The organism is Bacteroides muris (ex Fokt et al. 2023), from assembly GCF_024704895.1.
Lineage (GTDB): Bacteria > Bacteroidota > Bacteroidia > Bacteroidales > Bacteroidaceae > Bacteroides > Bacteroides muris.
On the sequence record NZ_JAMZEE010000008.1, the window covers coordinates 57672 to 111726 of the forward strand.

Consider the following 54055-nt stretch of genomic DNA (forward strand, 5'->3'; position numbering starts at 1 on the left):
AGCAAAATACCTTTAACCTGGAAAGAAGTGTTTGCTGTGTTTTGTGCCAAAGCCAGCCCGGATATCATCAACAGGTATAGCAGCACAGTCCATTTGATTCTCATTACATTTTTTGTTTTAGTGACTATTCTTGTTTATTATCTTGATATTAGACGTTTCTAATTCCGATTTTGTCACAATAGGTTTGGCAAAAATAACCTCTTTCCATACATTTACGAGATTCTCGGAGTTAAAAAAGCAAAAAGACAGCAATTTAGAGAAAATAGAAAAACAGCAACAGAGAGATGTTTGCGGCAATAACACAGCCGAATCCCCTCAATATCCACGGGCGCAAAGGGCTTTTCCCACCGGCAAAGAACAATGCGTAGCACATGTTTACCGCTATATTGCTGACAATAGCCTGCATGGTGCAAGCCGTAATCACCGGCACTGCCACGCTGCCCGTTCCTTGAAGCAGGTTCAGGATGAAAGGAGTGATGTCGCTGAAGCCCGAAACGAAGGAGAGCAGGTTCAGTCCGCCCGTGCCGGCATACACCAACGTATAGTGGGTCAGGATAGTGAACACCACAAACAGTATGGCAAAAATCAGCGCCACCTTAAACTCCAACGGGTTACTGCCCTCCTCTTCTTCCTCAGCCTGCGTGCCGTCGTCCGTCCGTTTCCGCTTGGAATGCAGATAGCATGCCACGGTGGCCGTCACCAGCGACATAATCAGCAGATAGGGATAGACAGCCAGCAACGTGTCCCAACTGAAAATGCCTATCAATATCAGGAAACGTAGGAACATCATGCTGACAGCCAGCAGCATAGCCGCCACATATTCGGGAGCATCCTGCGCAGAGGCCTTGCGGCTCTTTCGCGCCAATACGGAAATAGTGGCCGTACTGCTGTACAAGCCTCCCACGATGCCCGAAACCAGAATACCCGATTCACGGAAGACGTAGCGCTTCAACAAATAGGAAAGATAGGAAATGCCCGACACGACCACCGTGGCCAGCCAAATGCTGTAGGGCGTCAGGTTGATGCCGGGAATGAGGTTCTTGTCGGGCAGCATCGGAAGGATAATGCCGCTGATGGCAAGGAACTTGGCAAGCGTTGTCATCTCATCGTTCTTCATGCGCTGGGCCAGTTCCGTGAAGGTGTGCTTCAGCTCGGTGAAGAGCAGGACGGTCACTATGACCATGACGTAGAACCACGACGGCTGCGTGGCCACAATGGGGGCTATGCAATAGGTGATGAGCGCAATAATGATGGTAGTTACTCCGAACACATGGTACTGTGACTGCTTCACGTAATAATTCAGCCCGAGCAACAGTCCCAGCACGGCTCCCCCTCCCATGAACAGACGATAATCCGCGGGATCGAGTATATAGAGCAGATAGCCCAGAATGCCTATAAAGGTGAAGGTACGGTCGGTGCCGAAAAGTGTAGTCTCCCCTTCGCGCTTCAAGCTGATTTTCCGCTGTGAAAGCCCGATGAGTAAAGAGAATACGGTGACCAGAAGGAAAGTGACCAATTCTCTCGGCAGGTAGTCGTAAAGTTTCTCCATGACGATTAAACAAGTACGGCGTACAATTGGTTTGCTACCATGTGGTGAAAGGGTGCTTCATCAGTCGCGAGTTATAGTAACGAGCGTCTCCCGTCACCTCCCTTCCGACGAAAGCGGGTTTCACGAAAGGCTCGTCCTCCGAGGAGAGTTCCACCTCGGCCACGGTCAGCCCCTCGTTCTCGCCATAGAACTCGTCCACCTCAAAAGTATGCTGTCCGCTACGAACCAGATAGCGGGTCTTGTCGATGATGCCCGGTTCGCATAGCTTCAGCAGTTCCCGCGCTTCGTCCAATGGGATTTCCTTTTCCCACTCGTAGCGGCTGGTTCCCGATTCATTGGACGCACCCTTGATGGTGAGGAATCCCCGTCCGTCACGGATGCGCACCCGCACCGTCCGTCCACGCGCACTACTGATGTATCCCTGCACGATGCGGCTCTGTGCATAGGCTTGCGACTTGTATTCTCCCGTTACGAGGAATTTCCGTTCTATCTCCTGCGGCATGTTGTTTCCGATGGTTTTATCAGCCCCAGTAAGAATAGGCCACAAACATGGCGATGACCAGCACAATGGCTATCACTCCCATCGTCAGCATCACTTTCTTGGCCTGCTGCTCTTCCTTCTGGCTGTGCATTGCTTTCTTTTTACTTTTTCCCATGGCGTGTTTTTTAGTTTAAAGTTCAACGATGAACAAAGTAAAGGCAAATTCGGGAAGAATGCAAATGAAAGGGGAAGAATTTTCCGCAATTCTGCACGGCTTTTTCATTCAGAGGAGTTATCGGGAGTTGGAAGGAGTTATCGCCCTTCGGGCTTAGGAGTTAGAAGCCGGTACTCCGGCTGATGGGCTATACTATCGGCCTTTAACTCCCCGCTATGAATAATGCAGGTGTGAAAGCAGGCAAGCGTCCGGGAAAAAGTTTTCGTTTTGTGGAACGCCTTGCCCCGAAAAGCCCCATCGGAGAAAAAAATTGCCGTATCTTTGCAATGTCGTTAAGCTTAATACACAGAACACGAAATTATTCAAATCAAACACATTTAGAATTATGCCAGTACTTTACAAAACTATTCAATCCACGAAAGAGAACAAGGACGGAGCCAAGCTCTTCCATCCGCGCGTTGTACACACCGCCATATAAGAACAAACTTACAGCTAAATCCTGTTTCCATTTACACAAAATTTTGGACAGTGTCATAATTTTGGATTGGGGACTATAATAATGACTTTATTACTTATATGTATATCATGTCTCCTACTATCAAAGTCTTATAAAATAAGAACTGTATCATATTTGATATTATCTATATATTCCATTTTTTCATATTGGGCATGTCTGTTTTATGCTTGTTTACTATAAATATAGAACACCAAGTTTGGTATTATATCTCTATTATTATGATGACGGGAGTAAACGTTTTGATTTCTTTTAGGGGTTTGGGGATTAGTTGGAGGAAATGCCTTCCTTTGCCGTAAAAGGGATTTTATTCCTATTGTTAACAAATTTGTTCTCTGTTGTAGCGGATGTTCTTCATCCGCTGCTTCCGAACATCAGAACCTCCGGATTCAATAACTGACTGATTAAAGTGTTTCCCATCTTTATTAAGAATGGGGAACTTTAATCAGTCAGTTTATCGGAAATACTCAGTGTAATAGCATTCAGGAGGGGAACATGCTATTCTCCGCTTCCCGCGAATTCCATCAGGTAAGCTTTGATGAAGCCGTCTATCTTTCCGTCCATCACACCGTTCACGTCGCTGGTCTGGAAATTGGTGCGGTGGTCTTTCACGCGGCGGTCGTCGAAGACGTAGCTACGAATCTGGCTACCCCATTCGATTTTCTTCTTGCCGGCTTCCACCTTGGCCTGCTCGGCCATGCGGTGCTGGAGTTCCTTATCGTAGAGCATGGAACGGAGAAGGCGGAGAGCATTCTCGCGGTTCTTAGGCTGGTCGCGTGTTTCGGTATTTTCAATCAGGATTTCTTCTTCCTCACCCGTATAGGGGTCTTTGTACTGATAGCGCAGACGGACACCGGATTCTACCTTGTTGACGTTCTGTCCACCGGCGCCACCGCTCCGGAAGGTATCCCATGACATACGGGCAGGTTCGATATTCACCTCGATGGTATCATCTACCAAAGGAGTGACAAACACGGATGCAAAAGAAGTCATGCGCTTACCCTGGGCATTGTAGGGCGAAACACGCACCAGGCGGTGCACACCGTTCTCACCTTTCAGATAACCATAGGCATAATCGCCAGAAACCTCGATGGTACAAGTCTTGATACCTGCCTCGTCTCCTTCCTGAAGGTTGGCAATGGTAGCCTTGTAGCCGTGAGTCTCGGCATAGTGCAGGTACATACGCATCAGCATGCTTGCCCAGTCCTGGCTTTCCGTACCACCGGCACCGGAGTTGATTTTCAGCACACAGTCCATTTGGTCGGCTTCCTCGCGAAGCATGTTCTTGAGCTCGAGGGCTTCGACGGCAGCGATTGCCTTGGCATAGGCATCATCCACTTCCTCCTCAGTCACCAGTTCGTCCTTGTAAAAGTCGAAGGCCAACTGCACTTCATCGGCCAAAGTCTTCACCTCATTGTAGCCGGAAATCCATTGTTGCAGGCCTTTCACCTTCTTCATCTGAGCCTCGGCAGCCTTCTGATTGTCCCAAAAACCGGGAGCTTGGGTGCGAAGCTGCTCTTCTTCCACTTGTATCTTCTTTCCTTCAATGTCCAGATAGCGGTTCAACGCTTCGGTACGTTCTTTGATATCTTTCAGTTGTTCTGTGGTAATCATGAGTCTATTTACGATTTGACAATTTACGATTTGACGATTGAAGTTGGTATTATCAATCCGACTTCGGACGGCAAAGGTATGAAAAAAACGCATAATTTCGCAGCTATCAGTTCAATAAGTCGTGGTATAGAAGATGAATCCGTGCCCAGACCATTCAAAAGACAAGGTACCGAAAAAGCTTTCATTTCTTAGAAAAATCCTTGTCTACCATTGTCACATCCCATCCAGAAACGACATCGCCGTAAAGATAGTTGCCGTACTTTCATCGGTGGAGGAACCGAACGATACACCGTCTATCACATACAACGGCTGGCCACTTCCGCTTACAGAACAGTTACCACGGATAATCTCTGAAGAACCGCCCAAACCGGATGAACTCTTATTGATCTGCACACCTGCCATCTTACAGGCCAACGCGTTCATCATGTTGAGGTCTTTCACGCGTGCCAATTCGTCACCGTTCACCACTTGAGTAGAGCAAGTCAGTGATTTTTCTTTCTTTGCAATACCCAATGCCATTACCACCACTTCATCCAGCAGCTTGGCATCATTCTTTAATATGACTCTTATCGTTCCCGGAGTGATGGGAACTTCTTGTGTTATCATACCTACGAAAGACACTTGCAGTGTCGTGGCACCTGCGGGCGCATCTGTAACAGTGAATTTGCCGTCTAAATCTGTTACGCCTCCGGTAGTGCTTCCTTTTACCAATACGGAAGTTCCGATAATCGGTTCATTGCCTTCAGCTGAAATAACAATACCGGTAATGGGGGAGGAGAGAATTTTGGGCTGCTGGCAGAACCGGTGCTTTATTGCATGGTTTTAAGCAGATTACGGCATCCCCCTTCTCTCCCTCGCCTAAGAGTGAGACTTTCATTATCTACAAGAGAACTCCTCCCCGGCAACGCGACAAAAGATGATTAGTTTCTTGCGTGCAGGGAGGGGAGTTTCTTTCTGTTCAGAAGAAGGAGATAAAAAACAGACCGTCCGGCCTGGAATGAAAAAGCTTCATCCCAGGTCGGACGGTTATAAACAAAAAAACAAAGTTCTATTCTTCGTACATCCTATCAATCAGTCCTTTGTAGTTCTTTGCCACAACAGAACGTTTCAGCTTCAGCGTGTTCGTCAGCTCACCGCGTTCCATACTGAATGGTTCGGGCAGAAGCGTGAAACGCTTCACTTGCTCATAATGGGCAAATTGCTGCTGCAAGGTATCGATACGGGCACGGAACAACGCCTGTATCTTGGGATGTTGCAACAACTCATCCATATTGCCGTATGCAATGCCTTTCTCTTTGGCATAATCCTCCACAAAGCCATAAACGGGAACTATCAAAGCTGAAACAAACTTACGCTCATCGGCAATGACAGCAATCTGATCGATGTAGCGGTCTATGGCCAGCTTCGTTTCCAATGCCTGCGGCGAAATGTATTTTCCGTTGGAGGTCTTGAACAAGTCCTTGATGCGTTCCGTCAGATACAGTTGTCCGTCCTTCAGATAACCGGCATCACCCGTGTGAAACCATCCGTCACCGTCAATGGCAGCAGCCGTTGCCTCCGGTTTCTTGTAGTAGCCGGTAGTGATGGTCTTACCACGAAGAAGTATCTCGTTGTTCTCGCCGATCTTCACCTCCACATCGGGCATTACCGTACCTACGGAACCAATCTCATACCCTTCGTTGAGGAAGCAGGATACGGTAGCCATAGACTCCGTCAGGCCATAACCTACCACCATGTTGATGCCTACCGAATGTACGAACTCGCAGATTTCATCGGGCACGGCAGCACCGGCTGTAGGGAAGAAGTTTCCGTTCTCGATGCCTATCGTCCTCTTCAGCAGGGCATAAATGGTCTTTTCGTAGAACTTATACTTCAAATGGAGCATCATGGGCGGTTTTTTGCCTAAACGCAAATAGTCTATGTTGTGCGCCTTGCCCACCTTGATGGCATCCAGCATCATAGCCTTACGCAAGCCGGTTTCCTGGGCAATCTTCTCCTGCACGCCGGCATAGACCTTCTCCCAGAAACGGGGCACACTGCACATCAGCGTGGGGCGTATCTCTTTAATAGTAGTCTGGATATCCTGCGGACGTAGATTGACACAGACCTGCACACCCCGGTGGATGCAGAGGTAGGTCCATGCTTTCTCGAACACATGCGTCAACGGGAGGAAGTTCATGGAAACATCTCGGTCTGTCATGAAAGGCAGGCGGATATCATGGATGCGGAAAGCTTCCCGATAATTGAAATGATGGAGCATGACACCTTTCGGTTCACCGGTAGTGCCGGAAGTATAAAGGATATTGGCGAGGTCGTCGTCCGAAGCGGCTGAGGTACGTTGCCCTACAACGGCATCGTGCGGCAATCCTTCACCCATTGCCATAAATTCATCGAAATAGACGGAAGTCATGTCGCGGGGGTCTTTCACCACAGCACGGTCGAAGATAATGAGCTGCTGCAGGGAGTGGCAGAAGCCGAACACACTGAAAGCGGCATCATACTGAAACTGCTCGCCCACAAACAGATAGCGTATCTGTGCATCGTTGATAATATATTGTGCCTGTGCCGGTGAACTGGTGGCATACAAAGGTATGGTCACCGCCCGGTTGGCAAATGCACCGAAATCGGTAAAGAGACATTCGGGTTTATTCTGCGAGAAGATACCTATGTTCTCTTGTGGCTCTATTCCCAAAGCTACCATGGCATTGGCAGTCTGGCGTACAGTCAGCGAGAACTCCTTCCATGAGACGGGTATCCATTGCGCAGTTTCATAGTCCCTATATTTCAGGGCTATTTTGTCTCCATACTTCTCTGCCTGGCGATGCACCAGAACAGACAAATGATGATAAGTCATAACTTTTGATATTGATAAATACGGCACAAAGGTAGTGGTTTCATTTGAAACTAATTCGATATTAACGGGTAATTATTCAATATGGGTGCTCCTTTCCGTTTTTTATTCGTAAGTTTGCAGCTGGATTATTTATTTACTGAATATGATTTACGATATACCGACTTTAACTTCCGAAGCAACCGGATTGCTCAAATCACTGATAGCCATTCCTTCCCTGAGCCGCGACGAGGAGAAAGCGGCGGATTATCTGCAAGACTATATCGAGATGCAAGGCATGGCAACAGGACGTAAAGGCAACAATGTGTGGTGCCTCAGCCCGATGTTTGACCTAAAGAAACCGACCTTGCTGCTGAATTCGCATATCGACACCGTAAAACCCGTCAACGGGTGGCGGAAAGCCCCCTTTACCCCCACGCAGGAAAGTAACGGAAAGCTCTATGGGCTGGGCAGCAATGATGCCGGAGCAAGTGTTGTCAGCCTGCTGCAAGTGTTCCTCACGCTGTGCCGCACCACCCAGGCCTACAATCTGATATATCTTGCCTCGTGCGAGGAAGAAGTTTCGGGCAAAGGTGGAATAGAGTGCGTGCTACCGGAACTGCCCCCCATACAGTTTGCCATTGTAGGCGAGCCGACGGAGATGCAACCTGCCATTGCAGAAAAAGGCTTGATGGTGCTGGATGTAACTGCTACCGGAAAATCGGGACATGCTGCCCGAAACGAAGGGGACAATGCCATATATAAGGTATTGGACGATATTGCCTGGTTTCGTGATTACCATTTCCCCAAAGAATCTTCCCTGCTGGGTCCCGTGAAAATGAGTGTAACTATGGTAAATGCCGGCACACAACATAACGTCATTCCCGACCGTTGTACTTTTGTCGTAGACATCCGCAGCAACGAGTGTTATACTAATCAAGAGCTATTTGATGAAATACGGAAACACATCACGTGTGAAGCCAAAGCCCGCTCCTTCCGGTTAAGCTCCTCGCACGTAGCCCCGGAGCATCCGGTAGTGCAAAAAGCTATTGCCATGGGGTGTACTCCCTTCGGATCACCCACCTTGTCCGACCAGGCACTGATGCCCTTCCCTTCTCTGAAGATGGGACCGGGAAAAAGCGCCCGTTCACACACTGCCGACGAATTCATCTTTATCAAAGAGATTGAAGAAGCGATAGAGATGTATCTGAAGCTATTGGAAGGGACAAAAATATAAGAGGAAAGGGGTGAGCATTGTCACTTTTTATCCACACCGGGTCTCCATTTATAAACCATTGTTATCAAGCATACTGCAACAGAGGTATCTCAGTATACAATTGAGACTATCATCTGTTCAGCCACGGCTCCGGATTCAGTTTTTCCTTCTCTTTCCTCAATTGGAAGTGCAGCACCGTACGGCCATTGTCGGCCCCATCCGAGAAGATTTGTCCGAGGGTCTGTTTGGTAGTCACGTCATCACCCTGCTTCACTGAAGCCGATGACAAATTGCAATAAACAGATATATAATCTCCATGGCGGATAAGAACATTGAACAGCCCGTTCAGTTTAAAGACTGCTGCCACCTTGCCGTCGAAGATGGCGCGGGCTTGGGCACCCGGCTTTCCTTGTATATCGATGCCCTTATTGTCCAGCTTGACATTGCGCAAACCTTCCACAGAATACTGGCCGTAATGGCTGGTGATGATATACGCTCCGGTGATGGGCATCGGCAACTTACCGCGATTATTAGTAAAGTTCCCGGACAATTCACGGTCTGCCTTACTCATGGAGTAGGTTTCCAAAGGCTGTGCCTTCGACTTTGCGGGCGTAGAGGCAGTTGCTGGCTTTTCAGTTTTCTCACCAACCTTTTTACGTGCGGCAGCCTCACGGCGCGCTTCTTCTGCCGCACGCTTACGCGCTTTCTCTATCTCTTCCGCTATCAGGCGGTCAATACGTGCATTGAGCTGATTGGCTTCGCGGCGTTGCTTGTTCAGTTCGTTCTGCAATCCCCGCTGTTTCTTTTTCAGGTTGGCTACCAGCAACTTCTGTTCCTTCTCCTGTGCTTCCAGCTTGACTTTTTCCTCTTCACGTTCTTTCAGCAATCCCTCCTTGACAGCCTTCACCTGCTGAAGTTCAGTCTTCTTGCGGTTCACCTGTTCCTGCTTTTTCAACACCTCCTCGCCTTGCAGGCGTTGATAAGTAGCATATTCGCGTACGTAGCGCATGCGGCGGTAGGTCTGCGCCAGGCTCTTGGCAGAGAAGATGAACATGAGCTTCTCTTCAAAGGAACGGTTCTTATACAAATATTGAACGGACGATTCATACCTCTGCTTCTTATCCTTCAAATCACGTTGCAAACGGGTCAGTTGGCGCTCCAATGAAGACAACTCGCGCTCTATGGACTCCACATCATTATTGATAGTCAGAATATAACGTTTACGTTCTTCTATCTGTCCGGTTAGTGCAGCAAGGCCTTTCAACTGGCTTCCCACATCCTTTTGGGTGGTTATCAACAGGGTCTCCGACTCCGCTATCTGTTGCTGCAAGGCACCACGCTTGCTTTCCAGTTCCTTAATCAGCTTGTTGGACTGGGCAAGGAGCGGAGAAACCGGCAAAAGGAGGAGAAAGAAGAACAGGAGAAGCTTCATAAGTTATGAGGGATTATCCAACAACTGTCAATTATCAACTAATCAAAGGTCCATCAGCATTTCCAGCAGTTCCTCCAGCTCCACCTCTTTATATTTCTGTGAGAGCTGGGTAGGAGTCAGTACAAAAGGCTTATCCGAGAAGTTGGAAAGTTCAATCTTTCCCTTTTCCAGAGAGGGTATACCGAGTTCCTTGCCGGTAAGCACCTTCTTGCCATTGGGCTTGGAAGCGGCATAAAGCAGTTTTTCCAGATGGGCAAAATCTGCCTTCTTGGGCAGTACATTCTTCAGTTCCTTACGTGTTGCACGGACATAACGCTTTCCCATACGATCGACCAGCAGAATCTCATCCGGGGTGACTTCCATACGTGCCACCTCCGTACGAAGTATCGGCATCAAGAAGGAGATCTGCATGCATTCTTTCTTCTTCAGCTTCATCGTACCGTTCACGGTAAGAGTGGCATCTTTATGAGGTACCGTCAGCTGCACTTTGGAGGAAAGGCAGGCCGACTCTCCGGACAGAGCACCCGAGTGGCTCGAAGTCTTGCAACCGGCAAGCCCCACAGCCAGCAACATCAGCAAAGACAAAAGGCGGCATGCCCTTGCTGCATCATTATTGTTCAGTAGGTTTAGTTTCATCTGATATATATTTCTTTTTTTGTATTTTCTGTTTCAACGTATCAGAGCGATTGCCCTTATCCCAGGCTTGCTTCCAATACTTCAAGGCACCTTCGGCATCGCCCGTCATGTAATAAATGTCTCCGCAATGCTCCAAGACCACGTCGCTGCTATCCTTGTCGTTCTTTATCGCCTCGTCTATGTAGAGACGCGCCTCGGCGTAATTGCCTTTGACAAACAATATCCATGCGTATGTATCGAGATAGGTGGAATTGGCAGGTTCGGCTTTCACTGTCTTGTAGCTCATCTCTTCCGCCTTGTCCAAGTCGCGGCGTTCTACGGAAAGGTAATATGCGTAATTGTTCAAGGCACCGATGTTCGAGGGATTGTACACCAAAGCGGAATCATAAGCCGCATACGCTTCTGCATGCAGGTTCTTGCTGTGATAGGCATCACCGATAATGGCATAGAAATCTGATACGACCTCTTTCCTGCTGTCGTCCTTGACGTGCGACAAGGCCTTCTGGCAGACAGCAAGGGCATCATCCGTCCGTTCCGCCTGGTTATAGGCAATGGCCAGATAGAAATAAAACTCCAGCATATCGGGATTGGATTCGACACCGGCTTCGCACAAGTTCATTATTTCCTTGTAGTCTTCCTGACGCACAGCCTCACCCAGCAGAGTCATACGCGCTGCCGTATTGGTAGGGTCTATGGCAAGTACCTGGCGCAAAACCGGCCAGGCCTCCTTGTTCATTCCCTTGGAAAGAAGATATTGGGCATACAGCAAGGGCAATTGTGCTTCATCGGGGTCTTGCTCCATGATGCGGTCGAAAAGGGTAATGACACGGGTGCTGTCCTTGCCGGCCTGCTCATTCTGCACGATGAACTGCCGCATCACGTTCAGTTTGGTGTCCGACGCCACTTTCTTGTTCAGCAACAGCGTGTCCAGTTGCTGTTCATGCAGCTCCTTCTGCCCGGTTTCTTCGTAATAAGAAGCCAATGAGTACATGGCCATTGCATTGTCCGGCTCTTCTGCCAGCACCTTCTTGTAAATCTCATAAGCTTCTTGCTTTTTCCCGTTCTGCATATAGACATCCCCCAGCACCACTTGATAGCGCCTGTCGTTGGGATACTCTTCTACCAGACTTTCTATTTCACGGAAGGCGCTCTTGTCGTCCTTCTTTTGCAGATAAATGCGGAACTTCTCCATGCTGAGCTGTTCATTCTTACCCATCCGCTCTTCGAGCTTGTTCAGTATACCGATAACTTTGTCATACTCCTCCTGCCGGTTATAAATCTCGAGCAGGTTGTACAGCGGCTCCATCTTGTCCGAAAAACGTACCGCCATATCCTCCAGCAAGGTAGAGGCTTTCTCCGTTTCGTTTTGCTGCATATACAGATTGGCCAGTCCCTGGGCATACCAGTAATTGTCGGGAGCATTCTCCACCGCCTTTTCCAACGCGGCCAGCCCCAACGGCACCTGCTTGAGAAACATGTAGTATTGGGCCATCTCATACAAGGCCGATGAAGCGTTCGGATTTATTGCCAGGCAATGCTGCAGGATGTCGAAAGCCGCGTCATAGTCTTTCTGTACTTTCAAGCGGGCTGCTTCGAGAAAGAAGTAGTCGTAACGGCGCTGCTGTTCAGGGGTGAGTTGCGGCGGAAGCTGTTCCGGTTTCCTGCCCGCCTTCTTCTTTTCCTTCTTGGCAGCGGCATGGGATGCGACAACGGGAGCCACACCGGCCGTCATACCGCCAACGATTCCCCCAATCAATGCCCCGCAAGAGGTGAGCCAGGGAAAGGCCGCCAATAGGAGCATGAATATTTTCAGTCTGATTCTCATCTATTTAGCTACAAATTCTTAACTTATAAAATCCCGTTTGACAAGCACTTGTGTCTGACGTGACAGATACAAGCCTTTGTTGCGACAGACACCCGTGTCTGAGCCGACAAGCACAAGTGTCTGTCAAACGGGGCAATATCCATTCATTTTTTACCTGTGTGTCCGAAGCCTCCGGCACCACGTTCCGTTTCATCCAGCACTTCCACTTCCTGCCAGACTGCCTGCTCATGACGCGCTATCACCATCTGGGCAATTCTTTCCCCATCTTCAATAACAAAGGTTTCCGCGGAAAGGTTGACGAGAATCACACAGACTTCTCCCCGGTAATCGGCATCGATTGTTCCGGGAGAGTTCAGCACGGTAATCCCTTTCTTGATGGCCAGTCCGCTGCGCGGACGCACCTGCGCCTCATATCCTTCCGGAAGAGCGATGTAAAGGCCCGTAGGCACCAGGCAGCGCTGCATCGGAGCCAGCGAGATAGGTTCATTAAGGTTTGCACGGATATCCATTCCCGCAGACAACTCAGTGGCATAAGCCGGAAGCGGATGCTTTGATTTATTGATGATTTGTACGTTCAGCATGATGTCATTTACGATTTGACGATTTACAATTGGAGCTACTTCTATTCTTACGGTTCGAGTAATTCAAGTTTCGCGATTCATTTGTGTTTCACTACGGTTCTTTCATTCAAAGAAGTTAGGGAGCTAACAGAAGCAACTCAATTGAGTTACCCCCTAATGACTCCTTTAAATGAAAGAGCCGTGGCATTTCACTACAAACTTGGGCGAAAATACGACTTTTTACACAAAATAGTGATACATTTGCAGTTAAATAATAGTAACTTCAATCGTAAACATCAAATCGTCAAATAGTAAATAGCCTCATGATGAATTGGAATACGCTCATATCTGCCAAACGTTTCGGACTGGAAGAGTTCCATCAGGAACGTCGTGAAAACCGCTCGGAGTTCCAACGGGACTATGACCGCCTCGTCTTCTCCGCACCCTTCCGGCGTCTGCAAAACAAGACCCAGGTATTCCCTCTTCCCGGTAGCGTATTTGTCCACAACCGGCTGACGCACAGCCTCGAGGTATCATGCGTAGGCCGTTCGCTGGGCAACGATGTATCGAAAGCCCTCATTGCCCGCCACCCGGAGTTGCAAGGCAGCTACCTCACCGAAATAGGCTCTATCGTTTCCGCCGCCTGTCTGGCACATGACTTGGGAAATCCTCCTTTCGGACATTCGGGAGAACGTGCCATCTCCACCTTTTTCTCCGAAGGAAAAGGAATGCCCCTGAAAGAACAACTGACACCCGCGCAATGGGAAGACCTTACCCATTTTGAAGGAAATGCAAACGCTTTCCGCCTGCTCACCCACCAGTTCGAGGGAAGACGAAAGGGAGGGTTCGTACTCACCTACTCCACCCTGGCAAGCATCGTGAAATATCCCTTTTCATCGAGTCTTGCAGGCAAGAAGTCCAAATTCGGTTTCTTCACCACAGAGGAAGAAAGTTTTCGCCGTATAGCAGAAGAACTGGGCATAAAGAAACTGAACGACAACCCGCTAAAGTATGCCCGCCACCCGCTAGTCTATCTTGTAGAGGCCGCCGACGACATCTGCTACCAGATGATGGACATCGAGGATGCCCACAAGCTGAAAATCCTGACCACGCAGGAAACCAAAGAACTGCTTCTCTCCTACTTCTCGGAAGAACGCCAGGCGCACCGGCTGAAAACGATGGAGATAGTGAGCGATACCAATGAACAGATAGCCTATCTGCGTTCCAGCGTCATCGGGTTGCTCATCAGAGAATGCGTTCAAGCCTTTACCGACAATGAAGAAAAGATTCTGAAAGGAGAATTTGAAGGAAGCCTCATCAACCATATATCCGAAGTGCCCGCCAATGCCTACAAGCATTGTGCAGACATCTCGATGAAGAGGATTTACCGCTCACGCGACGTACTGGACATCGAGCTTGCAGGTTTCCGCATCATCAGCACCCTGCTCGAGCTGATGATAGATGCCGTATGTTCTCCGGAAAAGGCCTATTCGCAACTGCTCATCAACCGCGTATCGGGCCAGTACAATATAAAAGCGCCTGTACTCTACGAAAGAATACAGGCGGTATTGGATTACATCTCCGGAATGACGGATGTATTTGCGCTCGATTTATACAGGAAGATAAACGGGAATAGCTTGCCAGCGGTGTAGGAGACTACACCCGACAAGCTAAAACTTTTTATAATGTTCAAATTCATCCATATATAATCGTTCCAAAGACTTATTGCCAACCGGGCTACCAACAAGCAGAACTTCCTTGTTCGCATTCAACAGGAAAGTTCCAAAGGCCTCATCAGAAGGCAATTGGTTCATTTTATTAAAATCTCCGTTTTTATCAATACAAACCGGATAACTGAAATCATCTCCCCTCAAAATCCATATCAATTCTTTCATATTTTTTGACTGAATATAAAAAAGCAGTGATACCATTCCAGGATATTTCATTTCCAATCTATTCATAAAATCCTTCCATTCCAATGCCCGAAGCCTACACTCGACACAACCAGCAGAATCAATATAATTGACTATCGTATAAGGAAGCTTTGGGAAACAGAACACAGTGTCTCTTCCCATACGAGTAAAAACTCCATCTGTTGGAAATTGAATCTCTTTTCCAATCCAACTTTCCACATCGGCAATTTTGCTTTCTTTTTCAACGTCCCGACAAGAGGTTAAGAGCATCATGCAAAATAACAAACCACAAATTCTCATTCTCTATTCTTAAATTTAAAGAGTAAAAGAACCGGATTGGCATCTTCTGGCAAAGCACGCAACTTTTCCACTTTCTTCGTATCAGAAATTGCATGAAGCACTTTTTCCGCTTTTTTATCTGCCGGATTAAAATAAGAAACAAAAGATTGTTCTGCTATCGCACAAACGCCCATAGCCGGAATGCTTGCCACATCTTTGGAACTCACATAATATTTCATTCCACTTTTCTTATCAATCATACCATAGCTGGCAGGAATTGATTGGAAAACAATAAAGATACAGTCATCAGTCTCATAGCAAGCAGACACATCCGCTATATATTGAAAACTTTTCTGAATCTGTTCTTCCGGATCGCTTTGCGCCCACAATTTCACCTCTTCTTCCGTTGGAATCTTCTTGGAAGAGAAACTGATACAGGAATCAGCCTTACCTTCCTCCAACCGATAAATATACGAATTAAAACGCTCATAATAATACACTTTATCATCTGAACGAAAAATATAATGTTTGGCTCTATAAGGCAATTTATTACCTTCCAGCAAAAGTTTGTTCTTCAACACCATAGTCTTTTCTTTTTCCTTACTCCAAACTACCAAATTCTGGCGAGCCTCTCCTTCTTGATAGACAAGCCCCAGATAGACTGAATTTCCTACTACCGCAAAATCAAGGAAATATGCTCCTATCCGATTGACCTCATAATTATTTTCATCACCACTTCTATACATAATGATACTTTGGGTAGCCCAATCCGCCAAATAAATATTTCCTTCCCCGTCAACATCCATATCACACGGTTCGGTATATTCACCAGGTCCTTGCCCTATCTTATGAATGGATTTTAGAAAATTCCCCTGTCTATCGAACAATAGAACCTTTTTCCCTATTTTATCAAAGATATAAAACGTTTTATTGCAATACAACACCTTGTCTATATCAGCAATCAGCGATGCATCGTTCGTCTCCAAAGGAATACATTCCACATCTGTTATTTCCGGCAATAGCTGCAAGGCAGTATCCAAATTCATCGAATAAGCTGTTTGTAAGTCTTTATGTCCCTTATTACCACAAGATAAGCACATAAAAGGTGCTAACATTAAAAAAAGTAGATGCTTCATAAATATACAAATTTAAAAATGAAGGGTATGCCTTGATATCACAAGCAGCATACCCTCTATCCTTTCAACCACAACAAAGTCAATTACGGGGATTAGAAACTATAACATGAACCGTACCTGCATTACAAATCTGCGATGTTCCAGACATACAAGTTGTAATTTCATCAAAAGTCGTCACAGTTTCTGATACTTCGAAATTCACCTGGCGAACAATAGGAGTTCCCGTTTTAGCACTGGCAGCAGACAAGCTCTCCACATTTTGCTCAGCAACATTACCTCTTTGTGAAGAATAAACATTTGCTCCTACCAATATTAGCCCAAACAATGCAAACAAAACCTTCATAATGCTTTTCATAATACCTCCTTTTTAAAGGAATTAATATGACAAATATAAACAAAATAAACAAAATAAACAAGATATGCAAATATTCAGACTATATTTTAAGATTGGCAATCCCATTACAAGCATTGGGAACACAATAAATAGAACATTTAGGTATAGGCGGATGATGCGCCCAGATTAATCGTCTGAGCTAGCCATTGATATTCATGATGTCTATCTGCTTGTGATAAATCATACTTGAAACCATACGGCACCTCTTTAAAACCTATTGAATCTCATCCCAACAACTTCTTAGGAAAAGTCACTTACCAAAACCGGTCGAGTCTGACTTTAAAACAGGAAAAGCGTAGCAAACGGCCTTTCAGCCGGTTTGCTACGCTTCACACTATTCTCTCTGATATTTCTTTCAAGAAACTACCTTATTCGCTCCCGACGTAAACTTGCACGCCTCCGGTTCGTTCGCTATGAATGACTCGATGTGACGGATACGCTTATCTGCCAGAATCTCGTCCACAGCAATCAAGATGCCCGTTTCCTCCACATCACCGAAACCGTAATTGATGGCTGTACCGAACATGCGCATGGTAGGGCTAAGACTCATATAGGCATTCACCAACGGAGGAATATTGTAACCCACCTTACGGATTTCACAATTCAAAATCTTATAGTCTTCCTTAAAAGATTCTTTACAGAAGAGAGCATCCAATTCATTCTCGTCCGATTCCAGAATCAACGGTTTCATCGGAGTAATCAAATTGTCCTTATCGGCAAAATGCTTCCGAAGGAAATAAAGAATCTTATCACGGCTCTGACGGTGATAGCTGGGATACATGGTCACCTTTCCGAAGAAATATTTCACATTGGGCATGACTACCGTCAGTGCGCCCAAGCCATCCCACAGATTATCCAATGCAAACAGTCCCTTACTGTCGGTACGCGTAGACTGATACTCCAACGTAACAAAAGACCGCCCCAGCTCGATAGTCATAGGAAGATAATCCTTCAGGAACTTGTCCGAGAAGTTGAACATGTGGGCAGTGGCCAGAATAGGAGCTCCCTGCGCGTCGAAACGCACATCCGTACCCAAGATATAACGGTATCCTCCCAAGATTTCTTCGGCTTCCGGATTCCATACAATGAGCTGCTTGTACGGGTTGTCCATGATGTCATATTCGTCAATATCCATTGACTTGCCCGTTCCTCCTCCCGCAGCGCGGAATGCAATCTCGCGCAAACGGCCGATTTCCTTCATGGTATTCGGAGAGTCTTGGGCAGTAATGATATATATCTGGTTATGACTTCTATTAGTCATACGCAGGCGCTTCTCCTCAGTCAACTCCGCTTTCAGCAGTTCCTTGCTTATCGGTGCAATTACATCTTCCATATTTCTTTGTTAGTAGTTCTTCTTTAAATACAAATACAGTCTCTCTACAATTTATATACAATATCCTTCACATATTGCGCCCATCCGGCCGGAGTTTTCGATTTGTCGAAAGTTTGCCAGGGGATAGGTTTCCCTATGGTGATGGTAAATGTCTTATGACGGTTCTTCAGCATTTCATCTGCCAAGTAGAGCATGGCTATATTGAACTTGATGCCCAACATCTTACAAAAATTGGCAAGATTATAAAAGAAGTTGGAGTTCCGCCCCTCGAAGTGGATGGGAACTACATCACGGTGGGCTTCGACACTCTTCACGATAAAGGTCTTTTTCCAATCCAAGTCACGGATGACCCCATTCTGCCTACGCGAACAAAGCCCTGCGGGAAACATGATGAGCTGATTATCCGAAGCAAATCCCGCCTCCACCATCCTCGGGAAGTCCTTGGCCTGCTTTCCCGTCTTGTTAATGGGGATGCAGAGCGGTGCCAGTCCGTGCAGGTTCATCAGCAAGTCGTTAACCATATATTTCACCTTGCCACCATAAAAGGTGCCCAGGACATAACCCAACGCCACTCCGTCCTGCCCACCCAAAGGATGGTTGGATACAAAAGTATAAAGTCCTTCTTTAGGCAGATTCTCCTCCCCCTTTACCACAATATTGGCATCAAGGAACTCCAGACAAGCCTTCAGAAAATCTACACCGACTTTATCTTTCGACTCCCGCAAAAAGACATTCAATTCCTTTTGATGAACGATATGCTTCAAATAAGAAACCACGAACTTGGGGATATACTTAGACTGCTTCGGAGCCTTTTCCCGAAGTATTTTGTCTATGTCAATCAAAAATAAAGAGTCGTCAGCCATTCTTCTTTTGATGAAATGAATGCGCAAAATTAACTTATCTTTTTAATTAATCGCAAAAAAATGACAGAAAACTGCACCCAAAATCTATCAAATAGCACCTAAAAACTATCAATCGACAGTTTCTCCCCCCGAAAGTGTGTTCGAAATCCATCTGCCCGGAATTCAAGATTCCCTTCTCCATCATCGCCTCATCTCTTATATTTCGCGCATAAACTCATTCAAGCCGTTACGCTTCCACGATAATATTATATACAAAATCAGGATAGCTATTCTTGGTCGCACACCGGATTAAGTTCTATTTAAATTCCTTCATAACCAGCCGGCTGCAACTTATCCCCAATACAACAAGAAACCACAACAAACTGATAGATTTCATTTATAGGAATCAAATTGAAAGAAACGCATAAAAACAATGCACTGAAAACTAACTAAAACCACCCGAAAACTGCCAATTGTTAGATTTTAGCTCAAAAGAAGTTTGATTTCCACCTGCCAGAAAGAAGAATCACCCGTAGTTTTGCATCATCAATAAAACGAACGATAAATTTAAAAATATCCATTATGAATAACAGAACATTTACCCAAGACCTGCTCGGAGTTCAAAACGACTTATTACGCTTTGCATACAAATTAACCTCCAACCGCGAAGAGGCCCACGACCTGCTTCAAGAGACATCATTAAAAGCTCTGGACAATGAAGAGAAATATACACCTGATACCAACTTTAAAGGATGGATATATACCATCATGCGCAATATTTTCATCAACAATTACCGCAAAGTGGTACGCGACCAGACGTTTGTAGATACCACAGACAATCTCTATCACCTGAACACGCCACATGACCTCGCACTCGACAGCACAGAGAGCGCCTACGACCTGAAGGAAATGCACCGCATTGTCAATGCCCTGCCACGTGAGTACAAGATTCCTTTCTCCATGCACGTTTCCGGTTTCAAGTATCGTGAAATCGCAGAAAAGCTGGGACTCCCACTTGGAACAGTAAAAAGCCGCATCTTCTTTACCCGCCAGAAACTGCAACAAGAACTGAAAGATTTCAGATAAAAGAGTAGGACCAACAAAGAATTGTTTATCGATTGGCCGGATAAAAAGTAAACACGTTTATCTTGGGCAATCATAAGACACCAATCAAGATACCTAAAGAGAAACATATGCCTACACCGGGGATATCCATGCTATGTGGCTCCGGTGCACAGGTGCGACCCTACGTACAGTCTCAGCCAATGTGCGGTGCGGCAGCATCCAAATGCCCGTGTGACCGCCTTTCCACCCGACACATCTCCTGCCTGCTTACTCAGCCTGATTTTCATCCTGAAAGCCATCATCTCCTCACTGTTTTTTTTAGAGAAACCGCACAAATCCCCCACCAGCAAAGCATTTCAGAAGTAGCTTCATTATCAAACGAATAAACTATCAACAAGGTGTTGAAAACTTCTTCTTAAGATTTTAGTCAAAAGATTGTGGGGAATTGTGGGGAAATGCGTACTTTTACCGTCGCTTATTATAATAAGGTAAAAAATGATACAATTCTTAGGCAACATCGAGGCTAAGGCAGATGCAAAAGGAAGAGTTTTCATCCCTGCTACTTTCCGGAAACAGCTGCAGGCCGCTTCTGAAGAAAGACTCGTATTGCGCAAGGACGTGTATCAGGATTGCCTGGTGCTCTACCCGGAAAGTGTATGGTTTGCCACTCAAAACCAACTTCGCCACCGGCTGAATAAATGGAACGCCAAGCAACAAATGATTTTCCGCCAGTTCGTAAGTGACGCGGAAGTCGTGACCCCTGACGGGAACGGACGCATCCTGCTCCCCAAACGTTACCTGCAAATGGCGGGTATACAAAGTGATGTCCGCTTCATTGGCGTGGACAACACTATAGAGATTTGGGCCAAGGAACGTGCCGACCAACCATTCATGACCCCCGACGAGTTCGGCGAGGCTCTTGAAGAACTGTTGGGAGACGAAAATATTTGTTGTGACGAAAACAAGCTATAAACAACAGATGATGAAAGAAGAAATAACATATCATACCCCCGTATTGCTGATGCCAAGCGTAGATGCAATGAACATCCGCCCGGACGGCACGTATGTAGACGTGACGTTTGGCGGAGGAGGGCATTCGCGCGAGATACTGTCACGTCTGGAAGACGGCGGCCGGCTGTTAAGCTTCGACCAGGACGAGGATGCGGAACGCAACATTGTGAACAACCCGCATTTTACATTCGTACGCAGCAACTTCCGCTACCTGCACAACTTCCTACGCTATCACGGCATTGAAAAAGTGGATGCCATACTTGCCGACCTCGGCGTATCTTCCCATCATTTTGATGACAGCGAACGGGGATTCTCCTTCCGTTTCGACGGGGCACTGGATATGCGTATGAACAAGCGTGCCGGCCTGACTGCTGCCGACATTGTAAATACTTGCGAAGAAGGAAAGCTGGCCGATATCTTTTATTTGTATGGCGAGCTGAAAAACAGCCGGAAACTGGCATCTGTCATTGTCAAGGCACGGGCAACGCAGAGAATTGCCACCATCGGTGAATTCCTGGAAATCGTTAAGCCACTCTTCGACCGCGAACGTGAGAAGAAAGAACTGGCAAAGGTATTTCAAGCATTGCGCATTGAAGTAAACCAAGAAATGGAGGCACTGAAGGAAATGCTATATGCAGCAACCAAAGCACTAAAGCCGGGAGGTCGCCTAGTGGTGATAACCTATCACTCCTTGGAAGACCGTATAGTGAAGAATATCATGAAAACCGGCAATGTGGAAGGCAAAGCCGAAAAAGATTTCTTCGGGAATGTGCTGACCCCGTTCCGGCTGGTCAACAACAAAGTAATCGTACCGGACAAGGAAGAGATAGAACGCAATCCGCGTTCGCGAAGTGCCAAACTGAGAATTGCAGAAAAAGTAATGAACAATCAGTGACTAGCAATGGAAAAGAAGCAAGAAGAAAAGAATACGGAGAAGGTGAAAAAACGCACCTCACTGAAGAACATCATCGGAGGCGACATACTGGCCACAGACTTCTTTCGCCGCCAAGCCGGATTGCTGTTCCTTATCATAGTGCTTATCATTATTTACATCAACAACCGTTACGAATGCCAACTGCAGCTGATTGAGATAGACAATCTTAAAAAAGAGCTGATAGACATCAAGTACGACGCCTTGACACGTAGTTCAGAATTGATGGAACGGAGCCGCCAATCGCGCATCGAGGAATATATCGCCACCAAAGAAAGCGATTTGCAGACTTCCACTAATCCGCCGTACTTACTAAAATAATGGAGAATTGAGACTAAAGTAATTTCAATAGTACATCGTAAATCGTTAAATCGTAAATAACATTGGCTGTAAATCAAAAAAACATAATGAACCGTTACTTCTTCGTCGTCCTACTCATAGGGCTGACGGGGATAGCTATTGTCGTGAAAGGCGCCATGATTATGTTTGCCGAGCGACAGTACTGGCACGATGTAGCCGACCGCTTCGTAAAAGAGAATGTAACGGTAAAGCCCAACCGGGGAAATATTCTGTCCTCGGATGGCAAACTGATGGCAAGTTCTCTGCCGGAATACAAAATCTTCATGGATTTTATGTCGAGCGAAAGAGATGAGAAGCGCCGCAAAAAAGACCAACAGCGTAAGGATTCTATCTGGAAAGCCAATTTCGATTCTATCTGTATCGGGCTTCATCAAATTTTTCCGGACATCAGTACTGCCACCTTCAAAAACCATCTGCGCAAGGGGCGGGAAATGAAGAGCCGGAACTACAACATTCTTCCCAACCGCAACCGGCGCATCTCTTACATTCAGTATAAGGAAGCCAAACGGTTACCCGTATTCAAGATGAACAGATACAGAGGCGGTTTCCACGAACAGATATATAACCAGCGTAAAAAACCATTCGGTTCTTTGGCTGCCCAAACCTTGGGCCGTCTTTATGCCGATACGGCCATGGGAGCCCGCAACGGCATTGAGTTGGCCTTCGATACCCTACTGAAAGGACGGAACGGTATTACCCACCGCCAGAAGGTGATGAACAAATACCTAGACATCATAGACCTTCCCCCGATAGATGGTTGTGACATCATATCCACCCTCGACGTAGGCATGCAGGACATCTGCGAAAAAGCCCTGGTGGACAAGCTGAAGGAAATCAATGCCAACGTCGGAGTAGCCGTACTGATGGAAGTGGCTACCGGAGAAATAAAGGCCATTGTCAACATGATGAAAGCCGGGGACGGCAATTACTATGAAATGAACAGTAATGCCATCAGCGATATGTTGGAACCGGGCTCCACCTTTAAGACAGCCTCCATTATGGTGGCACTGGAAGACGGGAAAATAACCCCGGATACCGAAGTAGACACGGGCAACGGCATTATGAATATGTACGGCAGTAAGATGAGAGATCACAACTGGCGCCGGGGAGGTTACGGAAAGATAGATGTGACACGTATTCTGGAAGTTTCTTCCAATGTGGGTGTCTCCTACCTCATCGACAAGTACTACAAGGATAATCCGCAAAAGTTCGTGGACGGTTTGAAGCGTATGAGCATCAACCAGCCGCTTCATCTGCAAATACCCGGCGAAGGGAAGCCCAACATCAAAGGACCTAAAGAACGTTATTTTGCCAAAACGACTTTGCCATGGATGAGTATCGGTTACGAGACCCAGATACCTCCCATAAACATACTGACCTTCTACAATGCCATAGCCAACAACGGAACCATGGTACGCCCCAAGTTTGTGAAAGCAGCGGTAAAGGACGGTGAGGTAGTGAAAGAATATCCTACGGAAGTAATCAATTCCAAGATATGTTCCGACCGTACCCTGACACAAATCCGTGAAATCCTTCAGAAAGTGGTGTCACAAGGACTGGCAAAACCTGCCGGCAGCAAACAGTTCTCCGTATCAGGCAAGACGGGTACGGCACAGATTTCACAAGGAGCAGCCGGATATAAAGCGGGACGCGTGAACTATCTGGTAAGTTTCTGCGGCTATTTCCCTTCGGAAGCACCCAAATACAGTTGTATAGTTTCCATCCAGAAGCCCGGGTTGCCGGCTTCGGGCGGCTTGATGGCAGGTAGTGTCTTTGGGAAAATAGCGGAAAGAGTTTATGCCAAAAATCTGCGTTTTGACATACGCAATGCTATAGACAGTACCACCAATGTGATTCCTCCTGTGAAAGCCGGAGAGATGAACGAAGCACTTCTTGTATTGAACGATTTGAAAGTACCCGTTCAGAAACAGTTCTCCGGAGAAAGGAGAAAGGAACAATGGGGGCATACACAAGCTGCCCCGGCAGCAGTCATCCTGCAAGACCGGGAACCGGCCTCAGGCACCGTGCCCAGCGTGGTCGGTATGGGAGCGAAAGATGCAGTCTACCTTTTAGAGAGCAAAGGACTGAAAGTAAGACTAAGCGGAGTGGGACGGGTGAGGAACCAATCCATAGCAAGCGGTAGCCGGATAGTGAAAGGACAGACCATAGCCCTGACTCTACGTTAACATGAGAATAAACAAGATTTGGATACACATTATATATAATAAGGTATGAAATTAAGTGATTTGTTGAAAACAATACAACCGGTTCAGGTTATCGGAAATACAAGCATGGAAATAACAGGAGTGAATATAGACTCCCGCCTGATAGGAACCGGACATCTGTTCATGGCCATGCGTGGTACACAGACCGACGGACATGCCTATATCCCGGCTGCTATCGACAAAGGGGCTGTTGCAGTATTGTGTGAGGAATTGCCGGAAGAGCTCAGAACCGGCATCACCTACATTCAGGTGAAAGACAGTGAAGATGCTGTAGGAAAAGTAGCCACCACTTTCTATGGTGACCCTACATCCAAGATGGAACTTGTCGGTGTGACCGGAACCAATGGAAAAACGACCACCGCTACCTTATTATATAATACTTTCCGCTACTTCGGCTATAAAGTCGGACTGGTTTCCACCGTATGCAATTACATCGACGACCAGCCCGTACCGACCGAACATACCACTCCAGACCCTATCACCCTGAATCGTCTGCTTGGCAAAATGGCCGATTCCGGCTGTAAATACGCCTTCATGGAAGTCAGCTCCCACTCCATTGCCCAGAAGCGCATCAGCGGTCTGAAGTTTGCCGGTGGTGTTTTCACTAATCTGACCCGCGACCACCTAGATTATCATAAGACAGTGGAAAATTACCTCAAGGCCAAGAAGAAATTCTTCGACGAACTGCCAAAAGGAGCTTTCAGCTTGACCAATCTGGATGACAAGAACGGACTTGTGATGACACAAAATAGCCGTTCAAAGATATACACCTACTCCTTGCGTAGTCTCAGCGACTTCAAAGGCAAAATCCTGGAATCCCATTTCGAGGGAATGTTACTTGACTTCAACAACCATGAATTGGCAGTGCGTTTCATCGGAAAGTTCAATGCCTATAACTTATTGGCAGTATTCGGTACCGCCGTATTGCTAGGCAAGAAAGAAGAAGATGTACTGGTTGCCCTCAGCACGCTACATCCGGTAACCGGCCGCTTCGACACCATCCGTTCACCGAAAGGCTTCACCGCCATTGTGGACTATGCACATACTCCGGACGCACTGGTCAATGTATTGAACGCCATTCACGGAGTGCTGGAAGGAAAAGGGAAAGTTATTACCGTTGTGGGCGCCGGTGGCAACCGCGACAAGGGAAAGCGCCCCATCATGGCCAAAGAATCTGCCCGTTTGAGCGACCGGGTCATCATCACCTCCGATAACCCGCGCTTTGAAGAGCCGCAGGACATCATCAATGACATGCTGGCAGGTCTGGATAAAGACGACATGCAGAAAACAATCAGCATCACCGACCGCCGCGAAGCCATCAAAACAGCCTGCATGCTGGCACAACCGGGAGACGTAATTCTCGTTGCAGGCAAGGGGCATGAGAATTATCAGGAGATTAAAGGTGTCAAACACCATTTTGACGATAAAGAAATATTAAATGAGATCATGTGCTAATATACCAATGTGCCAATAGCCATGTGGTATTGTAGAAAACCGCATTCCTTATTAATTAGCATATCGGCACATTAAAACAATTAAATAATTAGAATCATGTTATACTACATATTTCAATGGTTAGACAAATATGACTTCCCCGGTGCGGGCATGTTCGGCTATACATCCTTCCGTTCGTTGATGGCAATCATTCTGGCATTGCTCATTTCGAGCATTTGGGGAGACAAGTTCATCAACCTGCTGAAACGCAAGCAAATTACCGAGACGCAACGCGATGCCAACATCGACCCATTCGGTGTGAACAAAGTGGGAGTACCCAGCATGGGCGGTGTCATCATCATTTTTGCCATACTCATTCCTTGCTTGTTACTGGGTAAATTGAGCAATATTTATATGATATTGATGCTGATTACCACAATCTGGTTAGGGTCGCTTGGCTTTGCCGACGACTACATCAAGATATTCAAAAAAGACAAGGAAGGGCTGCACGGCAAGTTCAAAATCATCGGTCAAGTAGGTTTGGGACTTATCGTCGGACTGACTCTTTACCTCAGTCCGCAGGTGGTTATCCGCGAGAACATAGAAATGGAGAAGTCGGACGGACAGATAGAAGTGGTGCATGCCGCCAAAGAAATCAAGGCAACCCAAACCACCATCCCATTCTTCAAAAGCAATAACTTCGATTATGCCGATTTAGTGAGTTTCATGGGTGAACATGCCCAGACAGTAGGTTGGATACTGTTTGTGATTATCACGATTTTTGTAGTTACCGCCGTCAGCAACGGTGCCAATCTGAATGATGGAATGGACGGAATGGCAGCAGGAAACTCCGCCATTATCGGACTGACCTTGGGAATACTCGCCTACGTGTCGAGCCACATTGAATATGCCGGTTATCTGAATATCATGTACATTCCCGGCTCAGAAGAGTTGGTAATCTTTATCTGCGCCTTTATCGGTGCGCTTATCGGCTTCTTGTGGTACAATGCCTATCCGGCCCAAGTATTCATGGGTGATACGGGCAGCCTGACCATTGGAGGAATCATCGCAGTATATGCCATCATTATTCACAAGGAACTGCTGATACCCATCCTTTGCGGTATCTTCCTCGTGGAGAACCTCTCGGTCATCCTGCAACGCTTCTACTACAAGGCAGGCAAGCGGAAAGGCGTGAAGCAACGCCTCTTCAAGCGAACGCCAATACACGACCACTTCCGCACCTCCATGAACCAGATAGAGCCAGGATGCAGCGTGGTATTCACCAAACCAGACAAGTTGTTCCATGAATCCAAAATCACCATCCGCTTCTGGATTGTGACGATTGTATTGGCAGCGATAACGATTATAACATTAAAAATCAGATAATGCGGGGTGCATCCGCACATTTCCCACATTGACATATTAGCATATAAAGATTATGAGTAGAATTGTAGTATTAGGAGCTGGCGAAAGCGGCGCAGGTGCTGCCGTACTGGCCAAAGTGAAAGGTTTCGACACGTTCGTCTCCGACATGTCCGCCATCAAAGACAAATACAAGGAACTGCTGGATAAATACGGCATTGCCTGGGAAGAGGAACACCACACAGAAGAGCTGATTCTGAATGCTGACGAAGTGGTGAAAAGCCCCGGTATCCCCAACGACGCTCCGCTCATTATGAAATTAAAGGAAAAAGGTACGCCCGTCATCTCTGAGATAGAGTTTGCGGGACGATACACTAACGCAAAGATGGTCTGTGTCACCGGCTCGAACGGAAAGACAACAACCACCTCGCTCATTTATCACATCTTCAAAAGTGCAGGCCTGAACGTCGGCCTCGCCGGCAACATCGGCAACAGTCTGGCTTTGCAGGTGGCCACAGAGCAGCATGATTACTACGTCATTGAGTTGAGTTCCTTCCAGCTGGACAATATGTATAACTTCCGTGCCAACATTGCCGTACTGATGAACATCACTCCGGACCACTTGGACCGCTACGACCACTGCATGCAAAAATATGTGGACGCCAAATTCCGCATCACTCAAAATCAGACACCGGAAGATGCTTTTATCTTCTGGAACGACGACCCCATCATCAAACGCGAACTGGACAAGCATGGCCTTCGCGCCCATCTCTACCCGTTTGCTGCCGTAAAGGAAGACGGGGCCATCGCATACGTGGAAGACGGTGAAGTGGAAATCAACGAACCGATAGCTTTCAACATGGAGCAGGAGGAATTGGCGCTTCACGGTACACACAACCTATACAACTCGTTAGCCGCCGGTATCTCGGCCAATTTAGCCGGCATCCGGAAAGAATATATCCGCAAGGCCTTGTCCGACTTCAAGGGAGTGGAACACCGGCTGGAGAAAGTAGCCACCATACGTGGCGTGAACTTCATCAACGATTCCAAGGCAACGAACGTAAACTCCTGCTGGTATGCCCTGCAAAGCATGGCTGGCAAAACCGTACTTATCCTTGGTGGTAAGGACAAAGGAAACGATTATACGGAAATCGAAGACCTTGTACGCGAAAAGTGTTCCGCCCTGGTATATTTAGGATTGCACAACGAAAAGTTACACGACTTCTTCGACCGCCTGGGATTGCCCGTAGCTGATGTTCAGACCGGCATGAAGGATGCCGTAGAAGCAGCCTTCAAACTGGCAAAGAAAGGTGAAACTGTGTTGCTTAGCCCTTGCTGTGCCTCCTTCGATCTCTTCAAGAGCTATGAGGACCGCGGCGACCAATTCAAAGCATGTGTCAGGGCTCTATAAGTTACGGATGCCGTAACAAGAACGGCAACTTTTAATACTTTAATTATTAATTTTTAATTTGCGAAGCATTGGATTTATTAAAGAGCATATTCAAAGGGGACAAAGTGATTTGGATGATTTTCCTCTTTCTTTGCCTCATCTCCATAATAGAGGTGTTCAGTGCATCGAGCACGCTAGTCTATCAAAGTGGCAACCACTGGGGGCCCATCACGCGCCACACCATCTTCCTAATGATAGGCACCTTGTTCGTGGTGCTGTTCCACAACATCCCCTACAAATGGTTTCAAGGCATTCCTTACTTGCTGTTCATACCTACACTTATTTTCCTAATCATGCTGTTGGTGTGCAACGACCTAAGCATAGCCGGAGTGCTGGTTATCGAAAAGACCAATGATGCAGGACGATGGATAAAATTGCTTGGCATACAGTTCCAGCCATCTGAATTTGCCAAGATGACTGTGATGATAGCCACCGCCTACAACCTTTCAAGGGGACAAACCGAAGAGGGAGCAAATCCCAAAGCCTTCAAATACATCATGGGAATTACCGGTTTGTTCTGTCTGCTCATCTTCCCGGAGAACTTCTCCACTGCAGCGCTACTCTTCGGAGTGGTGTATCTGATGATGTTCATCGGACGCATTGCCGCCAAGAAGATAACGATACTGACAAGCATCCTCTTGGGTATCGCCGTGGCAGGTGTGCTTTTCCTGGAACTGACCAAGGACGTGGACAGCCGTTTCCTACACCGTTTCGACACTTGGCGCACACGCATCGAGAAATTTGTTAGCTCCGAAGAGGTGCCCGCAGCCAAATTCGACATTGACCGCGACGCACAAGTGGGACACGCACGCATAGCCATGGCAACCAGCCACATTCTGGGCAAGGGACCGGGGAACTCCGTTCAACGGGACTTCCTGAGCCAAGCCTACTCCGACTTTATCTTCGCCATCATTGTAGAAGAATTGGGGTTACTTCCCGCTGCCATCGTAGTACTGCTCTACATCATTCTGCTGATAAGGGCGGGACGTATCGCAAAAAAATGCAACCGTACCTTCCCGGCTTTCCTTGTCATAGGCATTGCCTTGCTACTGGTGACACAAGCCATGTTCAATATGATGGTGGCTGTTGGTCTGGCACCCGTTACGGGACAACCCTTACCGCTTATCAGCCGCGGAGGAACCTCCACCATCATCAACTGTATATATATCGGCATGATACTGAGCGTCAGCCGATATACAGCCAAGCTGGAAGAACAACGGATGCACGATGCACAAGTACCGATGCTGGTAGATGCCAGAAATACAGTCCCCCCGGAGCAACCGGCCGACAGCGAGGCACAGACTGCCGCCGAACCGACGGCAAAGGCACTGAACAATGATACGGAGTTTGAATGACGGTCTCTCCCCCCCAACCCCTCTCCCGTAGGGAGGAGAGAAAAGCATGATTTAGTAATGGAGAGTATGCCAATAATACAAAAATAACGAAAAACAAGAATATGAGTAAAGATGTAAACAACTATACCACCCAAAGCAACTCTACCCCCCTCCCTACGGAGAAGAGGTCGAAGGTGAGGCTTATCATCAGCGGCGGCGGCACCGGAGGACATATCTTTCCGGCAATCTCCATCGCTAATGCCATAAAAGAGCTGTGCCCCGACGCCGAAATCCTCTTCGTAGGTGCCGAAGGAAGAATGGAAATGCAGCGTGTTCCGGATGCAGGTTACCGGATTATAGGATTGCCCGTTGCCGGATTCGACCGCAAACATCTGTGGAAGAACTTCTCCGTACTGCTGAAACTGATACGGAGCCAGTGGAAAGCATGGAGCATCATCAAGGAGTTCCGCCCGCAAGTGGCCGTGGGTGTAGGTGGCTATGCCAGTGGTCCTACGCTGAAAACGGCAGGAATGATGGGCATTCCCACTCTGATACAGGAACAGAATTCCTACGCCGGTGTCACCAATAAGTTGCTAGCACAGAAAGCCTGCAAAATTTGTGTAGCCTACGAAGGCATGGAAAAGTTTTTTCCGGCAGAAAAAATAATCATGACCGGTAATCCGGTACGCCAGAACCTGCTCGGACATTCCACCCTGCACGCAGACGCCGTAAAGTACTTCGGACTGAATCCGGAAAGGAAGACTATCCTCATCCTGGGCGGAAGCCTGGGAGCCCGCACCATCAACCAGACACTGACCGCCAGTCTGGACGTTGTCCGTGCCCACCCCGACGTACAATTCATCTGGCAGACGGGCAAAATATACATTGACCAAGTCAGAGAAACCATTACGACCGCCACGGGAGAAGTCGTACGCAATCCGCACATCAGCACCATTCCGAATCTGTATGTAACGGACTTTATCAAGGATATGGCAAACGCTTATGCCGCTGCCGACTTGGTGATTTCACGTGCCGGAGCCGGCTCCATCTCCGAGTTCTGCCTGCTGCACAAACCGGTCATCTTGGTTCCTTCGCCTAATGTGGCCGAAGACCATCAGACCAAGAATGCACTGGCGCTGGCGGATAAAAATGCAGCCATCTATGTGAAAGACATAGAAGCGAAAGACAAACTATTGCCGATAGCTTTAGAGACCATTAGCAATCCCCAAAAGCTGAAAGACTTAAGTGAAAACATTGCCAAGTTGGCATTGCCCAATTCGGCCACTGTCATAGCCAAAGAGGTATTGAAGTTAATTACCAACCCTAATCATCAATTAAAATAATGAATATCGAAACAATCAAATCCGTTTATTTCGTCGGTGCGGGCGGCATCGGTATGAGCGCTCTGATACGCTATTTCCTTTCCAAAGGAAAGCAGGTGGCCGGATATGACCGTACGCCGAGCGACCTGACCGAACGTCTGATTACGGAGGGTGCACAAATACATTACGAGGAAGACATCGACCTTATCCCTACATCGTGCAAAGACAAGACAAGCACGCTGGTAGTCTACACCCCTGCCGTACCGCAAGAACATGCCGAACTGACCTACTTCCGCGAAAATGGTTTCGAGATACATAAACGTTCCCAAGTATTGGGTATCATCACCCGCAGCAGTAAAGGCCTGTGCGTGGCAGGTACACACGGCAAGACCACAACCAGCACCATGGCTGCCCATCTGCTGCACCAGTCGCATGTAGGCTGTACTGCCTTCCTCGGAGGAATTGCCAAGAACTACGGCACTAACCTGCTGCTTTCCCCCACCAGTCCCTATACCGTCATCGAAGCCGACGAGTTCGACCGTTCTTTCCACTGGTTGTCACCCTGGATGAGTGTCATTACTGCCACCGACCCCGACCACCTGGATATATATGGAACCAAAGAAGCCTATCTTGAAAGCTTCCGCCACTACACAACGCTTATCCAGCCTGGCGGTGCTCTGATTCTGCACAAAGGACTGGAGATGCAGCCCGACGTACAGCCGGGGGTAACCACCTACACCTACTCACGCAACGAGGGTGACTTCCATGCCGAAAATATCCGTATCGGAAACGGTGAGATCTTCATCGACTTCGTAGCACCGGACACTCGCATCAACAATATTCAGTTGGGCGTTCCCGTCAGCATCAACATCGAAAACGGTGTGGCAGCCATGGCACTCGCCCACTTGAGCGGCGCCACTGACGAGGAAATCAAGCAGGGTATGGCGAGCTTCCGCGGAGTAGACCGCCGCTTCGACTTCAAACTGAAGAATGACAAGATTGTATTTCTCAGCGACTACGCCCACCACCCGGAGGAAATAGCCCAAAGCGTGAAGTCCGTCCGTGAACTGTATCGGGACAAGAAGATAACCGTCATCTTCCAGCCTCACTTGTACACCCGTACCCGCGACTTCTACCGGGATTTTGCAGACAGCCTCTCCCTATCCGACGAGGTGATTCTGACAGAGATATACCCTGCCCGCGAGCAACCGATTCCCGGCGTGACGAGCCAGTTGATTTACGACAATCTCCACCCCGACATCGAAAAATGCATCTGCAGGAAAGAAGATGTCCTAAGCCTTCTCTCTCAAAAGTATACCGAAGTAGTGGTAGTGCTGGGAGCCGGAGACTTGGATAACTATGTGCCCCAAATCAGCAAACTATTATCAGAGAAGTATCATGATTAAAAGGATTCTACTTTCTATCGTTCTGTTGCTTGTTATTGCCTATCTGGTGGTGGCTGTCACTACCTTAAACCGCAAACCGGTCTCCCAAGTGTGCCATGACATGGAGCTGGTGATAGAGGACACGATATATGCGGGCTTCATCACGAAGAAGGAAGTAGCTACCCTGCTGGAAAAGAAAGGCATCAGCCCCATTGGGAAAGATTTGAAGCGCGTGCGCACCAAGACTTTAGAACGCGAACTCGCCAAACATCCCCTCATCGACCAAGCGGAATGTTACAAAACTCCAAGCGGCAAGCTTTGCATCGAAGTGACCCAGCGCATCCCTATCCTGCGCGTGATGAGCGCCAATGGCGAGAACTACTATCTGGACAACAAAGGCACTGTAATGCCTCCCGATGCAAAGTGCATTGCACACCTTGCCATAGTGACCGGAAACGTAGAAAAGTCGTTTGCCATGAGGGATTTATATAAGTTTGGTGTATTTTTGCAGAAGAATTCTTTTTGGAATGCACAAATTGAACAGATTCATGTGCTGCCGGGCAAAAACATAGAATTAGTGCCACGCGTCGGCGACCATCTCATCTACTTGGGTAAGATGGCCGATTTTGAAAAGAAACTGAAACGTGTAAAAGCATTCTACGAAAGAGGATTAAACCAGGTAGGCTGGAACAAATACTCCCGCATTAACGTTGAATTCGATAATCAGATTATCTGCACGAAAAGAGAGAAGTAATGTAACATTTACAATGTATAAAGTACAATTCAGCCATGCGGCATAATAGTGCAACCCAATTGTACATTGTAAATGGTAAATGGTAAATTGTAAATGAAGATATATAATTAAATAAAAGATATGGCAACAACAGATTTCATCGCCGCTATCGAGTTGAGTTCTTCCAAGATTTCCGGTATCGCAGGAAAGAAGAGCAGTGACGGAAGTATCCAGGTGTTGGCTTATGCACGCGAAGAGGCATCCCCGTTTATACACAAAGGAGCCATCTACAACATTGACAAGGCTGCACAAGCACTGACTTCCATCATCAACAAGCTGGAAGGCCAGCTGAACAACTCCATCGCCAAAGTATATGTAGGCATCGGTGGACAATCATTACGCACGGTGAGGAATGCGGTAAGCCGTATGCTGGAGGAAGAGAGCATCATTTCGCAAGAGCTGGTAGACGAGATTTGCGACGAGAACCGTGATGTACCCCTGACAGACATGAGTGTGCTGGATGTAGCCCCGCAAGAATACAAGATAGACCATACACTGCAGGTGGAACCGGTAGGAGTTACCGGACGGCACATCACGGGTCAGTTCCTCAACATTGTGGCCCGCGCCTCACTGAAAAAGAACCTCGAGCATAGCTTCGAGCAAGCCAAAGTGGAAATTGCCGACGACCTGCTCGTGGCTCCCACTGCGTTGGCCAAAGCCGTGCTGACCGAAAACGAAATGCGTTCGGGCTGCGCACTTGTCGACTTCGGTGCCGACACCACCACCGTGCTGGTCTATAAGAACAATATCCTGCGCTACCTCAGCGTACTGCCGCTGGGCGGAAACAACATTACCCACGACATCACTTCCCTGCAAATGGAGGAGGAAGATGCCGAGAAGCTGAAACTGCAATACGGCGACGCCCTCTACGAGGAGGAAGAAGGCACCGAGACCCCTGCCGTATGTACGTCGGAAGACGGCCGGACTCTCGAAGTGGCCCTGCTGAACAATATCATCGGAGCCCGTGCGGAAGAAATCCTTGCCAACGTATGGAACCAGTTGCAACTTTCCGGTTACGAAGACAAACTTTTCTCCGGTGTCGTATTCACCGGTGGAGGAGCCAATCTGAAAAATCTTGAGAAAGCTTTCCATAAAGTGAGCAAGATTGAAAAGGTAAAGACCGCCAAGTTCGTACAGGCCACCGTCCACACACACAGCGACGAGCCCAAGAAGGACGGCATGCACAACACTCTGCTGGGGTTGCTGGCTGCCGGCAACGAGAATTGCTGCCTGCAAGAGGTGAAGCCGGTACAGCAGCAGCCTGCCGCCAACATTCCCCCAAAACCAATCGACATATTCGTGGACGACGAAGCGCTGAAAGAGCAGGAAGCTGCCGCACGAGCCGCCAAGGCACAGCGCGAAAAAGAGGAGAAAGAACGCAAGGAGCGTGATCGCAAGAGAGAGCAGCGCGAAAAGGAAGAAAAGAAGAAGAAAAAGAAAGAAGGCACCAAGTGGTCTTTCGGAAAGGCTTTCGAAAAGACTTTCAGCAAAATCTCCAACGAAATCTTCTCGGACGACGATATGAAGTAACAATGTGATAATGTGCCAGAAAATTAAATTATTATGGAAGATATAGTACAATTCGATTTCCCGACCGATTCGCCGAAAATCATTAAAGTAATCGGTGTAGGCGGAGGTGGCGGAAATGCCGTGAATCATATGTACCGGGAAGGTATACACGACGTGACGTTCGTACTGTGCAACACAGACAACCAAGCGTTAAAGGACTCTCCCGTACCCGTGAAGTTACAGCTTGGAAAAGAAGGCCTAGGAGCCGGAAATCGCCCTGCCCGTGCCCGCAAGGCAGCAGAAGAGAGCATCGAAGACATCAAGAGTATGCTGAACGACGGCACCAAGATGGTATTCATCACTGCCGGAATGGGCGGTGGTACCGGTACAGGTGCCGCACCCATCATTGCACAAACCGCCAAGGAAATGAACATCCTGACCATCGGCATCGTCACCATCCCTTTCCGCTGGGAGGGCGACAAGAAGATAGACCAGGCACTGGATGGCGTAGAGGAAATCAGCAAGCACGTAGACGCCCTGCTGGTCATCAATAATGAAAAGCTGAGCGAGATATACAGCGAGCTGTCCGTAGACGACGCGTTTGACAAGGCCGACGACACCCTTTCGGTAGCAGCCAAGAGCATTGCCGAAATCATCACCCTGCATGGAAAAGTGAATCTCGACTTCAACGACGTGAAAACGGTGCTGAAAGACGGCGGCGTAGCCATCATGAGTACCGGCTACGGCGAAGGTGACAACCGTGTCAGCGAAGCCATCAAGAACGCGCAACACTCGCCGTTGCTGAACAACAACGACATTTTCAACTCCAAGAAGGTGCTCCTCAACATCTCTTACAGTTCACAATACAAGCTGATGATGAGTGAAATGGACGAGGTGAAAGAGTTCATGAACCGTTTCAGCCGCGACTTTGAAACCAAATTCGGTATGGCCATCGACGACAAGCTGGAACAGAAAGTGAAAATCACCCTGCTTGCCACCGGTTTCGGTATCCAGGACATCCACATGAAGGAAATGGACGACCGCATCACCCTGCGCACCGCCGAAGAACAACAACGCCTTGCCGAGCTGGAGGAGGAAGAGGAACAGAGACGCAACCGCCGCGAAGTGTACTACGGCAAGGATGCCAACGCCCGTTCCCAACGCAGCCGCCGTCACCATATCTATCTCTTCAATCCCGAAGACATGGACAACGCCGACATCATCAGCATGGTGGAGAATTCTCCGACCTATCTGCGTGACAAAATCACGCTGACCAACATCAAGATGAAGGCAGAGCAGGAAGGACAGCTCGCCACCGAAGCCGCGCAAGAAGCAGAAGGCGACACGGGGGGAATCATCACCTTCTGATTCTCCCGTTCCCGATATGTAAAACCCTCCTCCTCCCCTTCGGGGGAATAGGAGTAAACTTATAACAATATGGATTTATTTGAAAAAGTCAGCGAAGACATTAAAACAGCCATGAAAGCCAAAGACAAAGTGGCTCTCGAAACATTGAGAAACGTAAAGAAAGTATTCCTCGAAGCCAAAACCGCTCCCGGAGCCAACGATACCCTGAGCGATGCAGATGCCTTGAAGATTATCCAGAAACTGACCAAACAAGGCAAAGACGCTGCTGAAATCTATGTACAGCAAGGTCGTCAGGACTTGGCAGACGACGAGCTGGCACAAGTAAAGGTGCTTGAGACCTATCTGCCCAAGCAGATGAGCGCCGAAGAGCTGGAAGCAGCCTTGAAGGAAATCATAGCCGAAGTCGGTGCCACCAGCGGCAAGGACATGGGCAAGGTGATGGGCGTAGCCAGCAAGAAACTTGCCGGACTGGCCGAAGGCCGCGCCATCTCAGCCAAAGTAAAGGAACTGCTGGGATAAAGAAACACTCTTTACCTATCATATCAGCCGTGCTTCAACAGAGGGACTCAGCACCTAAAATCTGTTGAGACACGGCTTTCTAGATGCCCTCTCCTATCTCCTCATAAGAGATTAGCATATTAACCATCAACACATTACATTTACCCTCCTTTAGCATAGCATGTAAAAGGCGTTACTTCATATTGTAACGGCCTTTACCACATAATGTAACGACCTTTACCACAGTATGTAAAACACCTTAACCCGTGGGGCAAACAGAACTAACCTATGGAGTAGTCATAGCGGCAGTGGCTAATCAAAAAGTTCCTTCAATACCTCAAGTGATTTCAATGCCGGGAAATCCGGCAAGTGCAAACGATAATATTCATTCATAATGTTCAGGCACCGGGTACGCTCCAACCTGTTCATGGTGAAAAGATGCATCGTTTCATAATTCATGCGCATCAACTGTGTCAGGCGGGCCGCCTCTTCGGGAGCGATGTAATGGGAATGAAGTTGCGGACGTAAGGGAGTGAAGCAAGCATTCTGCAAATCGAAATAATCGCCTGCATGATAATCCTCCAAGTTGGGATACAAACCGAGAAAACGGGAAAGGCGCATCAGGAAGACCAGATGAAAGTTGGCAAATCCCTCCCTGCATTCATCCAGCCAGATGACGGAATGATACAGATAAGCAAACAACGGACGGTTCTCCGCCTCCTCGCGGACAGCGCGATAAAGGAATTCCGAAAGAAACAAGGCGATGGCAGATTTGTAGGGATCGTACGGAAGCGTAGCGAAAGGATAAAGGGACTTTGCCTCCTTCACCTTATATATAGTAGCATTAGGACGGAAATCGGCTTCAAGTTCCACCAATGCCAGCGGCTGGAAGAGCACCGACTTCACCGCCGCCTTGCGTGAACGGGGTATAGACACCATGAAGGAAGCCCGGCCGGCCACCTCCGTATAGATATCTGCAATGAGAGACGTATCCTTATATTTCAGAGTATGCAGTACAATTCCCTGTGTTTTCTGTAACATTCCCGATTTCTTTATCTGGTTTCAATCCGATAACAAAGCTACAAAAAAAGCCCGAAAGAAGAGATACAAAAGGAAAAGAATAAAAAAATCAGGTAAGGGCTGAAAAAAAACGAAAGTCAATATCACGCTGATTTTCAACAGACAAAGCACTCAAGCAACATAAAAGGCAACAAAAAAGACGTATTTTTTCTTGCAAATGTTTTGGTAATTCAAAAATAGTTTCTACCTTTGCAACCGCAAACGAGAGATAAAGACTCTCTGCAAGAGCGGAAACGCTCACTAAAGGATGGCCCGTTCGTCTATCGGTTAGGACGCAAGATTTTCATTCTTGAAAGGGGGGTTCGATTCCCCCACGGGCTACAAATAAAAAATAAACGAATTAAAAAAGATTAGTCGAGATGGCAAATCATAAATCATCACTGAAAAGAATCAGACAAGAAGAAACAAGAAGACTTCACAACAGATATTATGGCAAAACCATGAGGAATGCTGTTCGTAAGCTTCGTGCTACTACAGACAAGGCTGCAGCAACAGCTATGTATCCTGGTATCACAAAACTGTTGGATAAATTGGCTAAGACAAACGTTATCCACAAGAACAAAGCTAATAATCTGAAGTCAAAATTGGCTATCTACATTAACAAGTTGGCTTAAACTGTTTCTACAAAAAATATAAGTAGGTAATGAATATTACCTACTTTTTTTGTTTTATATCTAATGCTATTGACATGAAAAAGAAATTGTTCCCCACAGTTTTGTAGAGCAGCTTATGAAACAAAAGGCGATAATCATACTGCTACTAATGTCAATCAGTAGCTGTTGCAATAATCCAAATACCTCATCACACTTTGGGAATTGTACAGAAATAGCAATTACCCCACCACTTGCCCTGACAATCGAGGAGTTAGTCGCCGATTATGATACAATTAGATTGGAAGCTTCCGACAAGTCACTCATAACCGGCATTCTCCAAATTCACAGCATGAATGACAAGCTATACATAACAGATAGCTCTTTGTCAGTGATTTTCATATTTTCCAAGCAAGGGAAATATTTATCAAAGATAAGCAATCAAGGCAGCGGCCCCCAAGAATACATTAGAATAGGCAGTTTTGAAACAGATGAAGCCAACAACCGCCTACTACTTACCGACAGTTTCTCCAAACGTCTATTCGAATATGACGAAAATGGCAAATTACTCAAAGTAATCCCACTAAGCTTCATTCCAAATTTAATTGCCTCCGATAAATCAAAACGATATATCCATGTCAATTCAACTTCCAAAGACAAGAATGACAGAAAAGACATACTCAATAATAACATACACATAATAAACGAAAAAGGAGAAGTGACCGAAACATTCTTAAAGGACGCAACCCCCAATAGAATAGACATAAGAACCGCATGCGCCACAAGCTATACGGAAGACAAGGAATTGCTATACATGCCCATACTGTCAAATACAATCTTCAGAATTCACAATTCAGAAGCCATACCTGAATACTCCTTCAAAAACTTGTCAGGACGAAAGGCCGTTACCGCCCAAGAAAAAAAAGAGCTCTATTTCGAATATAATGACAACAACATAGAACAGGCAGAAAAAGACGGTTATCTGATTTCTTGTGGAAGTTTCTTATCCTCAGACAGCTTGGTATTCTTGGATTTAGGATGGAACACACTGTTATATACATATTTATTCAAAGACCAACAACGCTTCAATAACCATCAACCCCAATAATCTGCAAGGCAACAAAGGACTGTGCGAGATATTCTCCGCACACCCTAAAGCCATAGAAGATAATTCACTCTACATCAGCATTCCAGTGGAGCAAGCAGCCTATGTGCTTCCCCTGTTGCCAACAGGAAACAAACTTAGATTTTTTTTCGAGAACACTAATGAAAACGACAATCCATACATCATCTCCTATCAGTTGAACACCAAGCTGTTTTCCAACTAACCCCGATGCCCCATTCCTCCCAAAACGCTTTTCATTTTTTTAGTCTTCAGGGAAACACCTATCTCATTTTTTTTTGTAATTTTGAAACTTCAAATAGATAATGTGCATTAAAAATGACTGAAGAACAAATTCACTCCAATAACGGGGAATATTCCGCCAGCAATATCCAAGTGCTGGAAGGCTTGGAAGCAGTGAGAAAACGCCCCGCGATGTATATTGGCGACATTAGTAACAAAGGACTTCACCATCTGGTCTACGAGGTTGTGGACAACTCCATTGACGAAGCACTCGCCGGCTATTGCGATCACATCGAAGTCACCATCAACGAAGACAATTCCATCAGCGTGCAAGACAACGGACGTGGTATCCCGGTGGATTATCACGAGAAAGAAAAGAAATCCGCATTGGAAGTCGTAATGACCGTACTGCATGCCGGAGGCAAGTTCGACAAAGGTTCTTACAAAGTGTCGGGAGGTCTGCACGGCGTAGGTGTATCTTGTGTAAACGCCTTGTCTACACACATGACTACCCAGGTATTCCGCAATGGAAAAATCTATCAGCAGGAATATGCCTGCGGACATCCGCTCTACTCCGTCAAGGAAGTGGGCACAACAGACATTACCGGTACGCGCCAGCAGTTCTGGCCGGACGGCACCATCTTTACGGAAACAGTCTACAACTATGATATCCTTGCCACCCGCATGCGCGAGCTGGCTTACCTGAACGCAGGCATCAAGATTTCACTGACCGACCTCCGCGTAAAGGACGAAGAAGGAAATGCAAAGAAGGAAATTTTCTACTCGGAAGAAGGACTTAAGGAGTTTGTACGCTACGTAGATTCCTCACGTGAGCACTTCATGAACGATGTAATCTACATCAATACTGAGAAACAAGGTATACCGGTGGAAGTAGCCATCATGTACAACACTTCTTATAACGAAAATGTGCACTCTTACGTAAACAACATCAATACCATTGAAGGAGGTACCCACTTGGCCGGTTTCCGCCGTGCACTGACCCGTACATTGAAAAAATACGCCGAAGACAACAAGATGCTGGAAAAAGCCAAGGTAGAGATTGCAGGAGACGACTTCCGTGAAGGATTGACTGCCGTCATCTCCATCAAGGTGGCCGAACCGCAGTTTGAAGGGCAGACCAAGACAAAGCTGGGTAACAACGAAGTAATGGGTGCCGTAGACCAGGCTGTGGGCGAGGCTCTCTCCTACTATCTGGAAGAGCATCCAAAGGAGGCGAAACTGATTGTGGACAAGGTGATATTGGCTGCCCAGGCACGTATCGCCGCACGCAAGGCACGCGAATCCGTACAACGTAAATCGCCAATGTCAGGTGGCGGCATGCCCGGTAAGTTGGCCGACTGTTCCAGCAAAGACCCGGAAGAATGCGAATTGTTTCTCGTTGAGGGTGACTCGGCAGGCGGTTCCGCAAAACAAGGTCGTAACCGTGTGTTCCAGGCTATCCTACCGCTTCGCGGTAAGATTCTGAATGTAGAAAAGGCCATGTGGCACAAGGCATTCGAAAGCGACGAAGTAAACAATATCATCCAAGCACTAGGCATCCGTTTCGGTGTAGACGGTGAAGACAGTAAAGAAGCGAACATTGACAAGTTGCGTTACAAGAAGATTATCATCATGACCGATGCCGACGTCGATGGTTCTCACATCGACACGCTGATTATGACTCTTTTCTTCCGCTACTTCCCGCAAGTCATCCAGCAGGGTTACTTGTACATCGCCACTCCTCCCCTCTACCTTTGCACCAAAGGCAAGGCGAAAGAGTATTGCTGGACAGACCAGCAGCGCCAGAAGTTCATCGACACCTACGGCGGCGGTTCGGAAAACGCAGTACACACCCAGCGCTACAAAGGTTTGGGTGAGATGAACCCGGAACAGTTGTGGGAAACCACCATGAATCCGGACAACCGTATGTTGAAGCAGGTGCATCTTGAAAATGCAGCCGAAGCCGACTACATCTTCTCCATGCTGATGGGCGAAGATGTGGGCCCTCGCCGCGATTTCATCGAAAAAAATGCAACGTATGCAAATATTGACGCTTAATTAATTTAATAACCGACCTCACATCTTACAATGAAAAAGCCCCGGACGGGCAGGATAATCCTGCTGACCGGGGCTTTTCCTTTATCCCTCGTCTCATACCTAGAAAGTCAGGAAATGAGGGGTCGGTCTGAAAGCACAGTGGGTATGTCAAATCGTCTCATACGGGAAAACTACAAGATTCCTTGTTTTTTCATTTCTTCCACTACCAATTCCAGCTCTGCATACCAGTCCTCACCAAACTTACGGATAAGAGGCTCTTTCAGGAACTTGTACACGGGCAGATTTTCCTTTTGCCCCAACAGCATAGCGGCTTTGCAAACATCCCAACGATGATAGTTCACTGCCTTATAGAGTCCGTAGTTCCCCACCCTTATCGGATAGAGATGGCAGGATATAGGTTTGTAGAAGTTGGTCCTACCCTCACGGTAAGCCTTTTCGATGGCACAATAACAGCAGCCCTTATCATCATAGCAGGTAAAGACACAATCCTTGTTGTTGACAATGGAAGTCACCAAGTCACCTTCACAATCGGTATAGACCACGCCTTGCTCCTCTATCACGGTGCGGGCTTCGGGAGAAAGCTCGTCCCAAATCAGCGGAAGCACCTCTTCCAGTTTCTCCACCTCGTCCAGCTCTACGGGGGCACCGGCATCACCCTCAATGCAACAAATCCCCTGGCAGGCACCCAAGTCACACAAGAACTTCTCGCGCAAGACATCAAAAGACACTACAACATCACCAATCTGTATCATATTGTTCTATTGAAAAAAGATGCGGATTATTCGGACTGCACAGACTCAACTTTAAGAGCATCCGTGGAATCCGTATAATCCGCATCTAAATATTGTTACGGCCTCGACGGCTTACTTAATCAAATCCTTACCGGTCATTTCGGCCGGCTGCTCCATACCCAAGATGTGCAGGATAGAAGGAGCTACGTCAGCCAATACGCCATTCTCAACCTTGGCGTCCTTGTTTGCAGTGACGTAAACGAAAGGAACAGGGTTCAGAGAGTGGGCAGTGTTAGGCGTACCGTCTTCATTCAAAGCGTGGTCGGCATTACCGTGGTCGGCGATGATGATTACCTCATAATCGTTTACCTTGGCAGCCTCAACGGTGTCTTTCACACATTCGTCGATGGCTTTCACGGCCTTTTCGATAGCTTCGTAAATACCGGTGTGTCCCACCATATCGCCGTTGGCATAGTTCACCACGATGAAATCGAACTTCCGGGTCTTGATAGCTTCCACCAACTTATCCTTTACTTCGTAAGCGCTCATTTCAGGCTTCAAGTCGTAAGTGGCAACCTTCGGAGACGGAACCAGAATACGCTCTTCGGCATCGTACGGAGTCTCACGGCCACCGTTGAAGAAGAAAGTCACGTGTGCATACTTCTCTGTCTCGGCAATGTGCAGCTGAGTCTTGCCATTGGCAGCAAGGTATTCGCCCAACGTGTTCTGTACATTCTCCTTGTCGAAAAGGATATGTACCCCCTTGAAGCTGGCGTCATACGGAGTCATGCAGTAGAACTGCAAGCCCGGAATGGTATGCATGCCTTGTTCGGACATATCCTGCTGGGTGAGGACAACGGTCAGTTCCTTGGCACGGTCGTTGCGGTAGTTGAAGAAGATAACTACATCGCCTTCCTTGATGGTACCGTCGAAACCACCGTTCACAATCGGCTTGATGAATTCATCCGTAACGCCTTCGTCGTAGGACTCCTGCATAGCCTGGGCCATATCCGTAGCAACCTTGCCTTCACCGTTCACCAGCAGGTCATAAGCCACCTTCACGCGTTCCCAACGCTTGTCGCGGTCCATTGCATAAAAGCGTCCTATAATGGAAGCAATCTTGCCTGCCGACTTCTCGCAGTGGGCCGTCAGCTGTTCTATAAAACCTTTACCGCTCTTCGGGTCGGTGTCGCGACCATCCATAAAGCAGTGGATAAAGGTATTCTCGATGCCATATTCCTTGGAGATATCGCAGAGTTTGAACAAATGCTCAAAAGAGCTGTGCACGCCACCGTTGCTGGTCAGTCCCATAAAGTGGATATTCTTGCCGTTTTCCTTTGCATATGAGAAAGCAGAAACTATTTCCTTGTTTTTCAGGATGCTGCCGTCGGCACAAGCACGGTTAATCTTCACCAAATCCTGGTAAACGATACGTCCGGCACCGATATTGAGATGACCTACTTCAGAATTACCCATCTGTCCGTCGGGCAAACCGACGTTTTCACCGCTTGCTTGAAGCTCGGAGTGCGGATAAGTTGCCAACAGACTGTCCCAATACGGAGTAGGTGTATTGAAAATCACATCATCTTTGCCTTGATCGCCGATGCCCCAGCCATCAAGAATCATTAAAAGGGCTTTCTTACTCATAATATCAATCGAATTTAATTGTATAATCTTTTCACGCGTCAAAAAGGGAAACCCACCTTTACAGGAAACCTTTCTCGCGCTGCAAAGTTACAAAAAACAGCGGTTAAAACGTACTGTTTCAAATGATTTATACTTTTTTGGGCTAGAACAGAGGTTTTGCACTGCCAAACCTCTACTTTACGGTCGCCAAGTAGAGGTTTAGCAGTGCAAAGTGCAAGACGCTTTCAAGAACAGCTTCTCAATCGAAATCAGGTAAGGTAACGAAGAAATACGGATTCGGGGTGTGCTGTGCACGGATAATTTCTTTCATCTGCGCCACGATGTCCGGATGCCCGGCAGCTACGTCATTATCTTCATGGATATCGGTTGCCAGATTATAGAGAAACGGCTTTCCTTTCTTTACCACCATCTTCCAGTCGCCCATGCGGACGCCTATCTGATCGGTCTCGTTGAACTCCCAATAGAGAAAGTCGTGCTTCACCTGATTGTCACGCCCCAGCAACGTAGGAACAAAAGAGATGCCGTCAAAGTAATCAGTCTCTTTTTTCTTTTTGTTACGATATTTCTTGACATAGTCCTTCACTCCCGCCAGTTCGCAGAAGGTCGGCATCAAGTCGTAGAACGCACACTGATGGTCACTGACGCTTCCGGCAACCACCTTGCCCGGCCAACGCACAATGAAAGGCACACGGATACCGCCTTCGTAGCATTGCCGCTTCAGCCCGCGCAGTTTCCCGTCTCGCCCGAAGAACGTGGGATCGGCTCCTCCTTCTTCATGAGGTCCGTTGTCGCTGGTGAAAATCACGATGGTATTCTCATCCAGCCCCTTCTCTTTCAGCTTGGCGAGCACCTCGCCCACATAGTGGTCCAGACGGGTAATCATACCTGCAAACTGTGCATGCGTATGTACGGAAGGGTTGTAGCGCGACCCCTCTTGTCCACCCCATGTCTTATCTACGAAGAACTTCTGCTTGTAACCTTCCAGTATGGAGTCTTCCGGCTGCGCCAGTTCGGCATGCGGCAGCGTGTAAGTAAAGATGCCGAAGAAAGGCTGTTTTCCATCCTGGGCGTCCAGCCACTTTAAAGCCTCCTGATGAATCATGTCGGCAGAATATTGCGGACGCTTGAAGTAGTCTTTCCCATACATGGGGTACTTGATGTTCTCTTCCAAAATGACACGCGTCACCGCCGTATCGCCCGCCGAACGACTGTAACGGTTCAGAAAGTTGGGGTAATAGAGATGTGCCTGAAACTGGCAGATATATCCGTAGTACTCGTCAATGCCCCGCTTGTCGGGGGTAGACACAGAACCTTCATAACCACCCGCCCACTTGCCGAACATGCCCGTGGTATATCCATAGTCCTTCATGATTTCGGGCAAGACGACATGTTCCGGGTCGTAAGGATGCTGTCCCACGAGAGAAAATTCTTGATTTTCACCATAAGCCACTTTCGGCGCATTCCTCCAATACTCCTTGTTGCCGCGCACTTCGCAATGTCCCGAGTGTTGTCCGGTCATGAACGAAGCCCGCGACGGTGCACTGACAGGACTGCCTGCATAAGCCTGCGTAAAGAGCATGCCCTCACTTGCCATCCGGTCCAGATGGGGAGTCCGGATGTATTTCTGCCCATAACAACCCAAGTCGCCATATCCCATGTCATCACACATGATATAGATAATGTTGGGCTTCTCACTCACTTTCTGCGCATAAATCCCTAAGGTAGAAAGCGCCACCCCGCCGGTCAACAACCAAAAACGTTTATTTTCCATTGCATATTCTATTTTAATGTAACAATACAGTTCTTCTTCGCGTAAGCAAAAAGGCCCGCCCTTGAACCTTGATTTGTCAACGACGGACCTTCTTCATTCGGATTGTCAGGCTATTATTTCCATGCTTCCTGCTGTTCCAGATTGTCGTTCAGCAACAATTCATCCGAAGGGATAGGACGCAAGTAATATTTGTCAAGCCATCCCTTGCCTGCCGATACGGGGTCGAGATAGTAGTAAAGGTGGCCGCAATTGCCCATGGCAGCCAATTCCGCATCCGATGCTTCCTTTTTGGTATCGGGATTCAGGATACCGGTACCTCCCGTGGTAGCTTTATTGTTATTGAATGTGCCTGTAACGTTGTCCAGATAAACTCCATAGTGTTGCTTATTGACAAAATAATCGGCTTTCTTCCAACGGCGTACGTCTTCCCAGGAGAAGCTTTCACCCATCAATTCAATCAGACGTTCACGACGGATTTCCCACAATACGGGTTCTACCGACGGGTCACGGTCCGGATCGAAGTCAGAACCGATTTCACTGACGCGCATCAAGCCTACTTCCGCACGGTCGCGCAGCTTGTTGATTGTAAGGTCGGCCACCGACTGGTCAAATTTTCCCAATTCAAACATCACCTCCGCATAGTTGAGCATCACTTCCTCTATTTTGAAAACCGGCTTGTCCGACACCTCCATCGGATGGTTCTGATCCTGCTTGTCCCAAGAAGCATGATGTTTCCATACGAAATAGCCGCTCTTTCCACGTTGGAAACCACTTCCGGAATATATCAACTGGATGCCTGCAGCGGCAGACTCATTATTCTGGAAATTGCTCGTCTGCACAGTAGGCACATTCCTCAAATAGTTGCCCGCCCAGTTGCTGGAAGGCAGTGCTTTGTGATACGGAGTCAGATGGTAGCCGCTTGCCCAATTCGGAATCCGGTATGTGCCCTCTGCCGCATTATAGATGCCGCGCGGAGCAAATTGGTTGAGGTATTCCATCCAGATTCCGTCACAAGACTCATCCATTCTGTAAGTGTTCGCATCTCCACCTCCGATGATATGATAAGGCGGCATAACCGTCTGCCACATACGCGGGTCACGCATGCGGAAGGTGCGATATACGTTACAATTGGCATAGTCGTAATCGGCTCCTTCGGTATATGACTTGCTCACCGGATCATAGTCATAATGCTTCACGTTACGGTTGTGGATGGGCAATCCTTCTTTTGTCAGGTAAAGGTCTACCGTGGATTGCGGCATCTCAAGGCTTGCCGAACCGATGTGCTCAAAGTGCCCCAAGCGGTGCATCTTGTAGTTTTCCACATACTTGACATAGAGCAGCACACCGGGAACACCCTGCAAATCTTCCGTAGTCCACATTTCTCCCCAGCCCTTGCCCGGATGAACATCCTGCGAGTTGCCTTTATAGAGATTCGGGTGTTTGGTAATCAGTTCTTTGGAAACCGTGGCACAGGCTTGCAACAGTTCTGCTCCTGTAATGTAGCCTTTAGAAGAGCATTCCGTCTCATTTACGTTATGATACTTGCGCCACGTGCCTTCGAAAAGCGTGAAGCGCGACATGAATGCCTTCATCACATCACTGTTCAGCATATTGGGTTCGGCCAGTTGGTCTTGCACGTTCTTGATGCACCAGTCCAGTTCCTTATAGATTTGGTCTGCCACATACAAGCGCGAATCACGCGATTTCGTCAGTTCCTCCGACGCATCGGAAAGCAGATGGTCTACATAAATGGCATCTCCATAGTTTATCAAGAGCGAATAGTGAGCGTATGCACGGAAGAAACGGGCCACAGCCTCGAGGTGCAAACGCTCTTGGTCGGTACAAGAAGGTTCATTGATATGTTCCAACATAATGTTTGCCCAGCGTATCCAGGTATAAGGATTGCTGTAAGTTCCATCGCTTGTAGGAATAGTCACTGTCTGGTCGGCATACGAGTTGGGGATGTTTCCCACTCCGGAACCATAATTGGTCAGGATGCCCGAGTAAATGTCACGGGTAGAGGTTCCCAAAGCACCGGATACCATAGCAGGTCCCTGAAACGAGGTATAGCTTCCGCTGAACATTTGATAGAGATTGGTCAGATAATTGGAGCAGGTGGTAAATGAAGTAAAGGCAGTAGCCTCGGTCACTTCCGTTGTCGGGAGCCTCTCCAGATAAGAGTCGTTGCATCCGGTCAGCCCCAGAGTTACTGCTATAGTTAATGTTTGCAATATTTTTTTCATATACGGATATTTTTAAAGTAATGACTTAGAATGAAATGTTCGCACCAAAAGAAACCGTACGATAGAGCGGATAGCCCCAGCCAAGGGTTTCAGGATCTATTCCGCTTGGCAACGAAGTGAAAGTGGCCAGATTCTCGGCACTTACAAACAGGCGCAACTGCTTAACTTGAAACTTGTTCAACCATTGTTTCGGGAATGAATAAGATAAAGTCACATTCTTGATGCGCATATAAGCGGCACTGCTCAGCATGTGGTCATTGGTGCGGCGGTTGGAGCCGGCATTGGCTACGGCCGAGGTAGAACTTCCCCAAATACGAGGCAACTTGGCATTCGGATTGGCGGCAACCATGTAGTTGGGATCGGAAGAATCCATACTCAGCGGAGTCCAGTAATCGGTGGTGCCTTCGAATATCGGAGAGAACGCCACATCGTTCGACATGAAAGTATAGAACAACTGACCATTGTTGAAGTAATCGCGCTTACCTACTCCCTGCAACATTACACTCAAGTCGAAACCGGCATAATTCACGCCCAGGTTGAGACCATACTGGAAGCGGGGTGTCGTATTACCGATAACGGTCATATCACCCGGCTTGGCAAGCGTATTATTACCGTTGTTGATTTCATTGATATCGTCTTCGCGGTTATCACCGTCACGCAAGTTCTTGAACTTATAGTCACCCGGGCGCGGTTGGGAGCCGTTCAAGGTTGTCACGCCTTCTTTCAGCTTCCAGTTGGCAGTATCTTCAAAATCATCTACCGTATAGAAACCATCATAGAGATATCCCCAGATTTCACCAACGTTCTTACCCTCATACAGATAGCTGAGGCTCTTGTCTTCATTGAAGTTCAGCGAAGTAATCTTCGACTTGTAGTCCCACAAGTTGAAACCGATATTATATCCCACCTTCTTGCCAATGTTTCCACGCCATGTCAACTGGAGTTCCCAACCGCGCGTACGCATCGCGCCTACATTCTGCTTAGGAGCAGTGGCACCCAACACACCGGGCAGGGCAACGCTCTGGGAAAGGATATCTTTCGTTTCACGCTGATACCACTCGAAACTACCAGTCAAACGGTTGTTGAACAAGGCAAAGTCAAGTCCGACATTGGTAGTGGTAATAGTCTCCCAAGTAAAACTGGAGCTAATCAGACCGGGCGCACCGATAATTGTCATATAACCTTCGTCATTGCCGTTGAGCCATACGTTGGACTGGGTATTCAGAGCCATGGTGGCAATGTAATCGTAATAACCGGCAGAGTTCTGGTTACCGATGGCACCATAAGACACACGCGGCTTGATTTGGTCTACAATGTTGCGGGTAGGCGCCATAAAGTTTTCCTCTGCCAGGTTCCATGCAGCCGAAAACGAGGGGAAGAAAGCGAAACGGGAATCCTTCGGGAACTTGGACGAACCATCGTAACGCCCGTTCACCTCCAGCAGGTATTTTCCTCTATAGTCATAATTGAAACGGAAGAAACCGCTGCGAATGGCATAGCTCTGATAGTCGTCAGAAGTAACGACCTTCCCTTGCGCATTGCTCATCGAGGGGATATCGGGCAAGGCCTGCGTCTCTGCATTGGTGTTATAGTACTTATAATCATAGTCTTCCTGCGAAAAACCTGCCATGAGCGAGAAATTATGGTCTTGGAGCAGATTATACTTATAAGTGGCATAGGCGTTGTAAGCGTTGCGTGCGTTGTAGAAATAACGTGCCACGTAATAATCCTCTCCCGAAGGCATGGTAGAGACAGCTTCTTGTATATCCGCAGCTTTCCATTTGCCGGAGTAATAATCGTAATGAGTCGCTTGTTTCTGGTATGTATATTCAAACACAGCTTCCAATCCCTTCAATGGACGGACAATGGATTTGAAGAAGAAACGGGGCGTATCAATCGTGGTATGCCGGGAGTTACTGTTCTGTATAACGGCAAGAGGAGTCTTGATGATGTTGCCGTTCGGGTCAATGCCGTCGGGGAGGAAGTTGTGAAGACGGAGCGAGTACATAAAACCGCTCTCATCGTTCAGATAGTCACGCTTCTGTTGCGAATAGTTGACGGTAGCCTCTTGCGTATACCATTTGGTGATGTCTGCAGAAACCATGCCATTGAAAGTCATACGCGTATAATAATCCTTATCGCCTTTCAGCGGACCGTTTTCCGTGTAGCGATTGCCCGACATGCGGAAACGGATACGGTCTGTCGCGCCGCTCACCGTAAAGTTATGGGTTTGCGAGAAACCGGTTTCCATCATGCGGTCATACAGATTTTCCTGCTTCAGATAGTAGCGCTTGCCATCCTCGTTAGCAACCAGGATGCCGGTATCTTCGTAGAACGTACCCAAGCCGGACAATGCCGAAGGGTTGGTCTTATATGTGTTCAGGTATTCCATCCAGGAATCAATATTCTGGTTGTTTCCACCGGCAAACGTATTGCCCAATGTCTCTTTATAGATAGGAAGAAACGTTTCCAGTCCCACTTGCTTGGGGGTATTGACAGCATTTACAAAACCGAAATTATTGTTGTAAGTCACAGACACTTTCTCTTCCTTGTTGGGACGCTTCGTGGTGATAAGTACCACACCTGCCGCCGCACGGGCACCGTAAATGGCCGACGATGACGCATCTTTCAATACCGTAACCGACTCAATGTCCTCAGGATTCAGCGTATCAATATCACCGGGAACGTTGTCAATCAAAACCAATGGCGCAAGTCCGGTAGTTCCGTCATTCTTTCCGGAGAAAGTAGCCGTACCGCGAATCTGGATACTCTTTCCTGTTTGTCCGGGTGTATTGCTGCCACTGGTGATGGTCAAACCGGGAATGGCTCCCTGAAGGGCGGCTGCCGTATTAGGCTGCGGACGGCTACCCAACACTTCATCCATTTTCACCGTAGAGACAGAACCGGAAAGATTCGCTTTCTTCTGAGTACCATAACCCACTACGACAACCTCTTCCAGCTGCTTGGAATCTTCCTCCATCACTACCCTTACCAGGTTTCCGTCTGCCACCTTCACAGTAATGGTCTTATATCCTATATATGTAATCTGCAATGTGACAGGCAATTGGTCAACCTCCAATGCAAATTCCCCGTCAATATTTGTAATACATCCTATCGTAGTATTGGGTACAACGACAGAAGCGCCAATAACAGTTTCTTGCATTTTGTCCACTACAACACCTTTTACAATATGCTTTCCCGATTGTTGAAGGACATGTGCAACAGGATTCCCTGCCTTGTCCTCATCATGAACATTACCTTTCTGCGTGGGCAAGGCCGCTGAAGCCGCATTTCCCATCAACAAAAAGAGAGCCATCAAAGCAAATGAAGCACAATATTGCCCCAGCTTACTCAATTTCTTTCTCATACCTTAGATTTTTTAATTAAACAATCCTCATCCGTTAGAATACAATTTTTCTATTTTTAGCATTAGTTATATATTTATATCATAACGGTGTGCAAATATAGTTAATTATATTAAGTATCTAAGACATGTTCTAATATTTTTTTAATAATCCACATTCCTCTAGCGTCTCTGTCAACATCATCCTCATAGTGATATGTCATTAAAAGCCTTTCAATATCATACTATAAGCCTTTTAATATCACATTATAAGGCTTTCTATCCGATTCTGCCCGCACTGCCTTCCCCGACAGATTTATACACGTATCCTGCTTCCCTGCAGCACTGATATGCCGTGATGTGGAGAAGCACATATCTCCAGCTAAAGCTGCCGGAGCCTTATTCAGAAATTCAGCGACAACTGCCCGTCACCCAGCAGATTGAACGTCATACGGTGGTAAGGGGTTGTTCCGTGTTCGGCAATGGCGGCGCGATGCTTCCTGGTGGGATAGCCCTTGTTATGATTCCAGTCATAATACGGATACTCTTCGTGGAGACGATTCATATAGTCATCACGATAGGTCTTTGCCAAGATGGAAGCCGCAGCGATGGAAAGGTACTTCCCGTCTCCTTTGACTACGGTAGTATGCGGCAAGTCCCGATATTTTTTAAAGCGGTTGCCGTCTATCAGCAGATGTTGCGGACGGACATTCAGTTGGTCAACAGCACGGTGCATAGCAAGAAAGGAGGCATTGAGAATATTGATTTTGTCAATCTCTTCAGGAGAGACGACGCCCACCGCCCATGCCAGTGCCTCTTTCTCAATCACTTCACGCAAGGCATAGCGTTGCTTTTCAGTCAGTTGTTTGGAGTCATTCAGAAGTTCATTCTCAAAATTCTTTGGCAGAATAACGGCAGCGGCATAGACCGCCCCTGCCAGGCAGCCGCGACCGGCCTCATCGCATCCCACCTCAATCAAGTCTTTATTCAAATAAGGTAATAACATATATATCGCTATCTTTGAGGCACAAAGATAAATCTTTTTGGAGGGAAACTTGACTTCTAAGAAGAATTAATTAAATTTGCAGAAACAAGACGATGCCATGAAGAAAAACCTATGTCTACTACTCGTATGTCTTCTGTCAGCAGCCGCCCCACTGCAAGCTCAAAACATGCAGCAAGCACAGAAATTGATTGACCAAGCACAGAAATACCTGTACAACAACCCCAAACAAGCTTCCTACTATGCAGCTCAGGCTTCTGCCTTGTTTCCCGAAGATGAGCCCAGTGAGGTCCGCGCACAAGCCATGATTCTCTACTGTCAAGCCGAACAATTGTTGGGGAACTTCGACCTAAGTATCAAGAATCTTTATGACACCCAAAAATATATCCATCCCACCAACAAAAAACAAATGGCACAACTCTGCTCCTTGATGGGGCGTGTATACAGCAAACTAGGCGATTACAACAAAGCCATTGAACTGAACGACAAAGCAACCTCCATCTTCAAATCCATCGGCGATTCCACCTCTGTGGCCGGATGCTATAACGAACGTGGAGTAATGCACCACTTCATGAGTGAATTTACCGTTGCCGAGCGTTTCTTCCAGCGTGCGCTGGCCATCAACCGTGCCCAGCGAAACCTGAAAGAGATTGCAACCAACTTGAACAACCTCTGTCTGTACCGAGGAAATACGGAAGAGAAACTTTCTTTCATCCAGGAAGCCATCACCATCAACAAGAATCTGGACGCCCAATGGTCTCTTGGCGAAAACTACAACAACATGGGGAAACAGTATTACTATGACAAGCAATACTCCAAAGCCTTGGAAGCCTTGCATAAAGCCTATGAATATGCCCACAGCATCGGCGCCCGCGAACTGATTTGCGACAATTACGAATATTCGTCCATGGTATATGCAGCTATAGGTGACTATGCCCAAGCTTATAAGTATCTGGACAAGAGGTACCACCTGGGCAAGGAACTGCAAAGTAGCAACAAGCTACGCAACATCGAGCAGGAAATTTCCTATAAAAGATACCAAGACCAAAAATATGCTACTGAAATGCAGGAACAAACCTACAAGATAGAGCTACTGAAACGCAATCTGTGGCTTTTGGGCAGCGTACTTATTCTGGGAATAGCTTTCAGCATCTTTCTATATAAATGGTATAAACGCCGAAAAGATTTGCAACTGATAGAAGCACGCTACCAATTGCAACTGTCCGAAAAAAAGTGGCCGAACTGAAGATGCATCAACAAGAGCTGGAACTTCAAAACGTACACAATGCCCTGGCTAGCAGCCGTCAGGAGGCAACCAGCTTCGCTGTATTCCTGAAAAGCCGCAATGAACTGCTGGACAAAATACGCGGAATGGTGAAAGAAGGATATAAACGTGAGTTCGGGATAAGAACTTTATTTTTTTCAACCAAGCAAAAGACATAGAGTATTGGGCGGCCTGTCAAGGTCG

44 protein-coding genes, 1 tRNA gene and 1 pseudogene (1 of these 46 running past the window's edge) are annotated in these 54055 nt (G+C 47.3%); 22 read left to right on the forward strand and 24 right to left on the reverse strand.

What is annotated here, in order from left to right:
• The 7 genes from M1B78_RS04960 to M1B78_RS04990 form a co-directional block, all read right to left on the reverse strand.
• Positions 1-104 carry the beginning of a TonB-dependent receptor domain-containing protein gene (locus M1B78_RS04960; protein ID WP_257940065.1) on the reverse strand. The gene continues 2410 nt to the left of window position 1, outside the view, so 104 of the gene's 2514 nt are visible here — the first part of the coding sequence; it begins with the start codon at positions 102-104; the stop codon falls past the left edge of the window.
• A gap of 149 nt (positions 105-253) precedes the next feature.
• Complete coding sequence (locus M1B78_RS04965; protein ID WP_257930953.1) at positions 254-1549, reverse strand: MgtC/SapB family protein; 1296 nt, start codon at positions 1547-1549, stop codon at positions 254-256.
• Positions 1550-1583: 34 nt separating this feature from the next.
• Entirely contained in the window at positions 1584-2051 is a 468-nt protein-coding gene (locus M1B78_RS04970; protein ID WP_257940066.1) for a CYTH domain-containing protein, read from the reverse strand.
• 19 nt (positions 2052-2070) lie between these two features.
• The gene (locus M1B78_RS04975; RefSeq protein ID WP_257930955.1) at positions 2071-2205 is read right to left on the reverse strand and encodes a hypothetical protein; all 135 of its coding nucleotides are present in this window, start codon (positions 2203-2205) and stop codon (positions 2071-2073) included.
• Positions 2206-3217: 1012 nt separating this feature from the next.
• The gene (gene prfB, locus M1B78_RS04980) at positions 3218-4333 is read right to left on the reverse strand and encodes a peptide chain release factor 2 (protein ID WP_257940067.1); all 1116 of its coding nucleotides are present in this window, start codon (positions 4331-4333) and stop codon (positions 3218-3220) included.
• 213 nt (positions 4334-4546) lie between these two features.
• Complete coding sequence (locus M1B78_RS18740; protein ID WP_346015107.1) at positions 4547-5146, reverse strand: carboxypeptidase-like regulatory domain-containing protein; 600 nt, start codon at positions 5144-5146, stop codon at positions 4547-4549.
• Between the two features lie 235 nt (positions 5147-5381).
• On the reverse strand, positions 5382-7187 hold the full coding sequence (locus tag M1B78_RS04990; RefSeq protein WP_176468005.1) for an AMP-dependent synthetase/ligase: 1806 nt from the start codon (positions 7185-7187) through the stop codon (positions 5382-5384).
• A gap of 142 nt (positions 7188-7329) precedes the next feature.
• On the opposite strand from M1B78_RS04990, the gene M1B78_RS04995 reads away from it, so the two are divergent.
• A complete protein-coding gene (locus M1B78_RS04995; protein WP_257940068.1) occupies positions 7330-8400 on the forward strand; it encodes a M20 family metallo-hydrolase in 1071 nt (356 codons plus the stop codon).
• A 109-nt stretch (positions 8401-8509) separates the two neighbouring features.
• Here M1B78_RS04995 and M1B78_RS05000 read toward each other — a convergent pair whose 3' ends face one another.
• The 4 genes from M1B78_RS05000 to dut all read right to left on the reverse strand — a co-directional run bounded on the left by M1B78_RS05000 (position 8510) and on the right by dut (position 12850).
• Positions 8510-9811: a murein hydrolase activator EnvC family protein gene (locus M1B78_RS05000; RefSeq protein WP_257940069.1), complete on the reverse strand. Its 1302-nt coding sequence runs from the start codon at positions 9809-9811 to the stop codon at positions 8510-8512.
• Positions 9812-9853: 42 nt separating this feature from the next.
• A complete protein-coding gene (locus M1B78_RS05005) occupies positions 9854-10447 on the reverse strand; it encodes a DUF4292 domain-containing protein (RefSeq protein ID WP_136008888.1) in 594 nt (197 codons plus the stop codon).
• Positions 10422-12272, reverse strand: a complete 1851-nt coding sequence (locus M1B78_RS05010; protein ID WP_257940070.1) for a tetratricopeptide repeat protein — start codon at positions 12270-12272, stop codon at positions 10422-10424. The genes M1B78_RS05005 and M1B78_RS05010 overlap by 26 nt, the downstream gene beginning before the upstream one ends.
• 143 nt (positions 12273-12415) lie before the next feature.
• Positions 12416-12850 carry a dUTP diphosphatase gene (gene dut, locus M1B78_RS05015; protein ID WP_176468033.1) on the reverse strand — a complete coding sequence of 145 codons (435 nt, stop codon included), beginning with the start codon at positions 12848-12850 and terminating at the stop codon, positions 12416-12418.
• Between the two features lie 305 nt (positions 12851-13155).
• Here dut and M1B78_RS05020 point away from each other — a divergent pair, with 305 nt between their 5' ends.
• Positions 13156-14484 carry a deoxyguanosinetriphosphate triphosphohydrolase gene (locus tag M1B78_RS05020; protein WP_257940071.1) on the forward strand — a complete coding sequence of 443 codons (1329 nt, stop codon included), beginning with the start codon at positions 13156-13158 and terminating at the stop codon, positions 14482-14484.
• Between the two features lie 18 nt (positions 14485-14502).
• Here the strand turns inward: M1B78_RS05020 and M1B78_RS05025 are convergent, their stop codons facing one another.
• From M1B78_RS05025 to M1B78_RS05045, 5 genes are all read right to left on the reverse strand, one after another.
• Complete coding sequence (locus M1B78_RS05025) at positions 14503-15045, reverse strand: hypothetical protein (RefSeq protein WP_257940072.1); 543 nt, start codon at positions 15043-15045, stop codon at positions 14503-14505.
• Entirely contained in the window at positions 15042-16160 is a 1119-nt protein-coding gene (locus M1B78_RS05030; RefSeq protein WP_257940073.1) for a 6-bladed beta-propeller, read from the reverse strand. Before M1B78_RS05030 ends, M1B78_RS05025 begins: the two co-directional genes overlap by 4 nt.
• A 79-nt stretch (positions 16161-16239) precedes the next feature.
• Positions 16240-16515, reverse strand: a complete 276-nt coding sequence (locus tag M1B78_RS05035; RefSeq protein ID WP_257932263.1) for a hypothetical protein — start codon at positions 16513-16515, stop codon at positions 16240-16242.
• Between the two features lie 394 nt (positions 16516-16909).
• On the reverse strand, positions 16910-17887 hold the full coding sequence (locus tag M1B78_RS05040; protein ID WP_136008882.1) for a GNAT family N-acetyltransferase: 978 nt from the start codon (positions 17885-17887) through the stop codon (positions 16910-16912).
• Between the two features lie 44 nt (positions 17888-17931).
• Positions 17932-18750 (reverse strand): 1-acyl-sn-glycerol-3-phosphate acyltransferase, encoded by an 819-nt coding sequence (locus M1B78_RS05045; protein ID WP_136008881.1) that lies wholly within the window; start codon positions 18748-18750, stop codon positions 17932-17934.
• Between the two features lie 561 nt (positions 18751-19311).
• Between M1B78_RS05045 and M1B78_RS05050 the strand changes: the two genes are divergently transcribed.
• On the forward strand, positions 19312-19815 hold the full coding sequence (locus M1B78_RS05050) for an RNA polymerase sigma factor (RefSeq protein WP_257940074.1): 504 nt from the start codon (positions 19312-19314) through the stop codon (positions 19813-19815).
• Positions 19816-19946: 131 nt separating this feature from the next.
• Here the strand turns inward: M1B78_RS05050 and M1B78_RS05055 are convergent, their stop codons facing one another.
• The gene (locus M1B78_RS05055; protein ID WP_168354254.1) at positions 19947-20096 is read right to left on the reverse strand and encodes a hypothetical protein; all 150 of its coding nucleotides are present in this window, start codon (positions 20094-20096) and stop codon (positions 19947-19949) included.
• A 193-nt stretch (positions 20097-20289) separates the two neighbouring features.
• Here M1B78_RS05055 and mraZ point away from each other — a divergent pair, with 193 nt between their 5' ends.
• The 14 genes from mraZ to M1B78_RS05125 all read left to right on the forward strand — a co-directional run bounded on the left by mraZ (position 20290) and on the right by M1B78_RS05125 (position 36797).
• Entirely contained in the window at positions 20290-20766 is a 477-nt protein-coding gene (gene mraZ / locus M1B78_RS05060) for a division/cell wall cluster transcriptional repressor MraZ (RefSeq protein WP_136008879.1), read from the forward strand.
• A 10-nt stretch (positions 20767-20776) separates the two neighbouring features.
• Entirely contained in the window at positions 20777-21700 is a 924-nt protein-coding gene (gene rsmH, locus M1B78_RS05065; RefSeq protein WP_136008981.1) for a 16S rRNA (cytosine(1402)-N(4))-methyltransferase RsmH, read from the forward strand.
• A gap of 6 nt (positions 21701-21706) precedes the next feature.
• Positions 21707-22057: an FtsL-like putative cell division protein gene (locus tag M1B78_RS05070; protein WP_136008878.1), complete on the forward strand. Its 351-nt coding sequence runs from the start codon at positions 21707-21709 to the stop codon at positions 22055-22057.
• Positions 22058-22143: 86 nt separating this feature from the next.
• The gene (locus M1B78_RS05075; RefSeq protein ID WP_257940075.1) at positions 22144-24282 is read left to right on the forward strand and encodes a penicillin-binding protein; all 2139 of its coding nucleotides are present in this window, start codon (positions 22144-22146) and stop codon (positions 24280-24282) included.
• A gap of 45 nt (positions 24283-24327) precedes the next feature.
• Positions 24328-25776, forward strand: a complete 1449-nt coding sequence (locus M1B78_RS05080; RefSeq protein WP_176467993.1) for a UDP-N-acetylmuramoyl-L-alanyl-D-glutamate--2,6-diaminopimelate ligase — start codon at positions 24328-24330, stop codon at positions 25774-25776.
• A gap of 96 nt (positions 25777-25872) precedes the next feature.
• A complete protein-coding gene (mraY, locus tag M1B78_RS05085; protein WP_136008875.1) occupies positions 25873-27141 on the forward strand; it encodes a phospho-N-acetylmuramoyl-pentapeptide-transferase in 1269 nt (422 codons plus the stop codon).
• A gap of 52 nt (positions 27142-27193) precedes the next feature.
• On the forward strand, positions 27194-28528 hold the full coding sequence (murD, locus tag M1B78_RS05090; RefSeq protein WP_257940076.1) for a UDP-N-acetylmuramoyl-L-alanine--D-glutamate ligase: 1335 nt from the start codon (positions 27194-27196) through the stop codon (positions 28526-28528).
• A 68-nt stretch (positions 28529-28596) separates the two neighbouring features.
• A complete protein-coding gene (locus M1B78_RS05095) occupies positions 28597-29922 on the forward strand; it encodes an FtsW/RodA/SpoVE family cell cycle protein (protein ID WP_257940077.1) in 1326 nt (441 codons plus the stop codon).
• 101 nt (positions 29923-30023) lie between these two features.
• Positions 30024-31244 carry an undecaprenyldiphospho-muramoylpentapeptide beta-N-acetylglucosaminyltransferase gene (gene murG / locus M1B78_RS05100; RefSeq protein ID WP_257940078.1) on the forward strand — a complete coding sequence of 407 codons (1221 nt, stop codon included), beginning with the start codon at positions 30024-30026 and terminating at the stop codon, positions 31242-31244.
• Positions 31244-32629: a UDP-N-acetylmuramate--L-alanine ligase gene (murC, locus tag M1B78_RS05105; protein WP_136008871.1), complete on the forward strand. Its 1386-nt coding sequence runs from the start codon at positions 31244-31246 to the stop codon at positions 32627-32629. Before murG ends, murC begins: the two co-directional genes overlap by 1 nt.
• Entirely contained in the window at positions 32622-33362 is a 741-nt protein-coding gene (locus M1B78_RS05110) for a cell division protein FtsQ/DivIB (RefSeq protein ID WP_257940079.1), read from the forward strand. The genes murC and M1B78_RS05110 overlap by 8 nt, the downstream gene beginning before the upstream one ends.
• Before the next feature lie 120 nt (positions 33363-33482).
• Positions 33483-34931 (forward strand): cell division protein FtsA, encoded by a 1449-nt coding sequence (gene ftsA / locus M1B78_RS05115; RefSeq protein WP_136008869.1) that lies wholly within the window; start codon positions 33483-33485, stop codon positions 34929-34931.
• Positions 34932-34964: 33 nt separating this feature from the next.
• Complete coding sequence (gene ftsZ / locus M1B78_RS05120; protein WP_136008868.1) at positions 34965-36278, forward strand: cell division protein FtsZ; 1314 nt, start codon at positions 34965-34967, stop codon at positions 36276-36278.
• A 69-nt stretch (positions 36279-36347) separates the two neighbouring features.
• Positions 36348-36797 carry a GatB/YqeY domain-containing protein gene (locus M1B78_RS05125; protein WP_005830410.1) on the forward strand — a complete coding sequence of 150 codons (450 nt, stop codon included), beginning with the start codon at positions 36348-36350 and terminating at the stop codon, positions 36795-36797.
• Positions 36798-37088: 291 nt separating this feature from the next.
• Here M1B78_RS05125 and recO read toward each other — a convergent pair whose 3' ends face one another.
• A complete protein-coding gene (gene recO, locus M1B78_RS05130; RefSeq protein ID WP_136008867.1) occupies positions 37089-37817 on the reverse strand; it encodes a DNA repair protein RecO in 729 nt (242 codons plus the stop codon).
• A 288-nt stretch (positions 37818-38105) separates the two neighbouring features.
• On the opposite strand from recO, the gene M1B78_RS05135 reads away from it, so the two are divergent.
• The 4 genes from M1B78_RS05135 to gyrB all read left to right on the forward strand — a co-directional run bounded on the left by M1B78_RS05135 (position 38106) and on the right by gyrB (position 41849).
• Positions 38106-38177, forward strand: a tRNA-Glu gene (locus tag M1B78_RS05135).
• Between the two features lie 38 nt (positions 38178-38215).
• Complete coding sequence (gene rpsT, locus M1B78_RS05140) at positions 38216-38470, forward strand: 30S ribosomal protein S20 (protein WP_005830420.1); 255 nt, start codon at positions 38216-38218, stop codon at positions 38468-38470.
• A 115-nt stretch (positions 38471-38585) separates the two neighbouring features.
• Entirely contained in the window at positions 38586-39554 is a 969-nt protein-coding gene (locus tag M1B78_RS05145) for a 6-bladed beta-propeller (protein ID WP_257940080.1), read from the forward strand.
• Between the two features lie 333 nt (positions 39555-39887).
• Complete coding sequence (gyrB, locus tag M1B78_RS05150) at positions 39888-41849, forward strand: DNA topoisomerase (ATP-hydrolyzing) subunit B (protein ID WP_136008866.1); 1962 nt, start codon at positions 39888-39890, stop codon at positions 41847-41849.
• A 170-nt stretch (positions 41850-42019) separates the two neighbouring features.
• Here the strand turns inward: gyrB and M1B78_RS05155 are convergent, their stop codons facing one another.
• From M1B78_RS05155 to M1B78_RS05180, 6 genes are all read right to left on the reverse strand, one after another.
• Positions 42020-42601, reverse strand: coding sequence for a DUF3109 family protein (locus tag M1B78_RS05155; protein ID WP_008662683.1), 582 nt, complete (start codon positions 42599-42601; stop codon positions 42020-42022).
• Positions 42602-42712: 111 nt separating this feature from the next.
• Positions 42713-44227: a 2,3-bisphosphoglycerate-independent phosphoglycerate mutase gene (gene gpmI, locus M1B78_RS05160; protein ID WP_257940081.1), complete on the reverse strand. Its 1515-nt coding sequence runs from the start codon at positions 44225-44227 to the stop codon at positions 42713-42715.
• 238 nt (positions 44228-44465) lie between these two features.
• Positions 44466-45998, reverse strand: a complete 1533-nt coding sequence (locus M1B78_RS05165) for an arylsulfatase (protein WP_257940082.1) — start codon at positions 45996-45998, stop codon at positions 44466-44468.
• A 113-nt stretch (positions 45999-46111) separates the two neighbouring features.
• Entirely contained in the window at positions 46112-48241 is a 2130-nt protein-coding gene (locus tag M1B78_RS05170) for a RagB/SusD family nutrient uptake outer membrane protein (RefSeq protein ID WP_257940083.1), read from the reverse strand.
• A 25-nt stretch (positions 48242-48266) separates the two neighbouring features.
• On the reverse strand, positions 48267-51608 hold the full coding sequence (locus tag M1B78_RS05175; RefSeq protein ID WP_257931369.1) for a SusC/RagA family TonB-linked outer membrane protein: 3342 nt from the start codon (positions 51606-51608) through the stop codon (positions 48267-48269).
• A 379-nt stretch (positions 51609-51987) separates the two neighbouring features.
• Entirely contained in the window at positions 51988-52590 is a 603-nt protein-coding gene (locus M1B78_RS05180) for a ribonuclease HII (protein ID WP_257931368.1), read from the reverse strand.
• A gap of 97 nt (positions 52591-52687) precedes the next feature.
• Between M1B78_RS05180 and M1B78_RS05185 the strand changes: the two are divergent.
• Positions 52688-53985 (forward strand): annotated as a pseudogene (locus M1B78_RS05185) (tetratricopeptide repeat protein); the annotation flags it as partial.
• Between the last annotated feature and the right edge of the window lie 70 nt (positions 53986-54055).

What these genes read in the sequence shown, in the direction of transcription:
- M1B78_RS05005 (WP_136008888.1), bottom strand. Translation starts at nt 10,447, where the DNA reads ATGAAACTAAACCTACTGAACAATAATGATGCAGCAAGGGCATGCCGC.
- M1B78_RS05155 (WP_008662683.1), bottom strand. Translation starts at nt 42,601, where the DNA reads ATGATACAGATTGGTGATGTTGTAGTGTCTTTTGATGTCTTGCGCGAG.
- gyrB (WP_136008866.1), top strand. Translation starts at nt 39,888, where the DNA reads ATGACTGAAGAACAAATTCACTCCAATAACGGGGAATATTCCGCCAGC.
- M1B78_RS05020 (WP_257940071.1), top strand. Translation starts at nt 13,156, where the DNA reads ATGATGAATTGGAATACGCTCATATCTGCCAAACGTTTCGGACTGGAA.
- M1B78_RS05080 (WP_176467993.1), top strand. Translation starts at nt 24,328, where the DNA reads ATGAAATTAAGTGATTTGTTGAAAACAATACAACCGGTTCAGGTTATC.
- M1B78_RS05075 (WP_257940075.1), top strand. Translation starts at nt 22,144, where the DNA reads ATGAACCGTTACTTCTTCGTCGTCCTACTCATAGGGCTGACGGGGATA.
- ftsA (WP_136008869.1), top strand. Translation starts at nt 33,483, where the DNA reads ATGGCAACAACAGATTTCATCGCCGCTATCGAGTTGAGTTCTTCCAAG.
- M1B78_RS05110 (WP_257940079.1), top strand. Translation starts at nt 32,622, where the DNA reads ATGATTAAAAGGATTCTACTTTCTATCGTTCTGTTGCTTGTTATTGCC.
- M1B78_RS04975 (WP_257930955.1), bottom strand. Translation starts at nt 2,205, where the DNA reads ATGGGAAAAAGTAAAAAGAAAGCAATGCACAGCCAGAAGGAAGAGCAG.
- M1B78_RS05055 (WP_168354254.1), bottom strand. Translation starts at nt 20,096, where the DNA reads ATGATGGCTTTCAGGATGAAAATCAGGCTGAGTAAGCAGGCAGGAGAT.
- murG (WP_257940078.1), top strand. Translation starts at nt 30,024, where the DNA reads ATGAGTAAAGATGTAAACAACTATACCACCCAAAGCAACTCTACCCCC.
- M1B78_RS05035 (WP_257932263.1), bottom strand. Translation starts at nt 16,515, where the DNA reads ATGAAAAGCATTATGAAGGTTTTGTTTGCATTGTTTGGGCTAATATTG.
- ftsZ (WP_136008868.1), top strand. Translation starts at nt 34,965, where the DNA reads ATGGAAGATATAGTACAATTCGATTTCCCGACCGATTCGCCGAAAATC.
- M1B78_RS04970 (WP_257940066.1), bottom strand. Translation starts at nt 2,051, where the DNA reads ATGCCGCAGGAGATAGAACGGAAATTCCTCGTAACGGGAGAATACAAG.
- recO (WP_136008867.1), bottom strand. Translation starts at nt 37,817, where the DNA reads ATGTTACAGAAAACACAGGGAATTGTACTGCATACTCTGAAATATAAG.
- rpsT (WP_005830420.1), top strand. Translation starts at nt 38,216, where the DNA reads ATGGCAAATCATAAATCATCACTGAAAAGAATCAGACAAGAAGAAACA.
- gpmI (WP_257940081.1), bottom strand. Translation starts at nt 44,227, where the DNA reads ATGAGTAAGAAAGCCCTTTTAATGATTCTTGATGGCTGGGGCATCGGC.
- M1B78_RS05030 (WP_257940073.1), bottom strand. Translation starts at nt 16,160, where the DNA reads ATGAAGCATCTACTTTTTTTAATGTTAGCACCTTTTATGTGCTTATCT.
- mraZ (WP_136008879.1), top strand. Translation starts at nt 20,290, where the DNA reads ATGATACAATTCTTAGGCAACATCGAGGCTAAGGCAGATGCAAAAGGA.
- M1B78_RS05025 (WP_257940072.1), bottom strand. Translation starts at nt 15,045, where the DNA reads ATGAGAATTTGTGGTTTGTTATTTTGCATGATGCTCTTAACCTCTTGT.
- murD (WP_257940076.1), top strand. Translation starts at nt 27,194, where the DNA reads ATGAGTAGAATTGTAGTATTAGGAGCTGGCGAAAGCGGCGCAGGTGCT.
- M1B78_RS05070 (WP_136008878.1), top strand. Translation starts at nt 21,707, where the DNA reads ATGGAAAAGAAGCAAGAAGAAAAGAATACGGAGAAGGTGAAAAAACGC.
- M1B78_RS04990 (WP_176468005.1), bottom strand. Translation starts at nt 7,187, where the DNA reads ATGACTTATCATCATTTGTCTGTTCTGGTGCATCGCCAGGCAGAGAAG.
- M1B78_RS05040 (WP_136008882.1), bottom strand. Translation starts at nt 17,887, where the DNA reads ATGGAAGATGTAATTGCACCGATAAGCAAGGAACTGCTGAAAGCGGAG.
- M1B78_RS05050 (WP_257940074.1), top strand. Translation starts at nt 19,312, where the DNA reads ATGAATAACAGAACATTTACCCAAGACCTGCTCGGAGTTCAAAACGAC.
- M1B78_RS05165 (WP_257940082.1), bottom strand. Translation starts at nt 45,998, where the DNA reads ATGGAAAATAAACGTTTTTGGTTGTTGACCGGCGGGGTGGCGCTTTCT.
- M1B78_RS05180 (WP_257931368.1), bottom strand. Translation starts at nt 52,590, where the DNA reads ATGTTATTACCTTATTTGAATAAAGACTTGATTGAGGTGGGATGCGAT.
- M1B78_RS05000 (WP_257940069.1), bottom strand. Translation starts at nt 9,811, where the DNA reads ATGAAGCTTCTCCTGTTCTTCTTTCTCCTCCTTTTGCCGGTTTCTCCG.
- prfB (WP_257940067.1), bottom strand. Translation starts at nt 4,333, where the DNA reads ATGATTACCACAGAACAACTGAAAGATATCAAAGAACGTACCGAAGCG.
- mraY (WP_136008875.1), top strand. Translation starts at nt 25,873, where the DNA reads ATGTTATACTACATATTTCAATGGTTAGACAAATATGACTTCCCCGGT.
- M1B78_RS05045 (WP_136008881.1), bottom strand. Translation starts at nt 18,750, where the DNA reads ATGGCTGACGACTCTTTATTTTTGATTGACATAGACAAAATACTTCGG.
- M1B78_RS05125 (WP_005830410.1), top strand. Translation starts at nt 36,348, where the DNA reads ATGGATTTATTTGAAAAAGTCAGCGAAGACATTAAAACAGCCATGAAA.
- M1B78_RS04995 (WP_257940068.1), top strand. Translation starts at nt 7,330, where the DNA reads ATGATTTACGATATACCGACTTTAACTTCCGAAGCAACCGGATTGCTC.
- M1B78_RS05010 (WP_257940070.1), bottom strand. Translation starts at nt 12,272, where the DNA reads ATGAGAATCAGACTGAAAATATTCATGCTCCTATTGGCGGCCTTTCCC.
- M1B78_RS05175 (WP_257931369.1), bottom strand. Translation starts at nt 51,608, where the DNA reads ATGAGAAAGAAATTGAGTAAGCTGGGGCAATATTGTGCTTCATTTGCT.
- M1B78_RS04965 (WP_257930953.1), bottom strand. Translation starts at nt 1,549, where the DNA reads ATGGAGAAACTTTACGACTACCTGCCGAGAGAATTGGTCACTTTCCTT.
- M1B78_RS05145 (WP_257940080.1), top strand. Translation starts at nt 38,586, where the DNA reads ATGAAACAAAAGGCGATAATCATACTGCTACTAATGTCAATCAGTAGC.
- M1B78_RS05170 (WP_257940083.1), bottom strand. Translation starts at nt 48,241, where the DNA reads ATGAAAAAAATATTGCAAACATTAACTATAGCAGTAACTCTGGGGCTG.
- murC (WP_136008871.1), top strand. Translation starts at nt 31,244, where the DNA reads ATGAATATCGAAACAATCAAATCCGTTTATTTCGTCGGTGCGGGCGGC.
- rsmH (WP_136008981.1), top strand. Translation starts at nt 20,777, where the DNA reads ATGAAAGAAGAAATAACATATCATACCCCCGTATTGCTGATGCCAAGC.